The sequence below is a fragment of the Pseudonocardia sp. MH-G8 genome (genome assembly GCF_002262885.1).
Classification (GTDB): Bacteria; Actinomycetota; Actinomycetes; order Mycobacteriales; family Pseudonocardiaceae; genus Pseudonocardia.
This window is the reverse complement of record NZ_NKYF01000044.1, coordinates 1-51,419: the sequence shown is the minus strand read 5'-3', so window position 1 is coordinate 51,419 and position 51,419 is coordinate 1. Positions and strand designations below refer to the sequence as shown.

Annotated in this window: 44 protein-coding genes and 3 pseudogenes; 28 read left to right on the top strand and 19 right to left on the bottom strand. The window is 70.5% G+C overall.

The annotated features are described in order from the left end of the window. The coding region (locus tag CFP66_RS44835) for a LacI family DNA-binding transcriptional regulator (RefSeq protein ID WP_198962123.1) at positions 1–602 on the bottom strand (602 nt) is incomplete at its 3' end. Positions 603–843: 241 nt separating this feature from the next. Here CFP66_RS44835 and CFP66_RS44830 point away from each other — a divergent pair. From CFP66_RS44830 to CFP66_RS44800, 7 genes and pseudogenes are all read left to right on the top strand, one after another. Further along, complete coding sequence (locus CFP66_RS44830; protein WP_094931492.1) at positions 844–2,154, top strand: sugar ABC transporter substrate-binding protein; 1,311 nt, start codon at positions 844–846, stop codon at positions 2,152–2,154. After that, positions 2,154–3,116: a carbohydrate ABC transporter permease gene (locus tag CFP66_RS44825; protein WP_094931491.1), complete on the top strand. Its 963-nt coding sequence runs from the start codon at positions 2,154–2,156 to the stop codon at positions 3,114–3,116. The genes CFP66_RS44830 and CFP66_RS44825 overlap by 1 nt, the downstream gene beginning before the upstream one ends. A 2-nt stretch (positions 3,117–3,118) precedes the next feature. Beyond that, positions 3,119–3,985 carry a carbohydrate ABC transporter permease gene (locus CFP66_RS44820; protein WP_094931490.1) on the top strand — a complete coding sequence of 289 codons (867 nt, stop codon included), beginning with the start codon at positions 3,119–3,121 and terminating at the stop codon, positions 3,983–3,985. Between the two features lie 47 nt (positions 3,986–4,032). Then, positions 4,033–6,348 carry a hypothetical protein gene (locus CFP66_RS44815; RefSeq protein ID WP_143517615.1) on the top strand — a complete coding sequence of 772 codons (2,316 nt, stop codon included), beginning with the start codon at positions 4,033–4,035 and terminating at the stop codon, positions 6,346–6,348. Beyond that, entirely contained in the window at positions 6,345–8,249 is a 1,905-nt protein-coding gene (locus tag CFP66_RS44810; RefSeq protein WP_094931488.1) for a glycoside hydrolase family 127 protein, read from the top strand. The genes CFP66_RS44815 and CFP66_RS44810 overlap by 4 nt, the downstream gene beginning before the upstream one ends. Positions 8,250–8,579: 330 nt before the next feature. Continuing rightward, a pseudogene (locus CFP66_RS44805) lies at positions 8,580–9,248 on the top strand (ISAzo13 family transposase); the annotation flags it as partial. Between the two features lie 14 nt (positions 9,249–9,262). Then, a pseudogene (locus tag CFP66_RS44800) lies at positions 9,263–9,724 on the top strand (transposase); the annotation flags it as partial. A gap of 49 nt (positions 9,725–9,773) precedes the next feature. On the opposite strand, the gene CFP66_RS44795 reads toward CFP66_RS44800, so the two are convergent. From CFP66_RS44795 to CFP66_RS44730, 12 genes are all read right to left on the bottom strand, one after another. Further along, positions 9,774–10,916 (bottom strand): Ldh family oxidoreductase, encoded by a 1,143-nt coding sequence (locus CFP66_RS44795; RefSeq protein ID WP_094931494.1) that lies wholly within the window; start codon positions 10,914–10,916, stop codon positions 9,774–9,776. Continuing rightward, entirely contained in the window at positions 10,913–11,656 is a 744-nt protein-coding gene (locus CFP66_RS44790) for a ribonuclease activity regulator RraA (protein ID WP_094931486.1), read from the bottom strand. The genes CFP66_RS44795 and CFP66_RS44790 overlap by 4 nt, the downstream gene beginning before the upstream one ends. Positions 11,657–11,693: 37 nt before the next feature. Then, the gene (locus tag CFP66_RS44785; protein WP_094931485.1) at positions 11,694–12,971 is read right to left on the bottom strand and encodes a TRAP transporter large permease; all 1,278 of its coding nucleotides are present in this window, start codon (positions 12,969–12,971) and stop codon (positions 11,694–11,696) included. Beyond that, positions 12,968–13,519 (bottom strand): TRAP transporter small permease, encoded by a 552-nt coding sequence (locus CFP66_RS44780; protein ID WP_143517613.1) that lies wholly within the window; start codon positions 13,517–13,519, stop codon positions 12,968–12,970. Before CFP66_RS44780 ends, CFP66_RS44785 begins: the two co-directional genes overlap by 4 nt. Beyond that, entirely contained in the window at positions 13,519–14,541 is a 1,023-nt protein-coding gene (locus CFP66_RS44775; protein ID WP_094931483.1) for a TRAP transporter substrate-binding protein, read from the bottom strand. The genes CFP66_RS44780 and CFP66_RS44775 overlap by 1 nt, the downstream gene beginning before the upstream one ends. Positions 14,542–14,697: 156 nt before the next feature. Then, entirely contained in the window at positions 14,698–15,414 is a 717-nt protein-coding gene (locus CFP66_RS44770) for a FadR/GntR family transcriptional regulator (protein WP_233160255.1), read from the bottom strand. A gap of 1,022 nt (positions 15,415–16,436) precedes the next feature. Continuing rightward, a complete protein-coding gene (locus CFP66_RS44755; protein WP_158228464.1) occupies positions 16,437–17,408 on the bottom strand; it encodes a nucleoside hydrolase in 972 nt (323 codons plus the stop codon). Positions 17,409–17,428: 20 nt separating this feature from the next. Beyond that, the gene (locus tag CFP66_RS44750; RefSeq protein ID WP_094931480.1) at positions 17,429–18,151 is read right to left on the bottom strand and encodes an aspartate/glutamate racemase family protein; all 723 of its coding nucleotides are present in this window, start codon (positions 18,149–18,151) and stop codon (positions 17,429–17,431) included. A 22-nt stretch (positions 18,152–18,173) separates the two neighbouring features. Beyond that, positions 18,174–19,415, bottom strand: coding sequence for a Zn-dependent hydrolase (locus CFP66_RS44745; protein WP_094931479.1), 1,242 nt, complete (start codon positions 19,413–19,415; stop codon positions 18,174–18,176). 45 nt (positions 19,416–19,460) lie between these two features. Then, complete coding sequence (locus CFP66_RS44740) at positions 19,461–21,305, bottom strand: helix-turn-helix domain-containing protein (protein ID WP_143517612.1); 1,845 nt, start codon at positions 21,303–21,305, stop codon at positions 19,461–19,463. 75 nt (positions 21,306–21,380) lie between these two features. Continuing rightward, positions 21,381–23,249, bottom strand: a complete 1,869-nt coding sequence (locus tag CFP66_RS44735) for a hydantoinase B/oxoprolinase family protein (protein ID WP_198962121.1) — start codon at positions 23,247–23,249, stop codon at positions 21,381–21,383. Beyond that, positions 23,246–25,306, bottom strand: a complete 2,061-nt coding sequence (locus CFP66_RS44730; protein WP_094931477.1) for a hydantoinase/oxoprolinase family protein — start codon at positions 25,304–25,306, stop codon at positions 23,246–23,248. The genes CFP66_RS44735 and CFP66_RS44730 overlap by 4 nt, the downstream gene beginning before the upstream one ends. 59 nt (positions 25,307–25,365) lie before the next feature. On the opposite strand from CFP66_RS44730, the gene CFP66_RS50195 reads away from it, so the two are divergent. Together CFP66_RS50195 and CFP66_RS44725 are read left to right on the top strand one after the other, a co-directional pair. Then, the gene (locus tag CFP66_RS50195) at positions 25,366–25,629 is read left to right on the top strand and encodes an ATP-binding cassette domain-containing protein (protein WP_304528793.1); all 264 of its coding nucleotides are present in this window, start codon (positions 25,366–25,368) and stop codon (positions 25,627–25,629) included. A 169-nt stretch (positions 25,630–25,798) separates the two neighbouring features. Beyond that, the gene (locus tag CFP66_RS44725) at positions 25,799–26,197 is read left to right on the top strand and encodes a hypothetical protein (RefSeq protein WP_143517611.1); all 399 of its coding nucleotides are present in this window, start codon (positions 25,799–25,801) and stop codon (positions 26,195–26,197) included. A 21-nt stretch (positions 26,198–26,218) separates the two neighbouring features. Here the strand turns inward: CFP66_RS44725 and CFP66_RS44720 are convergent, their stop codons facing one another. Continuing rightward, a complete protein-coding gene (locus CFP66_RS44720) occupies positions 26,219–27,238 on the bottom strand; it encodes a LacI family DNA-binding transcriptional regulator (RefSeq protein WP_094931475.1) in 1,020 nt (339 codons plus the stop codon). 120 nt (positions 27,239–27,358) lie between these two features. Here CFP66_RS44720 and CFP66_RS44715 point away from each other — a divergent pair, with 120 nt between their 5' ends. From CFP66_RS44715 to CFP66_RS44690, 7 genes and pseudogenes are all read left to right on the top strand, one after another. Then, positions 27,359–28,498: a Xaa-Pro peptidase family protein gene (locus CFP66_RS44715; RefSeq protein ID WP_094931474.1), complete on the top strand. Its 1,140-nt coding sequence runs from the start codon at positions 27,359–27,361 to the stop codon at positions 28,496–28,498. Positions 28,499–28,508: 10 nt separating this feature from the next. Then, positions 28,509–29,834, top strand: coding sequence for an MFS transporter (locus CFP66_RS44710; RefSeq protein WP_094931473.1), 1,326 nt, complete (start codon positions 28,509–28,511; stop codon positions 29,832–29,834). Between the two features lie 334 nt (positions 29,835–30,168). Then, positions 30,169–30,627 (top strand): annotated as a pseudogene (locus CFP66_RS50580) (MFS transporter); the annotation flags it as partial. 603 nt (positions 30,628–31,230) lie between these two features. Continuing rightward, positions 31,231–32,385: a zinc-binding dehydrogenase gene (locus CFP66_RS49745; RefSeq protein WP_233160254.1), complete on the top strand. Its 1,155-nt coding sequence runs from the start codon at positions 31,231–31,233 to the stop codon at positions 32,383–32,385. After that, positions 32,382–33,830, top strand: a complete 1,449-nt coding sequence (locus CFP66_RS44700) for an aldehyde dehydrogenase (protein ID WP_094931471.1) — start codon at positions 32,382–32,384, stop codon at positions 33,828–33,830. Before CFP66_RS49745 ends, CFP66_RS44700 begins: the two co-directional genes overlap by 4 nt. Before the next feature lie 12 nt (positions 33,831–33,842). Beyond that, positions 33,843–35,306, top strand: a complete 1,464-nt coding sequence (locus tag CFP66_RS44695; RefSeq protein ID WP_094931470.1) for an Nramp family divalent metal transporter — start codon at positions 33,843–33,845, stop codon at positions 35,304–35,306. A 101-nt stretch (positions 35,307–35,407) separates the two neighbouring features. Further along, entirely contained in the window at positions 35,408–36,178 is a 771-nt protein-coding gene (locus tag CFP66_RS44690; RefSeq protein ID WP_094931469.1) for an IclR family transcriptional regulator, read from the top strand. Between the two features lie 17 nt (positions 36,179–36,195). Here CFP66_RS44690 and CFP66_RS50105 read toward each other — a convergent pair whose 3' ends face one another. Beyond that, entirely contained in the window at positions 36,196–36,855 is a 660-nt protein-coding gene (locus CFP66_RS50105; protein ID WP_158228462.1) for a GntR family transcriptional regulator, read from the bottom strand. Positions 36,856–37,132: 277 nt separating this feature from the next. Here CFP66_RS50105 and CFP66_RS44680 point away from each other — a divergent pair, with 277 nt between their 5' ends. The 12 genes from CFP66_RS44680 to CFP66_RS44630 all read left to right on the top strand — a co-directional run bounded on the left by CFP66_RS44680 (position 37,133) and on the right by CFP66_RS44630 (position 49,165). Then, positions 37,133–37,783, top strand: coding sequence for a methyltransferase (locus CFP66_RS44680; RefSeq protein WP_198962120.1), 651 nt, complete (start codon positions 37,133–37,135; stop codon positions 37,781–37,783). 84 nt (positions 37,784–37,867) lie between these two features. Further along, on the top strand, positions 37,868–38,875 hold the full coding sequence (locus CFP66_RS44675; RefSeq protein WP_094931466.1) for a tripartite tricarboxylate transporter substrate binding protein: 1,008 nt from the start codon (positions 37,868–37,870) through the stop codon (positions 38,873–38,875). 47 nt (positions 38,876–38,922) lie between these two features. After that, positions 38,923–39,447 (top strand): tripartite tricarboxylate transporter TctB family protein, encoded by a 525-nt coding sequence (locus CFP66_RS44670; protein ID WP_094931465.1) that lies wholly within the window; start codon positions 38,923–38,925, stop codon positions 39,445–39,447. Positions 39,448–39,490: 43 nt separating this feature from the next. Next, positions 39,491–41,023: a tripartite tricarboxylate transporter permease gene (locus CFP66_RS44665; protein ID WP_094931464.1), complete on the top strand. Its 1,533-nt coding sequence runs from the start codon at positions 39,491–39,493 to the stop codon at positions 41,021–41,023. Continuing rightward, positions 41,023–41,766 carry an enoyl-CoA hydratase/isomerase family protein gene (locus CFP66_RS44660; RefSeq protein WP_094931463.1) on the top strand — a complete coding sequence of 248 codons (744 nt, stop codon included), beginning with the start codon at positions 41,023–41,025 and terminating at the stop codon, positions 41,764–41,766. Before CFP66_RS44665 ends, CFP66_RS44660 begins: the two co-directional genes overlap by 1 nt. Positions 41,767–41,842: 76 nt before the next feature. Next, the gene (locus CFP66_RS44655; RefSeq protein ID WP_094931462.1) at positions 41,843–43,051 is read left to right on the top strand and encodes a CaiB/BaiF CoA-transferase family protein; all 1,209 of its coding nucleotides are present in this window, start codon (positions 41,843–41,845) and stop codon (positions 43,049–43,051) included. 44 nt (positions 43,052–43,095) lie between these two features. Continuing rightward, on the top strand, positions 43,096–43,839 hold the full coding sequence (locus CFP66_RS44650) for an enoyl-CoA hydratase/isomerase family protein (RefSeq protein ID WP_158228461.1): 744 nt from the start codon (positions 43,096–43,098) through the stop codon (positions 43,837–43,839). Positions 43,840–43,898: 59 nt separating this feature from the next. After that, positions 43,899–45,083 carry a hypothetical protein gene (locus tag CFP66_RS48345; RefSeq protein ID WP_158228460.1) on the top strand — a complete coding sequence of 395 codons (1,185 nt, stop codon included), beginning with the start codon at positions 43,899–43,901 and terminating at the stop codon, positions 45,081–45,083. Continuing rightward, complete coding sequence (locus tag CFP66_RS49730; protein WP_158228459.1) at positions 45,080–46,255, top strand: CaiB/BaiF CoA-transferase family protein; 1,176 nt, start codon at positions 45,080–45,082, stop codon at positions 46,253–46,255. The genes CFP66_RS48345 and CFP66_RS49730 overlap by 4 nt, the downstream gene beginning before the upstream one ends. Continuing rightward, positions 46,252–47,235 carry an aldo/keto reductase gene (locus CFP66_RS44640; RefSeq protein WP_233160252.1) on the top strand — a complete coding sequence of 328 codons (984 nt, stop codon included), beginning with the start codon at positions 46,252–46,254 and terminating at the stop codon, positions 47,233–47,235. Before CFP66_RS49730 ends, CFP66_RS44640 begins: the two co-directional genes overlap by 4 nt. 41 nt (positions 47,236–47,276) lie before the next feature. Then, entirely contained in the window at positions 47,277–48,950 is a 1,674-nt protein-coding gene (locus tag CFP66_RS44635) for an acyl-CoA dehydrogenase family protein (protein WP_094931458.1), read from the top strand. Beyond that, entirely contained in the window at positions 48,920–49,165 is a 246-nt protein-coding gene (locus tag CFP66_RS44630; protein WP_233160256.1) for a YegP family protein, read from the top strand. Before CFP66_RS44635 ends, CFP66_RS44630 begins: the two co-directional genes overlap by 31 nt. 501 nt (positions 49,166–49,666) lie before the next feature. On the opposite strand, the gene CFP66_RS44625 is transcribed toward CFP66_RS44630, so the two are convergent. The 4 genes from CFP66_RS44625 to CFP66_RS48855 form a co-directional block, all read right to left on the bottom strand. Next, positions 49,667–50,146, bottom strand: coding sequence for a tyrosine-type recombinase/integrase (locus tag CFP66_RS44625; protein ID WP_233160250.1), 480 nt, complete (start codon positions 50,144–50,146; stop codon positions 49,667–49,669). 47 nt (positions 50,147–50,193) lie between these two features. Beyond that, positions 50,194–50,298, bottom strand: a complete 105-nt coding sequence (locus CFP66_RS50575) for an IS3 family transposase (RefSeq protein ID WP_369805289.1) — start codon at positions 50,296–50,298, stop codon at positions 50,194–50,196. Beyond that, positions 50,299–51,078, bottom strand: coding sequence for an IS3 family transposase (locus CFP66_RS44620; RefSeq protein ID WP_198962119.1), 780 nt, complete (start codon positions 51,076–51,078; stop codon positions 50,299–50,301). Then, positions 51,075–51,419 (bottom strand): transposase (locus CFP66_RS48855; protein WP_233160249.1); only part of this gene is annotated, 345 nt, incomplete at its 5' end. The genes CFP66_RS44620 and CFP66_RS48855, both read right to left, overlap by 4 nt.

Below are 51,419 nucleotides of genomic sequence, written 5' to 3'. Positions count from 1 at the left end.
CGCAGGCCGTGGGCGGCGAGCGCGCTCGCCGCGCCCTCGGCGCGGTCGGTGGCGGCCACGTACTCCCGGTCGCCGCTGATGTGGGCGATGTGCCGGCGCCCGATCTCCAGCAGGTGCTCCGCGGCCATCACACCCGCTTCGACGTTGTCGGGGACGAGCGAGACATCGCGGAGGTCGTCGGACGGCGCGTAGGCGTACACGACGGGCACCGGCAGGTCCTGGCCGAGCGACGGGCGCGGGTCGGTGCGGCTGCCGACGACGATCAGCCCGTCCACCCGCCGCGACAGCAGCGTCGTGAGGTGGTGCTGTTCGCGCAGTGCGTCACCGCGGGCGTCGCACAGCAGAACCGACATGCGACCGGCGCCGAAGGCGTCCTCCGCGCCCATGAGCACGGGGATGCCGAAGCGGCCTTCGAGGTCGCTCGTGATCAGGCCGACCGTGCCGCTGCGTGCGGCCGTCAGACCGCGGGCCATCGGGTTCGGGGTGAACGACAGCTGGGCCGCCGCCTCGATCACCCGGATGCGGGTCTGCTCACGCACCTGGTGGCGGCCGCTGAGCGCCTTGGAGGCCGTCGCGACGGACACGCCCGCGAGCCGCGCCACGTCACTCAGGGTGGACGCGCGCCGGCGCGGTGACTGCGACGACGTGTTCACGGCTTCCTTCCGACGTCCTGCAGCGAGTTCTACCCCCGCACGGCTTGACGGGGGCGCGAGCCCCACCCTACAGTCCGAAACCGCTTTCGACACATCTGACGCACGTCTCATACAACGAGGTCAGAACGGCGAAAGCGATTTTCGAGACGATCCCGGCGCAGCACCGTCACCGCCCACCGGAAGGACCGACATGGCCTCCCCACAGCGCACCACCCTGTCCCGGCGGACACTGCTCAGGCTCGCCGGCGGCACCGCAGCTGCGGCCGGGTTGACGGCGTGCGCCCCGAGCGCCGGCCCGGTGGGCGGGGGCGGAGGCGGCGGCAACCGGATCACGGTCGGCGTGGAGTCCGGCAGCCCGCACGAGACGTTCTTCTCCCAGCGGGCGGCGCAGTTCACCCAGGCGACCGGTATCCAGGTCGAGTTCCTGGGCGTCCCGCACGCCAACATGCACCAGCAGTTCCTCTCCGACGCCCTGTCCGGCGCCGGTGCCTACGACGTGCTCGCGACCGACCAGCCGTGGGTGCCCGAGTTCGCGGCGAAGGGTTTCCTGCTGCCGCTGGACGACCGGCTCGCCCCCGGCGATCGCGACGACTTCGTGCCCGGCACGCTCGAGACCGTCTCCTACGACGGCGCGCTCTACGGGCTGCCGTTCATGGTCCACAACCTGGTGCTCTACTACCGCACCGACCTGTTCGAGGCGGCCGGGATCAGCGCTCCGCCGACCACCTGGGACGAGTACCGCGAGTACGCCCGCCGGCTCACCGACCCGGCCGCCGGGGTCTGGGGCACGCTCGTGCCGGGCAAGCAGGACGGCGAGGTCGCGACGAGGATCCACAGCTTCCTGCAACAGGCGGGCGGCGACGTGGTGGACGCCACCGGCGCCGCCTCCTTCGACTCCGAGCCGGCCAGGGCGGCCTTCGCCCTCATGACCGGCATCCAGTTCGACGACCACAGCAGCCCGGACGGACTGCACGACCTCACGACGATGCAGGGCCTCTTCCTGCAGGGGAAGGTCGCGATGGCTCCCGTGTGGCCGTACCTGTACTCGCTCGGGCAGGACCCGGCGCAGTCCCAGGTCGCCGGCCGCTTCGCGGTCGCGCTGCACCCCGGTGAGCACCAGGGCGCGACGACCTACTCGTGGGGCTTCGGGATCTCCGCGGCGTCGCGCAACGCGGACGCTGCGTGGAGGTTCGTGCAGTGGGCGACGAACACCGAACAGCTCACCGGCTACGGGAAGGACCAGGTGAACCCGGTCCCGCGCGCGTCGGCCGTGGAGGCACTCACCGCGGACGGCGAGATCGACGAGGCGGGCAGGCGCGCCATCGCCACGTTCTCCGAGTCGGTGGAGCGCTCGACGACCATCCCGATGGTGCCCGCCTACCCGCAGCTGCAGAACGACATGGCCGTGGCGGCGTCCGCGGTGATGGCGCGGTCGAAGACCGTGGACCAGGCGCTCGCCGACGCGCAGGCGAGCATGACCCAGGCGTTGCGGAGCTCGTGATGGCACGTACCGACACCGCGCCCCCGCCCGGCACCGCGCAGCAGACCGCACCCGTTGCGGCCGTCCCGCGAGGCCACCGGACCTCCGGGGACCGGCGGCGCGCCCGCACGGGCGTCCTGCTGACGCTGCCCGCCCTCCTCGTGCTCGCGGTGACCGTTCTCTACCCGATCCTGTGGACCGTGTCGCTGAGCCTGCAGTCGTTCAGCCTCGCCGTCGGCGCGGAGCCGCCGCGCTTCGTCGGGCTGGAGAACTACCAGCGGATCCTCGGCTCCGAGGCCTTCCGGGCGGCCATGGGCCACACGCTCGCCTTCGTCGCGACGTCGCTCGTGGTCGAACTGCTCATCGCCTTCCCGCTCGCGCTGGCGCTGCACCGGGCGTGGCGCGGGGCCAAGGCGATGCAGCTGGTGATCGCACTGCCGCTGATGGTCGCCCCGGTCGTCGCCTCGATGGCGTTCCAGTTCCTGTTCTCCGACGGGTACGGGCTGATCAACCACACGCTGAGCCTGGTCGGGATCTCGCCGCCGTCGTGGTTCGCCGACGTGTGGCTCGCCCGGACCACCGTCCTCGTGACGAACCTGTGGCTGGCCGTCCCGTTCGACGTGCTCGTGCTGCTCGCGGGGCTCGCGGCGGTGCCGGCCGAGCCGCTCGAGGCGGCCACGATGGACGGCGCGAACCGCTGGCAGGCGTTCCGCCACATCGTGCTGCCGATGCTGCGGCCCGCCGTGCTGATCATCCTGGTGATCCGGCTCGCCGACGCCTTCCGCGTGTTCGACGCCGTGTACGTCCTGACCGGCGGCGGGCCGGGCGGCTCCACCGAGGTGATGAGCACCTACCTCTACCGGCAGCTGTTCACGGTCGTCGACTTCGCCGGCGGATCGGCCGCCTCGATCCTGTTCGTCCTCGTCATGGCCATCAGCGCGGCGGCGGTGTTCGTCCTGCTCCGGCCGCGCAAGGAGGCCTAGAGATGGCTGTCACGACCGCGCCCGGCCCGGGCGCCGCCCGGCTCCGGGCCGCCGCGGGCACCGGCGCCTTCTGGGTCGCGATGGCCGCGACGGCCGTCGTGGTCCTGGTGCCGATCCTGTGGGTCTTCACCACCGCCGTGAAGCCCACCCCGGACCTCTTCGCGATCCCGCCGTCGTTCCTGCCGCGCACCGTGACCGGCGAGCACTTCCAGGGCGCGCTGTCGAGCGGCGAGGTGCTGAGCTTCCTGCGCAACAGCCTCGTCGCGGCCGGCGGCGCGACGGTGCTGTCCCTCGTGCTCGCCGTGCCCGCGGCGTTCGGGTTCGCCCGGTTCCGCTACCGGTTCAGCACGGTGCTGCTCGGCGCCGCGGTCCTGACGCGCATGTTCCCGCCGATCGCGCTGGCGCTGCCCTACTTCCTGCAGCTGCGCGCGGTGAACCTGATCGACAGCCCGATCGGGCTCGCCATCGCGTACGTGCCGATCGTGCTCCCGTTGATGATCTGGATGCTGGAGGGCTTCTTCCGCGACTTCCCGGAGGAGGTCGTCGAGGCGGCCCGCCTCGACGGCATCGGAACGTTCGGGTTGCTCACCCGGATCGTCGTGCCGATGTCGCGGCCCGCCGTCGCGGTGGCGACGCTCTTCGGGTTCCTCGCCGCGTGGAACGAGTTCGTCATCGCGCTGACCGTGACCCGCACCCCCGCCGCGCAGACGATGCCGGTCGGTATCGCGTCGTCGATCACGCAGTTCCAGACGTCCTGGGGTCCGATGACCGCCACCGCCGCGGTCTACCTGCTCCCGGTGCTCGCCCTGACCGTGATCGCCCAGCGCGGCATCGTCAGCGGCCTGACCGTGGGCGCCACCAAGGGCTGACCCGCACCCGCCCGACCGAACGATCACGAGGAGCACGACGAGTGGTGATGGAACTGCGCCCTGCCCAGAACGAGGGCGGGACCGGGATCGCGTGGCACCTGCTCACGTCGGAGGGGACCGAGCCGGCGCTGGCGTGCGCGACTCCCGTGACCGTCGAGGCCGTGGGCCCCGACGGGCGGACGGTGAACGGGGAGCGGGTCGAGCGGCCGTACCGCGAGTTCGCCGACGGCGTCGGCACGGCCGAGGTGGAGGTGCCCGGCTGCGGCCGCTACGCGGTGCGCGACACGTGGACGCCGGGCCCGTCGGATTCCTGGAGGGTGGAGCGCCGGCTGGAGGTGCTCGACGCCCCGGCCGGCGCGGGGGTCCGGCTGCTGCTGGAGGTGGCGCCGGTCCTCACGGGCGCGGCGCGTTTCGACGACCTGCGCCTGTTCGCCCCGGCCGCGCTCTACGACCTCAACGACCTCGACGGCGACGGGGTGGAGGACTTCCTCGACACGCGCACGCTGATCTTCCGCGACGACCGGCTCGACGCGCTCACCGTGCTCGGCTACTCCGACGCCCGCGGCGTCGGGTTCGCGCTGTCGCGCTGCGCGGCGCCCGGATTCGACTCGAGGCCGGAGCGCGAGCCCGGCGAGGTGGCGTTCCTGCAGCGCACGGACGTCGGCAGCTTGGGGGTGCGCCCGGACGACGAGGGCGGCGCCCGGCTCGTCGCCGCGTACCCGTTCGTCGAGCGCGACCGCAGCCACGCCCTGCTCGCCCGGGAGCGCAGCCCGTGGGGCGCGTTCTGGCCCGCCGAGCCGGGCGCGGTGCTGACCGTCGCCTACGACGTGCGGCCCGTGACCGGTGACTCGCCCGTCGACGCCCTCTGGCGGCTGTGGTCCCAGCGCCTCGGCGAGCTCGCGCCGCGGCCCGTCGAGCTCACGACCGGGCTCGACGAGCTGACGCGCCTGCGCGTCGACGCGCTGGAGGCCTACTACCGGGAGAACCCGGGCCCGGAGCCGGTCGCGGCCGGGTTCGTGACGAACTGCCACCCGCAGGACGGGAAGCAGCTGAGCAACGTCATCCAGTACGGGTTCACCGGCCAGAACGTGCTGAACGCGCTGCACCTGCTGCGGGCCGGCGACCGCGAGGGCGCCTCGGACCGGCGGGCGAAGGCGGTCAAGGTGATCGACTTCTTCGTCCACACGATGGCCGCTCCGGGCACCGGAACGGGCCTGTCGCACACGCTCTACGACCTCGACCGGTCCCGTCCGGGCAACTGGTGGACCGGGTTGCTGCTGCCGCTGGCCTACGCCGAGGGGGAGCAGCTCGAACGGCTCATGGGCCCGGTGTACGAGCACATGCGCGAGGTCGTCGAGGCGCTGCGCCCGCTGGAGGGTGCCTACCTGCGGTGCATGGCCGAGGAGTACGACGCGCTGCTGCGCGCCGACGCCTACGAGCGCGACCGCGGCAACGACCGCCCGGAGTGGCGCGCCGCCGCGACGGCGTTCGGCGAGTTCCTCCTCTCGGCGCAGGAGGAGGACGGGGCGTGGCGCCGGGCGTACACGTTCGACGGCGTCCCGATCACGACGCCGGAGCGCTGGTTCGGCGAGACCCCGGAGCAGCAGAAGTCGCCGACCGCCGCGGTCGTCCCGCTCCTGCTGCGGCTGCACCGCCTGACCGGCGACGCCCGCTACCTCGACGCGGCCGTGCGCGCGGGCCGGTTCGTGAAGCAGCACCACGTCGACGGGCTGAAGTTCAACGGCGGCATCCACGACAGCATCTACGCGCGGGCGCAGCTCGTGGACAGCGAGGGGATCCTCTTCCCGCTGCGCGCGCTGCTGGAGCTGCACAAGGTTACGGAGGAGCGGGAGTTCCTCGACGGCGCCGAGACGGCCGCGCGCCTGCTCGCCACCTGGATCTTCCTGTGGGACGTGCCGCTGCCACCGGACAGCACGCTCGCCCGGTACGGGTTCCGCACCACCGGCTGGAGCGGCTGCGACACGTGCGGGGCCGGCTACATCCACCCCTACGAGGTGGACGCCGCACCCGACCTGCTGGAGGTGGCGCTGCTCGTCGGCGACCCGGTGCTCGCCGAGATCGCGGAGCTGGTGCTCGTCGGGTCCAACGAGACGGTCTCCGTCGAGGCGGGCGACTGGGGTTACGCCCTGCCCGGCCTGCAGGAGGAGGGACTGCTGGTGAGCTGGTGGCTGATCGACGACCCGATGTTCGCCGGCACCGGGTTCGGCGGCCGCGGCAAGGGCGAGGGCAACAAGACCTGCCTCCCGTGGATCTCCGCCGTCGCGATCCAGGCGCACACCGAGATGATCGCGCGCTTCGGCACGACCGACGTCGCCGCGGTGCGGAAGCGGGCCGGGCTGTGACGGGGACGACGGCTCGCGCGGGCGCACGGCCGGTCGCACCCGCGCGGGGACGGCTGCGGCCGCTCGCGCAGGGCGAGGTCGAGATCACCGGCGGCTTCTGGGGGCAGCGGCAGGAGGTGAACGCCACCGCGACCCTGGAGCACTGCCAGGAGTGGATGGAGCGCGTCGGCTGGATCGGCAACTTCCGCGCCGCGGTCGAGGGCCGTGTCGCGACCGACCGGCGGGGCCGCGAGTTCTCCGACTCCGACGTCTACAAGCTCGTGGAGGCGATGGCCTGGGAGGTCGGGCGCACCGGCGACCCGGCCGTCGACGAGCGGCTGCGTGACCTCGTCGCCACCATCGCCGCCGCGCAGGAGGACGACGGCTACCTCGGCACGAAGTTCGGCCGCCCCGGCCAGGGCCCGCGGTGGAGCGACCCGGAGTGGGGCCACGAGCTGTACTGCATCGGTCACCTGGTGCAGGCGGCCGTCGCCCGGGCCCGGACCAGTGACGACACCGCGCTCCTCGACATCGCCCGCCGGGCCGCCGACCACGTCTGCGAGGTGTTCGGCCCCGGCGGCGCCCCCGGGATCGACGGGCACCCGGAGATCGAGCCCGCCCTCGTCGAGCTCGCGCGGCTGAGCGGGGAGCAGCGCTACCTGGAGATGGCCGCCGAGTTCGTCGAGCGGCGCGGCCACCAGCGGCTCGCCGACATCGAGTTCGGGCGCGCCTACTTCCAGGACGACGTTCCCGTGCGCGAGGCGACGGTGCTGCGCGGGCATGCCGTCCGCGCCCTCTACCTGGCCGCCGGGGCCGTCGACGTCGCGGTCGAGACGGGGGATCCCGACCTGCTGGCCGCGATCGAACGGCAGTGGGAGGCCACGGTCGCCCGCCGGACCTACCTCACCGGCGGCATGGGCTCGCACCACCAGGACGAGTCGTTCGGCGACGACCACGTCCTCCCGCCCGACCGCGCCTACTGCGAGACCTGCGCCGGGGTGGCGTCGGTGATGCTGTCCTGGCGGCTGCTGCTCGCCACCGGGAACCCCCGCTACGCCGACCTCGCGGAGCGGACGCTCTTCAACGTCGTCGCGACCTCACCCGCCCCCGACGGCCGGGCGTTCTACTACGTCAACACGCTGCACCAGCGTCGGCCCGGCGTCGCGGCGCCACTCGACCGGGAGACGCCACGGGCGGGCAGCAGCCTGCGCGCGCCGTGGTTCTCGGTCTCCTGCTGCCCGACGAACGTCGCCCGCACGCTCGCGAGCCTCGACACCTACCTGGCCACCGTGGACGACGACGGGTTGCAGCTGCACCAGTACGCCGACGCGCGGATCTCGACGAGGTTGCCCGACGGGCGCCCCGTCGGGGTCGAGGTGGCCACGACTTACCCGGACGGCGGACGGGTCACGGTGCGGATCGCCGAGACCGCCGACGCCCCCTGGACGCTCACGCTGCGGGTGCCCTCGTGGGGGGCGGGCGCGACCGTGACCGACGGGGACGGGCGCCGGGCCGCCGGCCCCGGCAGCGTCTCCGTGCACCGGCGGTTCGCGGTCGGCGAGGAGATCCAGCTCGATCTGCCGGTCGGGCCCCGCTTCACCGAGCCGGACCCGCGCATCGACGCGGTCCGCGGGTGCGTCGCCGTGGAGCGCGGCCCGCTCGTCCTCTGCGTGGAGTCCACCGACCTGCCCGACGGACGTCACGTGGACGACGTCCGGGTGGACCCGGACCGCCCGCCGCGCGACGACGGCGGCGTCACGGCGGCGGGCGTCCTCGTCGAACAGGCGGACGGGGAATGGCCCTACCGCCCGTCGGGGCGGCCTTCCCCGGCGGCCGAGCCCGCCGCGATCCCGCTGGCGCCCTACCACTCGTGGGCGACCCGCGGGCCCTCGACGATGCGGATCTGGCTGCCGACGGTCTGAGCCGGTCGAGGAGGGGCCGCGTCCGACGTCCGTGCCCGCGACCCGCGGCCCGCGATCGGCGACGAACGGACGGTGCGAGCCGGGGCCCGACGAGATGATCACGGTCGGCGGCGCCGCAGAACAGCTGACCGGAGGCGAGATCGAGCCCGGCGAGCATGTGCCGGACACCGCCTAGCGGGTTCACGTCGCCCGTAGTCGCGCGGATGGCCGCTGGGGGAATCAGCCTCGGCCCGGGCGGGGTCCGGGCGACCCGACAGATCAGCTCGCGAGCGTGGGGGCCGGTTCTAGGAGGACGGCCCCCGCATCATCTTGGTCCAGCGCCGAGAACGCCGTTCCCTGCTCACCGATGCCACCCGCGTCGTGATCACCGTCGTCTACCTGCGGCAGATCTGCTCGCAGAACGTCTTGTCCGAGATGCTCGAGGTGAACCCGAATTCGATCGGCCAGGCCATCGCCGAAACCCGGCAGCTACTCAACCAGCATGGGCTCGGCGTCTCGCCAACCACGCTGCGTTTCACAACCCCGAACGCCCTCACCGACTTCCTCGACCGCGGCGTCACGCCCACGCGGCCGAGGGTGCCCAGGGTGCTGTCCGACCCCGCCCTGACCGGCATGACCCGGCCCGACCTGGTCCAGATGATCGAACGGCTAGCCGCCCACCAAGCGGCCCAGGTCGAGCGGCGCCGCTACCGCCGCCGCGGCGCAGAACGACTGCCCGGAGCCCGCGGCGGCGTCTTCCTGCAGAAGATCACCGACCCGGAACGGATCCTGGCGACCGTGCTCTACCAGCGCGGACTCTGCACCAGACAGGTCCTCGCAGAACTGTTCGACGTCCGCCCCCGCACGATCGGCACGGCGTTGCTCGAGGTCCGCCCGCTCCTGGAAGACGACGGATACGTGCCGACGCCGGTAGCCGGACCCCGATTCTCCACCGCGGCCGCCCTCCTCGCCTCCGTGCTGGGAACCAGCGCACCGGACACCGAACAACCGCCATGTTGATCTTTTACCGCCTCCACAAGATCGCCAACGTCCTGGGCGCCATGCCCAAGACCGCGCATCCGGGGGCGAAGAAGGCACTCGCCGAGATCTGGAACGCCGAGGACCGCCGCCACGCCCATGACGCTGTCCGGGCGTTCGAAGCCGCCTACGGGGCCAAGTTCGGCAAGGCGGCCGCGAAGATCACCGACGATGTTGAGGTGCTGCTGGCGTTCTACGACTTCCCCGCCGAGCACTGGATCCACCTGCGCACCACGAACCCGATCGTCCACGTTCGCCACCGCACGAAGATCACCCGCGGGCCCGGCTCACGCGCGGCCGGGCTGGCGATGGCGTTCAAACTCATCGAGTCCGCACAGGGCCGCTGGCGCGCGGTCAACGGCCCGCACCTGGTCGCGCTCGTCCGTGCCGGCGCCACGTTCGTCAACGGCACCCTCGTCGAGCGACCCGACGACCACCATCAACCGGAAGCCGCCTAAAGATCTTCATCCACAGGTCTTGGCTATTGCTCGCAGGCCGTTGGTTCGCTCAGACGACCAGCCTCTGATGGACGCCGTAGCGCCTGGCCGTGCTGAGTAGTTCTTGGTGGATGGCGGGCGGGAGCCAGATGCCGGCACGGGCGCGGTGGCTGGCCCTGCGGTCCTCCACGTCACCGGGCATCAGCACCTCGGTGAAGCCTTCGGCTGGGGCGCTGTCCCGGGTCTCATGCTCCCGCACGTGCATGCGGTCGAGGAACTCCTCCATCGGTGTCATGGCCGCAATGTCGAGCGCGGCGAAAAAGTGGCCGAGCCGCTGCGGCTCGGGGTCGGCGTACATCCGGGGCATGTGCGCGCCGAACCGCGCGCCGGTCAGCACACCAGTGAGTATGTCGATCATCATGGCCAGCCCGGAGCCTTTCGGGCCTGCCATCGGTAGCAGCACCCCGTCCCATGCCTGCTGCGCGTCTGTGGTGGGTGCACCGTCCGCGGTGAGGGCCCATCCCTCGGGGATCGGCTCGCCGTTCTTCGCCGCGAGCAGGATCTTCCCGCGCGCCTGGGAGCTGGTCGCCATGTCGAGGACCACGGGAGCGCCGGACCGGGTGGGCGCGCCCATCGCGATCGGGTTGGTGCCCAGCGAGGGTTCGCGGGAACCGAACGGCGCCATCACCGGGGAGCCGTTCGTAGCCGCGATACCAACCATGCCGGCTTCCGCGATACGGGAGACCCAGTACCGGCCGGTGCCGTTGTGGTTGGAGTTGCGGACTCCGACCCAGGCACTGCCGTGCTCGCGAGCCTTGCCGATCGCCAGCTCCACCGCGCGCGCCGACGCCACCTGGCCCCAGCCGTTGCCGGCGTCCAGGAGCGCCGTCGTGGGCGTTTCGCTGACGATCTCCAGCCGCGTCCTCCGCTCGATCAGGCCGTCATCCAGCCGGCCCAGGTAGTCGCTGATGCGGGACACGCCGTGCGATCCCATGCCGCAGAGATCGGCGGCCACGAGGGATTCGGCAACCACGACGGCCTCGGTCTGCGGCAGCCCGGCCGCGACGAGCACCCGGCTGCAGAACGCCACGAGCCGGTGCGGGTCCACAGTGACGCTCTTCTGGTCTTCCACGGAGATCCTCAGGGTTTTCGGAACGGGGTGGGAGGAGACCGAGCAGATGCGCGAGTTGTGTGCTCGGCGACGAATCGTCATACCCGGGTCGCGGGTCGGTCTCGCCGCCACTGCTCGAACTCGGCCAACGTGGCCTCGTTCGGCGGGTAGAGGCCGTGGATGTCGCCTCCCGCGTCGACCTTCGCGAGGATGAACTCCTCCAGGACCTCCTGCTCGTACGCGTCGTGGGCCACCTCCTCGGCCATTGCCGCCGGGATGACGACCACCCCCTCAGAATCACCGACCAGCACGTCGCCGGGCATGACGAGAACGCCGGCGCAGCCGATGGGCACGTTCATGTCGACCGGGTGGTGTATGACGGAGGACGTGGTGGCGTGGGCCGCGCGCACGTAGGTCGAGATCGGCAGCTCGGAGAACCCGCCCAGGTCGCGAAGGGCGCCGTCGGTGACGATCCCGGCCGCGCCGCGCCGGGTGATTCGCGTGGCGAGGATGTGGCCGAGCGAGGCGGAGCGGGTCTCGCCACGGGCGTCGATGACCAGCACCTCGTCGGGGCCGATCGCCTCGACGGCGAGCCGCTGCACGTCGGTGCTGTTGTCGTAGTGGACAGCGGAGCCGCGGTCCTCCCGTGCCGGCGCGTAGCGCAGGGTGAACGCGTAGCCCACCATTCGCAGGTCCGGGCGCAGCACCTGCAGGCCGCCGAGGAAGGTGTTGCGTAGACCGCGCTTGAGCAGCTGTGTGGTGAGTGTGGCCGTCGACGTGCCCTTCAGACGTCGGGTCGCCTCCGCGCTGAGGGTGTGCGGACGGGTGGGGTGCTTCTCCACAGGAGTTCTCCGGTACGGGTAGAGGATGTGACGGGGATCAGTCCGCGAGCAGGCCGGGCAGCCACATCACCCAGCTGGGGAAGACGACGGCCAGGATCACGACGGCGATCATCGCGGCCATGAACGGCACGCAGCCGCGGGCGACTTCGATGACGTTCGTGCGGCCGATGCCGGCGGTGATGAACAGGACCATCCCGACCGGCGGTGTGACGAGGCCGATCATCAGCACCAGCACCATGACGAGGCCGAAGTGCACCGGGTCCACCCCGAGCGCGGTGACCACCGGCAGCAGCACCGGCGTCAGGATGATGATCAGTGGTGTCGCCTCGATGAACAGGCCGAGGAACAGCAGCAACAGGGAGATGAGCAGCAGCACGACGGTCGGGCTGTCGGTCATGGCGCCGATCACGGTCGCAAGCTGCGCCGCGACCTGCGAGTAGGTCATCAGCCAGGCGAACAGGCCCGCTGCGCCGATCGCGAAGAGGATGACCGCCGAGTTCTTCGCGGAGGTGAGCAGGATGCCGGGCAGCTGTCGGACGTCTAGCTCCCGGTAGATCGCGATGGACACGACGAGGGCATACAGCACTGCGACGCCGGCTGCCTCCGTCGCGGTGAAGACGCCGGAGAGGATCCCGCCGAGGATGATCACTGGCATCACCAGCGCGAAGAACGCGTCCCGGAAGGCCTGGGCCCGCTCACGCCACGACCGGCGCCGCTCTTTCGGAAACCCGTTCCTACGGGCCAGCATCGCGATGACGACCATGAAGAAGAGCGCCATCGCGATGCCCGGCACCGCGCCCGCCGCGAACATCTGGCTGACCGAGACCCCGGCGAGGGTCGCGTAGAGGATGAACGGAATGCTCGGTGGAATCACCGGGCCGACCGTGCTGGACGCGGCGACGACCGCGGTCGAGAACCGGGTCGTGTACCCGGCGCGCTGCATGGAGCGGATCAGCACCGACCCGGTACCCGCGGCATCTGCCAGAGCCGAGCCGGAGATCCCTGCCATGCCGACGTTCGTCACCACGGTGACGTAGGCCAGGCCGCCGCGGAACTGGCCGATCACGCTCTGCACGAAGGTGACGAGCCTGCCGGTGATGCCGCCGGCGTTCATCAGCTCGCCGGCCAGCAGGAACAGCGGGATGGCGAGCCAGGTGAAGTGGTTGAGGCCCTGGAAGACCCGCTGCGGCACCAGCTCGAGGGGCAGCGTACCGGTGGTGAGGATGTAGAGGATCGAGGACAGCAGCATGCTGAACCCGAGCGGGACGCCGAGCAGGAGCAGCACCAGGAAGCCGACGAGGAAGACCTCGATCATGACGCAGCACCCTCCTGCCGAGCCGGGGACGCGGCGCCGGGTTCGTCGCCGTCGGCGTCGGCACGCGGGTAGTCGTTCCAGTGGGCGACCCGGTCGATCAGCTGCGGAACGAGGTAGCACGCCATCACCGCGCCGGTGACCGGCATCGCCACGTAGATCCAGGCGATGGACTGGGCGAGTGCGGGCGAGACAGTGCCCCAGGACAGCTCGGTGAAGACGATTCCGTACCAGACCAGCAGGACCGCGGTTATCAGCAGGCTTGCGGTCGTCAGGAGTCCGATCACCCGTTGCAACTGTACGGGCAACCGGACGAGCAGGACGTCGATACGCAGGTGGGCATGCTCGTGGATGGCCAGGGCGCATCCCACGAAGGTCAGGTAGACGAGCAGGTAGCGCGCGAGTTCCTCGGTCCACGGAACGGGCGAGCCCAGGACGTACCTGCTGAAGACCTGGACCGCGGTGGTGGCGACGAGCCCGATCATCACCGCGATGAGCAGCAGCTCGAGCAACCGCGCGAGTCGTCGTTGCAGCATCAGGGAAGCGCGCATCACGCTGCCTCCCGGACCCGCTCGTAGAGGCCGGACTGCCACAGCCCTTCGGTCTCCAGCCGGCGCGCGGTATCCAGGCAGATCTCCTCGAACCGTGCGATGTCGACATCGTCCACAACGGCCATCCCGTCGTCGCGCAACGCCGCCCGCGCGGTGCTCTCGATGTCCTGGACAGCGCGCTTCTCGAACGTTCCCGCGTCCAGGACCGCCTGGTGGAGCAGCTCTTGCTCGGCGGCCGACAGTTGCTGCCAAGTGCGCTCGCTGACGGCCATGAGGAAGGCTGCGTACTGGTGGTTGGTCAGGCTCACGTGGGACTGGACCTCGCTCATGGACTGGCTCTCGATGAGCTCGAGCGGATTCTCCTGGGCGTCGACGACGCCCTGTTCGAGGGCGGTGAACAGCTCGCCGAGAGCCATCGGCGTCGGGCTCGCCCCGAGCGAGCGCCACGACTCGATGTAGGTTCGTCCTTCCGGGCAGCGCAGCTTGAGACCTCTGAGGTCGGCGGGTTCCCGGACGGGCCGGTTGGCCGTGACCTGGCGGGCGCCCCGGTGCCACCAGTCGAGGATGCGGCCCCGCTTGGCCTCGAGCAGAGCCGCGGCCACCTCACGTCCGATCGGTCCGTGGAACACCGCGTCGAGGTGAGGCAGGTCGCGGATCGCGTAGTACATCTGCACGCCGGCGAACTGCGGGGCGAAGAAGCTGATCGGGCCGACACCGGTCAGGGCCATGTCGATCGAGCCGATGTGCAGGCCCTCCCACAGATCCTGTTCCCCGCCCAATAGGCCGTTTGGCTGCGGGAGGATTCGCAGCGTGTCACTGCGTTCGGCGACGAGCTCAGCCAGGCGCACTGCGCCGGCGTGACCGGGGTCGCCCTCGCTCATGATGTAGCCCAGCCGGAGGAGACGGCGGCCGTGTTCGTCGAATGTCGTCCGGGCCCCGCACGCGGCGGTGGCGAGGAGCGCAGCTCCCGCGGCCGTTCCGGTCCAGCGCAGGAGACTGCGCCGGGACAAGCGTCTGCTCATGAGCCACCCTTCGTCGTCGTTGTCGTGCAGTGGCGTTGCTCGGCCGGGGACATGCCCGTCCGCGCCGCGGGCCGCGTGAGGCCGACGGCGGGCGTGCGTGAGCCGGGCCGCGGGCCGTCGGCCGGCGCCCTGATCGGTGGTCGTAGGGGAGGAGGTCTAGCCGGTGGGCCGGGTCAGCTCGGCGTCGATCCGTTCTGCGATGTACGTGCGCACCCCGAGCAGGTGCGCGTGCATGAGGTCGCGGGCCTTGACGGGGTCGCCCCCGCGCACCGCCGTGAGGATCTCGTGGTGGTCATGCTGGTCGCGTGGGCGACCCTCGTTGTCGTAGAAGGACAGGACCGCCAGCTGCTCGAAGGAGTACAGCTCCACATACGACTCGATGGTCTGAGTCAGTACGCGGTTGCCCGACAGGGCGGCGAGCGAGCAGTGGAACCGCATGTTCAGTTCGTGCAGGGTCTCGTCGTCGCCGCTGAGGTGCTGCTGGGCTTGGCGCAGCAGGCCTTCGAGGGCGGCCACGGGCGTGCGATCGTGGGTGGCGGCCGCGAGTCCGGCCAGATGCGGCTCGATGAGCAGGCGCGCGTCGAGGAGATCGAGCACAGTTGCTGCCTCGATCTCGCCGTAGCCCCGGTTCGCCATGACCATGCGCTCGCGTCCGTTGCGGACGTAGATCCCGGAGCCGTGCCGGATCTCGACCGCTCCGTTCGCCTCCAGCCGTTGTAGCGCCTCGCGCATCGTCTGGGTCGCCACGTCGAACCGCTCGGCGAGGGCCTTCATGGACGGCAGCCGGTCGCCCGGCTGCAGCCCGTCGTGCTCGATGAGCCGAAGGGTGTGCCTGCTCAGGGCCTCCACCAGGCCTGTCCGGGGGATCGCCACATGTCCTCCAGTCATCCAATGACTTGACGATGATGGAACACGGGGAACATTCCCGTCAAGGTGGGGCAGCTTTCCGCAGCTGTTCTTCCCGGAGCCCTCGCCCGGGGCCGGGCTGCTCGCCGCGCTGTCGACGTACGCGGTCGGGTTCCGCCCGCCCACTCGGCGGGATCGTGTTCGGCCACTACGGCGACCGGTTCGACCGCAAAGATGCTGGTCATCTCGCTGCTGACGATGGGGATCGCCATGCTGTCGATGGGCCTCGTGCCCAGCTCCGATTCGATGGGCATACTCGCCCCGGTGCCGCTCGCGGCCAGCGCCTACTCTGCTGATCCATTGCGACAACGCGTCCTGGCCGCACACTGGAGCTGGCCGGCGAGGACATCCGGGTTGACACGCTCTGCCCGGGCTCCTGCGACGCCGATCTGCAGCGCGAGAAGTGGCGCCGGCTCGGGGTCGGGCCGGCGCGACAGATCAACAGCGACCGGCGTAGTTCCGCACCGGGATCCCGATGGGCCGCCTCATCACGTCGGAGGACTCGCCGACGTCAGTCGCCGCGGCCGAGCGGTCTGCGCTGTTCGACCTCGCCCGCGACCTCCAGTCCGGGAACGTCGGCCGGCCACCCCGGCGCGGCGGATCGTTCTCCCCGTACCTGCTGCAGGTTGGCGGCGTTGAGCCCAGTAGCCCACCCCCTGACTACCAGGTTGGTACCGGAGGACCTCGACGAGGAGCCCTCGTCGCGCTCGTCACCCGCGACTCGATGATCGGCATCGGGGCGTTGCCAGCGTCGTGAACGGGTACCGACAGGATGCCACCGAGTTCGGCGACGCCCACCGCCGAGTCGAGGCACTGGTCTGCGACTTGCCCGGCGGCGACGGCCTGTCCATTGCCGAGCCGTGAGAGCTGCGAACGTTCGCGATGGCGTCGACCTACCACAACGGCCAGTACGAGTGGAGAGAGTTCCAGCTTTCGCCGATCGACTCGATGGCGGACTCGCAGGGGGAGGTCGCCGTCGACCCGGCTGCTCAGCGGCCGTCGACGATCAGGTCCGCGAAGAGCTGGGTGAACCGCTCGGCGTCCACGTCCACGGCGACGTTCATATTGGGCGCCTTCTTCTTCGGGATGGTGCGAAGGACGTCGTGGCGGATGAGCAGGTCACGCGGCACGAGCGTGGGCGCGTACTCCGTGGCCACGTGGAGGCGCGCCGAGGTGATGAGGCCGGGGTCCGCCGCGACGGCGACGGTCAGCGGGTCGTGCAGCCAGATGCCGGTGAACTCGGTCGGGATGCCGACGCTGAGATAGATCAGCCGCTCCTGCTCCGGCCACGGCTTGAGGATCCGCGACACCATCTGCGCGGACTTGCTGCTGGCCTCCTCCATCGCCTCGATGTGCCGCTGCGCCATGGGCACCCGGAGGGTGACGTCGATCGGCACGAGGGTGATGTTCGCGCCCGAGTTCATCACGATCTTCGCGGCGACCGGGTCGTTGTTGAGGTTGTACTCCTCGATGGGGGAGCGGGTGATCCCCTTCTCGTCGACGACCGGGACGATCACGCCGCCCATGATGATCAGGTGCTTGAGGTTCGTGACGAACGTGGGGTCCTGGCGGATCGCCGCCGCCACATTGGTCACCGCGCCCAGCGTGCAGATCGTGATCTCGCCGGGGTTCTCCCGGACCATCCGGACGAGGAAGTCCACGGCCGACCCGGGCTCCGGCTGCTTCTCCGGCCGCCCGTCGTCGAAGATGCCCTGGCCCTCAAAGCCGAACATCAGCGCCTCGGCCTCACCGAGCGGATCGCCGATACCCGCGTAGACCGGCACGTCGGGCATGCCGACGAACTCCAGGATCTTGCACGCGATCTCGGCCCGCAGCGCGGTGTCGCCGTAGCACGTCGTCACGCCCTCGAACCGCAGCTCGGGCGAGTTCGCCGCCAGCAGCACGGCGAACGCGTCGTCGTAGTAGGTGCCGATGTCGGTGTCGATGATGAGTCGTTCCATTGCGCCTGCTCCTCCTTCTGTCATCCGGCGGGGATACCCAGCCGGGCGAGACGACCGGCGTCCATCGCGTAGGCGCCGGCCTTGCTCGTGGTGATGCCGTAGCGGTGGCAGGCCTCGGCGAGCGTGATCGCGCAGCCGCACCCGTCCAGCACCGGCACGCCGAGCTCGTCCTGCAGCCGCTTGTCCAGCGGGCCCATGCCGGCGCAGCCGAGCACGATCGCCTCCGCCCCGTCCTCGTTGACGGCGCGCCTGCTCTCCTCGACGAGGACGCGTTCGGCGTGGGCGAAGTCCTCCTCGATCTCCAGCACGGACAGCGAGGTGGCCCGGATCGAGGCGCAGCGCTGCGATATCCCGGCGAGGGCGACCATGTCGCGGAGCATCGGTATGACGCTGTCGATCACCGTCACGATCGAGAACCGGTGCGCGACCAGGCACGCCATGTGCATGGCGGCCTCGGCGATGCCGATCACCGGCGCGTCGGTGATCTGACGGGCCGCATGCAGTCCGGGGTCGCCAGCGCACGCGATGACGAACGCGTCGTAGTCGTCGCGGTGCTCGGCGATGGTCTGCAGCATCGCGGCGGCCGCGACGTGGTCCTCCGCGTACGTCTCGATCGACGGCGGGCCCCACGCGGGGTTGATCGCGGTCACCTCGGTGTCCTTCGCGGCGACCGCGCGGCAGGCCTCGCCGATCGCGGCGGTCATGCTCTCGGTGGTGTTGGGGTTGACGACGAGGATGCGCACGGAGCCTCCAGTCTTCGGCCGGTCAGTAGGCGATCTCACGCAACGTGCCGGCCAGGACGGACGCCCCGACGGCGCAGTCCTCGGCCGGGGTGTACTCCTCGGGGCAGTGCGAGCGCCCCTCGACGCTAGGTACGAAGATCATCGCGGTGGGCACGTGCGGTGCCCACATCTGGCTGTCGTGCCCGGCGCCGCTGGGCATCGGGCGCGCCGATACCCCCTGCCCCTCGGCGGCCTCCCCGATCACCTTCTGCAGCGGTTCGTCCATCGGTGCGGGCGCCACGGCCTTGGTGTCGTCGAGGGTGACCTCGAGACCGCGCCGCGTCGCGATCCGCTCGCATTCCTGACGGATCCGTCCGGCGAGCCGGTCCAGCGTCGCCTCGACGGGATGGCGCAGGTCGATGGAGAACGTGACGCGTTCGGGAACGATGTTCACCCCGCCCGGGTGCACCTGCCACGCCCCGCAGGTCGCGACCGCCGGACGGCCCTCGGCCTCGGCGAGTGCGGTCGCGGCCTGCGTCATCTCGGCGGCGCCCTGCATGGCGTCGAGCCGCAGGTCCATCGGCGTCGCCCCGGCGTGGTCCGCCCGCCCGGTCACGGTGACGTCCAACCAGCGCAGACCGGTGATCGCCGAGACGATGCCGACCTGCGTGCCCTCGTCGTACAGCACGCGGCCCTGCTCGATGTGCAGCTCGACGAACGCCTCGACGTCGGTGCGCCGTGCCGATCCGATCGCGGTCGGGTCCAGCCCGACCCGGCGCATCGCGGCGGCGAGCGTGACGCCGTCGGCGTCGCGCAGGGTGTCGGGCTCGTCCGGACCGATGGCGCCGAGCATCGCCCGCGAGCCGAAGAAGTCGGCGGCGAACCGGCTGCTCTCCTCCTCGCACAGGGCCACGAGCTCGAGCGACTTGCGCGGCCTTCCGCACGTCCGGATCAGCTCCTCGATCGCGGCGAGCCCGGTCAGGATGCCGAGGGCCCCGTCGTACTTGCCCCCGAAGCGCACGGTGTCGATGTGCGAGCCGGTGAGCACCGTCGACGCGCTCTCGGTGCCGGGGAGCCTGCCGAAGACGTTGCCCACCGCGTCGGTGCGGACCTGCAGGCCCACCTCGGTCATCCAGCGCGCGACCAGCACGCCCGCCGCGCGCCACGCGTCGTCGTAGGCGAAGCGGATCAGCCCGCCACCGGGCTGCTGCTCACCGACCCTGCCCAGCTCGGTGACGAGCTCCTCCATGCGCCGGGTCGCGACCTTCGGGAGGGGATCGGACACGGGTGTCCTCCAGACTGCTTGTTCGCTCGTTCGGTGGTGAGCCGGTCAGTCCCGGCCGAGGGAGTCGGACAGCGCGGCGCTGTCGTGGATACGCAGGGACAGCTCGAGGGTCAGCCGGTCATGCGGTGCGGACAGGCTGAGACCGGACAGCTCTTCGAGCCTGCCGAGGCGGTACTGCACGGTGTGCGGGTGCACGGACAGCGCCCGCGCGGCGGCCTTCGTCGCGCCCCCGTGGTTGAGGTACGCGCGCAATGTCGGCAGCATCGACGTGCCCCGGTCGCGGTCGTAGCGCAGCACCGCGCCGAGGGTGTCCTCGCACATCCGCAGCACGTCGGCTGCCTTCGCGCTGCGCAGGATCAGCCGGTAGGCGCCGAGGCTGCGCACGGTGTGCACCGGGATCGCGTTCCGCACCTGCCGGTGCAGCTCGGCCACGAGACGCGTTTCGGCGAGGGCGTCGGCGAACCCGGTGGCCGTGTCGATCGCGTCGGAGACCACGAAGCTGGCCTGCCACGCCGGGTCCAGGAGCGCGAACCGCAGCGTCGCCGCGCGCAGCCGTCGCTGCAGGTTCTCCTCGTCGTCCGCCCCCGCCCACACGAGGACCAGGTGATGGTCGCGCACGGTTGCGGCGAGCAGGGGCTTCCTACCGGCGTTGCCTCCGAGCTCGTGCTGGGCGCACGCGAGCAGGGCCCGCAGCTGCCGGTGGTCGACGGCCGGCTGCGCCCGGTACTGGAGGGAATTGTGCTGGAGGCGGCCGACCGCCACGAGGAACGGGCCCTGCGCGCCGCCGGGGGCGACCCCCTGCACGAGCTGCTCGAGGGTGTCCGCCTGCGCGCGGATGCGCCCCTCCTCGCGGGCGCGCTGCTCCACCAGCTCGGTCGCGGCGATGTGGGCCGCCGACGACACGGCGGCGGTGTGCACCTCGTCGGGTGCGGTGTCGCCGAACAGGGCACACAGGAAGCCCAGGATCTCCGACCCGCCGGGAATCGGCGCGACGAGCAGGACCCGCCCCGCCCCGAGATCGGCGCGCTGCGGGCTCCGGGTCGCCTCGGCCTCGTGCACCGCCGTGCCGATCACCTCGCGGTGCTCGTCGTCGATGTCGCCGACGGTCAACGCGTCGGTGGACGGCTGCGCGATGCGGACGGCGCGCAGAGAGTCGCAGAGGAAGACGCTGGCCCCGCACAGCCGGGCCAGCCGCGCGACGAGCGCGTCCGCCGACAGCCCCTCCCGGACGATGTCGGCGAGCGCCTCCTGCAGCTGGACCCGCCGTTCCAGCTGATCACGCTGCTCGCTGACGATCTGGTTCACCGTCTCCAGCCGCATCCGCGCCGCCCGCTCGGACGTGAAGAGTCGGGCGTTCACCATCGCGATCGCCGCGCCCTGCGCCAGCCCTTCGAACAGCCGCAGATCGAACTGGTTGAACACCCGCGGCGTCGAGAAGTTCTCGACGATCATCGCCCCGATCGGTCCGTCGTGGGTCAGGAGGGGTGCGACGAGCGCGCTGTGCGGGTACTCGATCCCGCCCGCCGCGGCGGCGAGCAGACGATGGCTGGCCGGGGCGAGGTCCTGCTGGGGGGCGAGCGCCTCCTGCGTCTGGTACAGCACCGATCTGCGCTCCTGGAACGCGCGTCCGGTGAGGCTCTCGCCAGGTGCCAGCTCGATCTTGTAGATGCTCGGGCCGAAGCCGATGGCGTGGCGCACCACCAGTCGCTCGCGATCGGTGTCGTAGAGCAGCAGCACGCCGGCGTCGGCGGCCGGGATGATCCGGATCGCCTCGCGCAGGATCCGGTGGGTCAGCGCGTCGGCGTCGAGCGTCGAGGCCAGCGAGCGGTTGATCTCGATGATCGCCTCGAGCCGGTCGATCCTGGTGGGCTCCTCGGCGTCGGACGGCACCCGGACATCGTGCTCCGCGGGGGATCGGTACGCACGGCCCTGTGGTGCCGCGCTCAGCAGGACGGACACGATCGGTCAGCCCAGCGTGCCCGATGGCACAGATGCCCACGGCGGCTGGTGCTCGGCCGGGTCCGCCCCGCGCAACCGCTCCCGCAGCGCGGCCGTGGCCTGCTCGTCCACCGCGTTCCCCGCGGCCACGACGCCGTAGCGCGAGCGCGCGGTCTCCTCGGTCAGGTAGCCGTCGAGCAGGTCGGACAGCACCAGCTCGGGGTCGCGCTCCAGCGGGTCGCCGTAACCGCCGCCGCACGGGCTCAGCGTGCGGATGACGTCACCCGCCTGGGCCCTGCGTCCTTGCAGCTTCGAGGGCAGCGCCGCGACCGTGCCGTCGGCGTGCACGAAGTCGACACCGCCGGGGGAGCCGTTCTGCCCGCCGAAGGCGCCCCACGGTGCGTAGGAGTTCCCGTCGCCCTCGAGGTTCATCATCCCGGGCGCGAGGAACTCGATCTCGCGCACCGTGCCCATCCCGCCGCGCCACCGGCCCGCGCCGCCGCGGTCGGTGCGCAGCTCGTAGCGGCGCACCCGCAGCGGGTAGTGCGCCTCGATGTCCTCGACCGGGTTGTTGCGGGTGTTGGCGTAGAGCGTGTCCATCGCGTCGATGCCGTCGCGCTCCAGCATCCCGCCGTAGGCGCCCTCGCTGATGTCCATGTAGACCCAGTACTTCTCGCCGTGCAGCCCGCTGTACGCGATGACCTTGAGGTTGCCGACGCCCGCCGAGACGCGGTCGCCGCAGATGGGGGACAGGGCGTGCATCAGGGTGTCGGCGACGACGTTGCCGGGGCAGAACCGGGCGATCGTCGCGGCGGGGAAGACCGGGTTGGCCATGCTGCCGCGCTCGGCGACGATCCGGATCGGCCGGACGAGCCCGGAGTTCTGCGGCATGTCCTCGTGCGTGGCCTGGTCGAGCAGGATCGAGCGCAGCGTCACGTAGACGGCGATGTCCACGGTGCCGACGAACGGCATGTTGATGGCCTTCTCCGCGACCTGTGGTGCGGTGCCGGTCAGGTCGACGGTCAGTGTGTCGCCCTCGATGGTGACGGCCACCTTCACCGGCAGCAGCCTGCGCTCCGGGTCCGAGTCGTCGGCGAACCCGTCGACGTACCCGGTGGCGCGGTAGACGCCGTCGGGCAGCTCGGCGATCTTGTCGCGCAGGACGCGCTCGGAGTAGTTCATCAACTCCTCGCACGCGTCCTCGACAGTCGCCCTGCCGTACTGCTCGAGCAGCTCCACGTAGCGCCGGCCGCCGACCCGCGCGGCCGCGATCTGCGCCTCCATGTCGCCGACCACCATGTCGGCGGTGCGGATGTTGTCGCGCAGCAGCTGCCAGATGCCCGCGTTCGGCTCGCCGCGCTCATAGACCTTCACGGCGCGGAACTGCAAACCTTCGGCGTAGGCGTCGGTGGCGTCGACGATGCCCACCGAGCCCGGGACGAGCGCCCCGAGGTCGAGGTGGTGCGCGGTCGTGACGCTGTACCCGACGAGCGCGCCCTCGTGGAAGATCGGCACGCAGAACGCCACGTCCGGCTGGTGCGAGGCACCGTGGAACGACGAGTTGTGCATGATCACGTCGCCCTCGTGCCAGGTCTGGCCCCGCTCGGCGAGGATCTGCTCGATCCCGCGCACGTAGCCGGGGATGGGCCCGAGCTGCAGCGGCGTGGACAGTGGGCACTCGCAGACCTGCCTGCCCTGCGCGTCGAGGATCGCGGCGCCGAAGTCCTCGGACTCCCGGATCACCGACGAGTAGGCCATCCTGCTGAGCTTGTGCCCGACCTCGAGCACGATGCTCTCCAGCGCGCCTGCGATGACCCGGGTGGTGATCGGGTCGAGGGCCCGCTCCAGCGCGGTGCCGCGCGGGTACTCGATGACGTCGACCTGCTTCGCGCTCACCGCTCGCCTCCGATGTGGATCAGGATGTCGCCGGTGCCGAGCACCTCGGCGCGTGCGCCCGGCGGGACGACCGTGGTGGAGTCCATCTGCAGCACCACGGCGGGTCCCTCCAGAACCGCGCCCGCGCCGAGCTTCGAGCGTTCGTAGAACGTGGTCGGGAGTGCCCGCAGATCGCCGTCGACCGTGAACAGCGCCGGGTCGGTGGCGACCACCGCCGTGCTCGCGTCCGGGTCGGCCTCGACGGAGAAGGCCGGCAGCTTGGGTAGCCTGCCGCGCGCGATGACCCGGATGTTGATCAGCTCGATCGGGCTGTCCGGGAACGCGTGGCCGTACTCCTCGGCGTGCAGCTCGTGGAAGCGCTTCCAGCAGCGGTGCACCGCCTCCTCGTCGAGCGCCCCGTCGTCGAACGGGACCCGCAGCTCGTAGCCCTGCCCGAGGTATCGGCAGTCGGCGTAGCGCTCGAACGACATGTCCTCGGCGGCCACCCCGTCGGTGACGAGGTGGGCTCGCGCCTCAGCGGTCAGCTCGGTAAAGACGGTGTCGAGTTCGGCGCCGCGCACGTCGTCGCCGAGCAGGAACATGGTGCGTAGCAGGTCGTACTTGAGGTCGCTGGCGAGCAGACCCATCGCCGAGGTGATCCCGGGATAGCGGGGCACGAGGACCTCGGGTAGCCCGAGCGAGGCCGCGACCTCCGCCGCGTGCAGCGGCCCGGCGCCCCCGAAGGCGACCAGCGTGAACGCGCGCGGGTCCTTGCCCTTCTGGATCGTGCGGGTGCGGATCGCGTTGGCCATATTGTGGTTGACGATCGTCAGCACGCCTGCGGCGGTCTGCTCCGGCGTCATGCCCAGTGGCTCGCCGAGCGCGCGGAGCGCCTCGATCGCCGGCTCGGGGCGCAGGGCGGTCGCCCCGGCCAGCGTGCGGTCGGCGCGCAGCCTGCCGAGGACGAGGTTGGCGTCGGTGACTGTCGGCTCCGTGCCGCCCTGCCCGTAGCAGGCAGGGCCGGGGACGGCGCCCGCGCTGCGCGGGCCGACCCGGAACGCGCCGCCCCTGTCCACGTGGGCGACGCTGCCGCCGCCCGCGCCGACGGTATGGACGTCGATCATCGGCACCACGATCGGCAGCCCCGCGATCCAGGTGTCCCGCGGTGCGGATTCCATGATGCTGCGGCCGGTCACGATGCCGATGTCGGCGCTGGTACCCCCGACGTCGAAGGTCACCAGGTTCTCGCGGCCGCACGCGCCGCCCACGTGGGCACCGGCGAGCACGCCGGCTGCGGGCCCGCTCATGAGCAGCGTCACCGGGTATTCCGCAGCGAAGCGAGGAGTGGCGGCACCGCCGTTGGACCGCATGATGCGCAGCTCCGTGTCGAGCCCGGCATCGGCGAGACGCGAGCCGAGCCTGCCGACGTAGCGCTGCACCGTCGGGCCGACGAAGCCGTTCACGGCAGCCGCGGTGAAGCGCTCGTACTCGCGGAACTGCGGCGAGACGCCCGACGAGGTCGTGACGAAGGCCGAGGGGAACACCGCACGGACCAGCTCGGCGGCGCGCCGCTCGTGCTCGGGGTTGCGGTAGCTGTTGAGGAAGGCGATGACCACCGACTCGACGCCCTGGTCGGCGAGCTCCGCGGCGGCCCTGCGCACCTCGTCCTCGTCGAGGGGCGTGATCACCTCGCCGCGGGCGTCGATGCGCTCGTGCACGACCTTGCGGTGCCTGCGCTGGATGAGCGCCTGGTCCTGCCACGGGATCTGCTGCCGGATCGAATAGTGCAGGGGTCGCTGGTGGCGGGCGATGTGCAGGACGTCGCGGAACCCGGCGGTGGTGATCAACCCGGTCGGCGCGCCGTCGTGCTGGAGCAGTGCGTTGGTGGCGATCGTGGTGCCGTGCGCGAGGAAGTCGAGGTGGGCGCCGGTGACGGCGGCGGACACCCCGTCGACGAGACCGACGGAGTGGTCGTGCGGCGTGCTCGGGACCTTGTGGACGGCGATGTCGCCGCTGGCGGTGTCGAAGGCGATGATGTCGGTGTGGGTCCCGCCCACGTCGACGCCGGTGATCTTCATGCACGCGTCCCTTCCGGCCGATCCTTCGCCCAGGTTAGGAAGGCGGACAGCGCTGACCTATGGCCCTCGGGCCAGGGCCGCCCACGATTCGTTGGCACATTGGCCAACGCTCAGCCGGTCTCGGTGCCGGCTACCGACGGTGTTTTCCGCGGAGGGCCGTGCGTATCCCGTGCTCGTGCAGCGGTGGGTTGGAGGGTGGGGCCGACTACCCGCATCAGCTCTCGGTTGGGCAGCGGCAGCGGGTGATGATCGCGATGGCGATCTCGTGCGAGCCTCAGGTGCTCATCGCGCCCCCGTTTCGCTCGATCCCCTCGAACGCCTAGCCAGGCGTCGACGCGGAGTGAGCAGACAGCCGTGAATGCTTCAACCAGGCTGCTGACCGTTGGCGCAGCGGCCCAGCGCTTGGCGTGGTTGCGCCATATCGGCTTCTCCTCGGGCGCCTTGGACCTCTTGTGAGGATCGTTCGGCAGCGGTTGACGGCGTGGTCGATTCGTGGCTGCCGCCAGGCGGAAGACATTGGGCGCGCTCGTCCAGGCAGGGGCGTCCGGCGCGCGGCCGTTGATTTCGTCGGGCAGCCCGCGCACCGCGTCCTCTAGGGTGGACCTTCTCTCCGCCGCGGTCGAGCAACAGTTCGACGACGGGCCCGATCGACACGCCGCACTCGTGCCTGACCAACAGGGCCTCGGATCCGGAACCGATCTCAGCCAGCCGGAGCCAACCGTCGATCTGTCCCACGCGGGGCTGGTCGCCGCGCGCAACGACGTGACCGTGCTCGAGAGCTCCGCCCGATCCGGTGGGGCGTTCCCGCTCACCGGCCTCACACCGCGGTTCAACAACGTCACGGCGGCCGAACCGAGGTTCACCGCCTGTCGCACCTGCACTGCGTCCTGACCCACTCCACCTCGTCGTCCCTCAGACCAGGGAGATCCTCTTCCGGCCGCGCTGACCGCCGCCTGGAGGAGCAGTCGATCCGCGCACCACGAGCCGGGCGGGGAGCACAATCGGTGGGCCGAGGTCGGCCGTGCTGCCTCGGGCCTGGGTGATCAGGTGCTGCACCGCCGCCGTTCCGAGGGCCCGCAGGGGAGCGGCGACCGTCGTCAGCGCAGGCGTGCAGAAGTCTGAGCCCAAGATGTCGTCGAAGCCGACGACGCTCACGTCACCGGGCACCCGGACGCCGGCTTGCGCCATACCGCGAAGTAACCCGATGGCGATCAGGTCGTTGTAGGCCACGACCGCCGTGCACGGCTGGCGGCGCAGGTCCGCCACGGCCGAGACCCCACCGGACATGGTGGGGCGACACGGCCCGATCCGCCGGCTCCTCATGTCGAGCTTCGCACAGGCCTCGCGGATGGCGCGCCACCGCTCCCCGTCGGCCCAGGAGGCTTCCGGTCCGGAGACGTAGGTGATGCTCTGGTGCCCGAGGGACGCCAGGTGCTCGACGGCCTGGCGCATACCGAGCGCGTTGTCGGTCACGACGGCAGGCACACCGGCCACGGCCCGGTGCAGGACGACGACCGGTACCTGCTGCGCGGCGGTGCGAATCGCGGTGTCGGACAGCCGCGGCCCGGAGAACAACATCCCCTCAATGACCGGCAGGGTCCGCTCGATCGCTTCCCGCTCCGTGTGCTGGGACTCCTGGGCGTCGGCGAGGAGCAGGGTGAAGCCGGCCTCGGCCGCGGCGGCCTCGGCGCCCCGGATCACCGGGAAGTACGTGGGATTGGTGATGTCGGAGACGACAAGTGCGATCATCGAGGTCTTGCCGGTGGGCAGCGCCCTGGCGAGCAGGTTGGTGCGGTACCCGAGCAGCTCGGCGACTGCCCGGATCCGCTGCACCGTGTCGGGGTTCACCCGGCCGGGCCGGGAGAAGGCGCGCGACACCGTCGACGGCGCCACGCCGGCCTCGCGGGCCACGTCGTAGATCGTCGGCCGCACTGCCCACCTCCGATCACGGACGGTAGACGCCGACGACAACTCATGGCAACCGATTGCCACCCGATCTGGCGCCGTGGCTCAATGGCGGCCAGCTCGCAGGTGACCAGGAAGGAACACTGCATGTCAGCGATGCCGCTGCAAGAGTTCGACGACAGGATGCGCCGCATCCGATCCGCGCTCGAGATCACGGATCTGGGTGGGCTCCTCGCCTACGGGGACTGCTGGCGGGCGTCGAACGTCAGCTACTTCACCAGCTTCCGCCCCTTGGACGGCGTGGGTGACTATCCGACCGCAGCGGTGCTGCTGCCGCGCCACGGCGACCCCGAGCTCTTCGTCGCCGAGGGTGCGATGGGGTGGGCGGCGGACGTCACGAACTTCGCGGTCAGGAACATCGCAGACATCGCCGGCGCCGTCACGGCGTGGTCCGCCCAGCACCACGGCGCAGCCTTGGGCCTGGCCGGTTCCGGGTTCATCCCGGCCGTGCTGCTGGACCGGGTGACCGACGCCCTGGGTGGCGTACGCCCCACACCCACCGACGTGCTGGCCGAGGTGAAGGCCGTCAAGTCGGAGTGGGAAATCGACATCCTTCGCGAGGCGGCCCGGTTCAACGACATCGCCATGGAGGTCATCCGCGTCGCCCTCGCCACGGGGAAGACCTACACCGAACGTGAGCTGGCGCGCATGGCGGATGCCGCCATGATCGATGCGGGGGCCGATGGCGTCGCCTTCCTGTCCATGGTCCAGTCCGGCCCGCGGGCGAGCTGGAACCTCGCGCTGCCCAGCGACCGTCCGATCCAGCGTGGCGACCTCGTCCTTACCGACATCGGCGCGCGCTACAAGGGATACTCGGCCGACGGCGGGCGGGGTTTCAGCTACGGCGACATCACCGATGAGCAGCGCTCCCTCATGGAGGCCTCGGTGGCTGCGGTCGAGGCCGGTATGGCAGCCGTGCGACCGGGTCTGTCCGCCCGCGAGCTGAACCGCGTCATCCAGGAAGAGCTGGTGACCCGTGGCTACGCCGAGTACTCCGGCGAGGCGCGCGGGCACGGCACCGGCCACGGCACCGGGATGGACCCGGAGGAGGAGCAGCCGTGGATCAGTCCGCACAACCCGATTGTCCTGACCCCCGACATGGTTTTCACGCTCAAGGCGACCATCACGGTTCCCGTCGTCGGAGGGCTGCGCACCGAACGCATCGTCCGGGTCACCGAGAGCGGGAGCGAAGCTCTCGACCAGTTCCCGATGCTCAACACCTGGTAAGGATCCTGAAATGTCTACGACGACCCCCGAGTTCTCCCGCGGACGGGCGACGAAGACGGCTGCCGGAACCATCGTCGGCACGGCCATCGAGTGGTACGACTTCTTCCTCTACGGCACAGCGTCCGCGCTGGTGTTCGGCGAGGTCTTCTTCCCCGAGTTCTCCTCGAGCGCCGGCACGATCGCGGCATTCGGCACCTTCGCCGCCGGATACGTTGCCCGGCCCCTGGGGGCCATCGTCTTCGGCCACTTCGGAGACCGGATCGGCCGGAAGGCCATGCTCGTCACGACCCTGCTGATCATGGGCGCGGCGAGCACGCTGATTGGCGTCATCCCGTCGTACGACTCGATCGGCGTCTGGGCGCCGATCCTGCTGGTGGTGTTACGGCTGGTGCAGGGACTCGCCGTGGGGGGCGAGTGGGGCGGCGCCGTGCTGATCGCCGTCGAGGACGCGCCGAGCCATCGGCGTGCGCTATTCGGCACCTTCCCCCAGCTGGGGGTGCCGCTCGGCCTTCTGCTGTCCACCGCGGTCATGTCCCTGGTCGCGGGCATGTCGGAGGAGGATTTCCTCAACTGGGGTTGGCGCCTGCCCTTCCTGTTCTCGGCCTTCCTTGTCGTGGTGGCGCTCCTGATCCGGTTGCAGCTCCCCGAGACCGACGCCTTCAAGCAGCTCAAGGAGACGCGAACGGAGGTGAAGGTGCCGCTGTTCGAGGCGCTGCGGCGGCACCCGAAGAACCTCCTCCTCGCGCTGGGGACACGCTTCGCCACCGACATCACGTTCAACGTCGCGAACGTCTTCATGCTCACCTACGGGACGACCGAGCTGGGCTACTCGCGACAGTCGATGCTCAACGCCATCATCATTGCCTCCGCCGTCGAGCTGATCACCATCCCGGTGTTCGGGGTGATCGCCGACCGGATCGGCAAGCGGAGGATGTTCATGCTGGGGAGCGCCTTCGTGGCGGTCTACGGCTTCATGTTCTTCTGGCTCGTCGAGTCTGGTGAGGGCGGGCCGCTCATCATCGCCTACATCTTCGCCCTGGCGTTCTCCCAGGCGTCCGTCTACGCAGTGCAGTCGGCGCTATTCGCTGAGCTGTTCCCGCCGAACGTCCGGTACACTGCCGCGTCGTTGCCGTACCAGTTCGCCGGGGTGATCACATCGGGTCCGGCGCCCCTGATCGCCACGAGCCTGTTCCTGTACTTCGAGGACACCTGGCCGATCGCGGTGTACATCGCGCTCACGGCCGTGATCAGCTTGGTGAGCGCGTACTTCATGAGGGCAGGTAGGCCCGACACGGAAAAAGTCGTAGGAAGACTGTCGAAGAGCGACACGCGGTGAGCACGAAGCGGTCGAGTGTTCAGCCGCAATCCGTGTGGTTGTGCGAGCGGTTCAGGGCGCTCCTGGCTGGCAACTCCTGGTACCCACCGCCGTAACGTAAACTTCGCCTACCCCGTGCGTGCGGCGGCGAACCCGTTCCGGATTAGGCGTTGCTGGGCGCCGTCGTGCAGATCGCGCTCGATACGGCGGCGGGTGGTGTCGGCGGCCACGACCCGGTGCTTGCGACGTGGTCGGCGCGGCATGCTCCTCGGCGTGGCCGCGCAACTCCACGCGGGCCTGTGCGTCGGCGATCGCGGTGGCGACCAGGTCGGTGAACCGGGCCAGCCGGGCTTCGATGCCCGTGCTGGTGCTGAGCGGCAGCCCGGTCGCCGTCAGCGCGGTGCTGGCCGCGGTCCTCGCGGTGACGACGCTGCTGGGCGCCACCACGCTCGGGCTGGTGTACGTGATGGCCGCGCTGCTCGGCCTCGTCACGGTCGTGGACTCACCCGGCCGGCACACGTTCGTCACCGATCTGGTGCCGCCCGCGGACTACGTCAACGCACAGGCTCTCAACTCGACGATCCACAACACCGGGCGGCTCGTCGGACCCGCGGTCGCCGGCTTGGTGATCGCCGCGGCCGGGGCCGGCCCGGCCTTCGCCGTCAACGCCGTCTCGTTCGTCGCCGTCCTCGCCGGCCTGGCCCGGATCGACCGCTCGGCGCTGCACCGCACGGTGAAGTCGGGTCGTGGGAGGGGCCAGGTCCGGGCCGGGCTGCGCTACGTGTGGCGACACCGGGAGTTGCGTACCTGTCTGTTCCTGGTGGCGGTGTGCGAACGGCGACCTGGTACTCGGGTCGAGCCCGCGCGCCGGCGAGATCGGGTGCCTCTCGCTCAATGTCGACGGCGAGACCTACTTCTGTGGCAACCGGGGCGGCCTCGAGCTGCGCAGCTCCTCCCAAGCCGGTGGTCGCTCGCGTCCACAGCGCTCGGGGTGGGGCTGATCCGATCGCACTCGCCGTCGGTGGTGGCGGCGCGCCGATCACGGTGTCGGCGACACCGTCCCGGACGACCCTCCGCTGCTGGGGTACGACGTTCACCCGGATCATCTCCGGCGCCGGTTTCCAGGTCAGAGCGCACATCAGGGCGATGCAACCGTGCTTGGCCCCGCTGTAGCGCGTGCACCCCGCTAGCGAAGGCAGCCTGCCGGCGGGAGCCGGTGATGGTGATCGCGCCACCGCGCTTCCCGTCCGAGCCCCACCCGGTCCGCCGACGCCGGCCAGCATCGGTGCGCTGCGTGCCCGGAGGAGGGCGATGCTCCTCGTCGCCGCCGCGGTCTTGCCCGCAGGGCCGGCTGGTCGTACGGTTTCTGAACCGAGTTCCTGATTTCGAACAGGGCAGTCGCCGTGAGGAGCCACCCATGCCAACCCGAAGCCGTGCCGTGGTGTTGAGGGAGTTCATGTCGCCCTTCGAGATGGAGAGCTTCGAGGTCCCCGCGCCGGGCGAGATGGCCGCGATCGTCGACGTCGAGTACGCCGGGATCTGTGGGACAGACGTACACCTGCAAAACGGACGGCTGCCCATCCCGACGCCCGTCGTGCTCGGGCACGAGGCGGTCGGGCGGGTGGCGGCGCTCGGCGCCGGTCTGACTCACGACGCGTGCGGGGTCCCGCTCGCTCCCGGTGACGCGGTGTCCTGGCTGAACAACATCTCGTGCGGCAGGTGCCGGTTCTGCCTGGTGGAGCAACAGCCGACCCTCTGCACCGGGTCGCGGCGGATCTACGGGATCAACCAGCGGGCCGACGCCTTCCCGCACCTGTCCGGGGGCTGGGCCGACAGCATCTACCTCCAGCCCGGCACCATCATGGTCAAGCTGCCCGACGGGGTGCGGCCACGCGACGTGATCCCGCTGGGGTGCGCCGGCCCCACCGCGGTGCACGGCGTCCTGGACGAGGTCGGGATCCGGCCGGGCGACGTCGTCGTCGTGCAGGGGAGCGGCCCGGTCGGTGTGGCTGCCGCGATCTACGCCCAGCTCGGCGGGGCGGGCAAGGTCATCATGGTCGGTGGCCCGGCCGACCGGTTGGAGCAGGCCAGACGCCTCGGGATCGCGGCCGTGTACGTCGACGTCACCGACGGCAGTGCCGCCCAGGACCGCGCGGCCGCCGTCCGGGCCGAGACCCCGGAGAGCCTCGGCGCCGATGTCGTGATCGAGTGCGCCGGGGTGCCGTCCGCGGTGGCCGAGGGCATCGACATGTGTCGACCGGGAGCGCAGTATTGCGTGCTCGGGCAGTACACCGACCACGGGACGACGCCGCTCAACCCGCACCTGATCACACGCAAGCAGCTGCGGGTGCACGGTTCGTGGGGCTTCTCGGCGCGCCACTACATCACCTACATCTCGTCGCTGCCGCGTCTCATCGCGCGTTTCGACCTCGGCAGCCTGCTGTCCGAGTATCCGCTGGAGGCCGCCGACGAGGCCGTCGCCGACGTCAAGGCGGGTGCGGTGATGAAGGCCGTTCTGCGCCCGGGCGGCCCACCACGGGACGTGCCGACTCCGGAGGGGGTGAGGGTATGACCGCGGACGTCCTTTCCGGAGCTGTCAACTTCATCGGGGGCTCGTGGGTACGCGGTGCCGGCCCGGTCGTCGAGTCGCGCAACCCGGCGGACGACGGCGACATAATCGGCGTCGTTCCGGACTCGACGCCGGAGGAGGTCCGGCACGCGGTCGACGTCGCGGTATCGGCGGCACCAGGCTGGGCGGAGACGCCGGCGCCGGTGCGCGGGGACGTCCTGCGGCGGTGGAACCAGTTGATCGGTGAGCACACCGAGGAGCTCGCGCTGCTGATGACGCGCGAGATGGGCAAGCCGCTCGCGGAGTCGCGGGCCGAGCTGGGCCGCGCCCGCCTGGAGCTCGACTACACCGCGGGGGAGGGCACCCGGTTGCACGGGGCCACGATCCCGAGCCGGGCGGCCGGGCAGCTCGTCTACACCGAGCTCGAGCCGATCGGCGTGGTCGCGGCGATCACACCTTGGAACTTCCCGGCCGTCGCCCCGATCCGCAAGATCGGGCCGGCGCTGGTGGCGGGCAACGCGGTCGTGCTGAAGCCGGCGCTCGAGACGTCGGTGACCGCGTTGCGCCTCGCCGGGATGCTCGCCGAGGCCGGGCTGCCCGAGGGCGTCCTGGGTGTCGTGTCGGGTCGCGGGGCGACCGTCGGCGCCCAGCTGGCCGCGGACGCGCGGGTGGACGGCGTCTCGTTCACCGGGTCGACCGTGGTGGGCCGGACGGTCAACGCGGCGGTCGCGCAGCGCCTCGGGCGCACCCAGCTCGAGCTTGGAGGCAAGAACGCCGCATACGTGCACAGCGCCCGCGACCTCGACGCCGTGGCCGCGCACATCACCGGCGGGGCGATCCAGACCTCGGGCCAGCGGTGCACGGCGATCAGCCGGGTCATCGTGCACGACGACCTGGCCGACGCCCTGGTCGAGCGCCTCGCCGCATTGTGGGCCGAGCTCGCCGTTGGATCCGGGCTCGAGCCCGCCACGCAGGTCGGCCCGCTGGTCAGTGACGCCCAGTACGAGCGAGTCACCGGATACCTCCGGCGCGGCGAGCAGGAGGGCGCCCGGCGGTGCACGCCGGAGCGGCCGGTGCCGTCCGGCCGCTACGTCGCGCCCACGGTCCTCGACGGGGTGACCCGCGAGATGGCCGTCGCCCGTGAGGAGATCTTCGGCCCGGTGCTCTCCGTGCTGCGGGTGTCCGGCGAGGAGGAGGCGGTCGCGGTCGCCAACGACGGCGAGTACGGGCTGGCCGCCGTCGTGTTCAGCGAGGACGTCGGCGTCGCCATGCGCTTCGCCCGGCGTGTCCGCGCCGGGATGGTCCATGTCAACCACGGCACCGTCAGCCAGCCGCACGTCCCCTTCGGCGGGGTGAGCGGCTCCGGCGTGGGTGCGTTCTCCATCGGATTCACCAATCGGGACTTCTTCACCCAGACCAAGGTCGTCTACCTCGCCCCCACCCCCTGACAGGAGATGCTCATGGCCGACGACGTCGTCGCCCCGAAGCAGTTCGCGTCGGAAGTGCCCAGCAAGAACCTTCCTCCGATGGCGTACGGGGACATCCCCGAGCCCAAGTCGCTGCGGCACGTGCTCGGGCCCAGCATCATCCTGGCGGCGCTCGCCGTCAGCTCGGGGGAGTACGTCCTCTGGCCCTACATCACCGCCGAGGTCGGCCTGGTGATGCTGTGGGCCGCCGTCGTGGGCGTCACCATCCAGTTCTTCCTCAACATGGAGATCGAGCGGTGGACGCTCGCCACCGGGGAGACGGCGATCGCCGGTTTCGTCCGGCTGTGGAAGCCGTGGGGCGTGGTGATGGCGTTGTCGGCGTTCATCACCATCGTCTGGCCAGGATGGGCGACAAGTGGTGCCACCACGCTCGGCTTCGTGTTCGGGCTGAGCCCGTCGGCTGCGACGTGGGTGGCCGTGATCGCCCTGGTCGCCATCGCGGTCACGCTGACCGTCTCACCGGTCGTCTACAACACGGTCGAGAAGATCGAGATGGTCAAGGTCGTCGCGGTGCTGGTCTTCCTGGTCGTCGCGCTGACCACGGCGATCAGCGCGCACGCGTGGGCCGGTCTTGGCACCGCCGTGACTGGCATCGGCACCGGCCTCGGACCCACGCCCGGCGACCTGGACCCCGCAGTCGTGCTGGGGGCGATCGCCTTCGCCGGCGCGGGCGCGCTGGCCAACCTCGCGCAGAGCAACTGGATCCGGGACAAGGGCTTCGGCATGGGTGCGCTCATCCCGCGGATCGTGTCGCCGGTGACGGGCGAGGACGTCGCGAAGGCGGCCACCGGGACGATGGTCGGTCAGGACGAGGGGAACCTGCGCCGGTTCCGCGGCTGGTGGCGCGTGGCCAACATCGAGCAGCTCGTCTCGTTCTGGGCGCTGACGGTGCTGTCGATCGTCGTCCTCTCGCTGCTCGCCTACTCCACGGTCTTCGGCCGCGACGTTCCCGGTGCGGGTGATCTGAACTTCATCCGCGGTATGGGCGAGGCTCTGAAGGGCACGGTCGGACCCTGGTTCGGCACGCTGTTCTGGGTGATCGGCGGCGCTGGCCTGCTGCTCACCGCGCTCGCGAACGTCGACTACGTCAGCCGGATCATCGCGGACGTCCTCAAGACGGTGTACCTCACCGACAGCACCCGCTGGACCGAAAGCCGGCTCTACTTCGTGTTCGTGTGGTCCATGGTGGGGATCGGCTCGCTGATCCTGATGGCAGGCTTCAGTCAGCCGCTCGCCCTGCTGGTGGTGTCCTCGGCGTTGTCCGGGGTGGTGATGTTCGTGTACTCCGCGCTGCTCATCCGGCTCAACCGCCGAGCTCTGCCACACGCGATCCGGCTCCGCGGGCTCCGGCTCGGCGTTATGATCTTCGCGGTGCTGTTCTACGGGTACTTCTCGGCCCGGCTCCTCATCGAGTACGGCGGGAAGCTCTTCTCGTGAAGAAGCTGCTGACGCAGTTCGTGGTCTTCTGCACGGTGTTCGGGCTCTTGCTGAGCGGGGCGATAGCGTTGGGGATGGTGTGACGGACGGGGGCGGCGGCAATGGTCAGCAGTGACGGGCTGGTGCGGTCCGTCGACCGGGTCGTGTCGCTGCTGGAGCTGCTCGGCAGCCGGAGGACGCCGATGCGGTTGATGGAGATCGCGCAGGCGTTGGAGATCCCCAAGAGCACGGCGCACGGGCTGCTGCAGACCTTGATGGCGAAGGACCTCGTCGTCCGGGACGAGGCGCAGCGGTACCGGATCGGCATCCGGCTGTTCTCGCTCGCCGCCGCCGCGCTCGACATGATCGACCTGCGGGACCTCGCGCGCGCTCCGATGGAGGAGCTGTCCGCGACGACGGGCTGCACGTGCAACCTCGCCGTGCTCGACGCGCACCAGGTTCTCTACATCGAGAAGGTGGAGGACCGCACCAGCGCGCTGCGTCTCGTGACGCAGATCGGCACCCGGCTCCCGGCGCATGCCACCGCCCTGGGCAAGGTGCTGGTGGCCGCGCTGCCGGACCCGGAGCTGCGCGGTTGGCTGGCAGACCATGAGTTCGTCCCGCTCACGCCGCGAACGATCGCAGAGGCCGACGCGTTCGCCCGCGAGCTCGAGAAGCAGGCCGAAGTCGGCTACGCCGTTGACAACCACGAGTTTCACGCGGCGGTCACCGGCGTCGCCGCCCCGGTCCGGGATCACACCGGCGCCACCATCGCGGCGCTGAGCCTCAGCTGCCTGGAGCCCGTCGACGACCACCAGATCAAGGGGCTGGCGGCGAGCGTGGTGGCCGCAGCCCGAGCGATCTCGGTGGCGCTGCGCAGCTCCGGCCCCTGACGCCGCATCGCCACGGCCTACCCGTGGTTGCGGATCCGTTCGAGCATCAGCTGCTCTCCGGATCGCAGATGCTCCACGAGGAGAGCGCGGGCGGTGGGGAAGTCGCGACGGGCAATGGCGTGCGCGATTGCCATGTGCTCGTCCAGGGTCTCGTCGGCCCGGCCTTCCGCCGCGAGGTGCCGGCCACGTTCGATGTGGCTCTCCATCACCGCGTACATGTCCCGAATCCGCTTGTTCCTGCTGCATCCGACGATCCGTGTGTGGAACGCGTTGTCGCGGAGGAAGTAGTCCGATGTGCGGGCGGCCGGAATCGGCCGCTCGTAGCCGTCGAAGAAGTGCTCGATCTCCACGATGGCCTTCTCGTCCGGGTGCTCGGCCAGCTCGTCGACGCCGACCGGTTCGAGCAGCACGCGGACCTGGAAAAGTTCGCGCACGTCGTCCTCGGTGAAGGGGCTCACGACCCATCCCGCCCGCCCGCGCGACGCCGTGAGGCCCGCTGCCTCGAGCCGGTGGAGCGCCTCCCTGACCGGGGTGCGGCTGACGCCCAGCACCGCGGCCAGTTGCCGATCGCGCAGCGGTTCCCCGGGGGCGAGCTCGCCGGTGATGATCGCCATCCGGAGGGAGTCGAACGCCCGATCACCGAGCTGCACGGGCTCGATGGGAACGAGCGCTTTCATGAGATCTCCTCCGATCAGTGCCGCCTCGGTGTCCGGGCGATCACGGAACCGACGGCGCCCGCACTCCCCAGTGTTCGTTGCGCCGGTCGGCGGCGCCGGCATCCTCTCATTCCGCGATCGGTCCGCTGTGTCGCGCCGGCGCCCCGAGGCTCGAACCGCCCGGGGCCTACGCCAAGCCCTGGCACGTTGTGCACCGAATTTGGTATACCGCACTCTACACGCCGTACGAGACCCCCAGGAGACTCCCATGCCCGTCGACTGTCGCCTGTACGCTGAGATGCCCTTGCCTGCCGCCGACGTCGTCGACCGTCTCCGACGGCTGGCGACCTCGCTCGTCTCCGACGTCTTCGGACGATGGGCAGGAGCTCCGGGGCTCCTGCCGGTGGCCGGCCTCGCGCCCGGGCAGGTAGTGGCGGGAGCGGCGTTGACAGTGCGCACCCGGCCCGGGGACAACCTGGTCGTCCACAAGGCACTGGACATCGCCCGGCCCGGCGAGGTTCTCGTCGTCGCGGCGGCGGGAGCGACGGACCGGGCGATCCTCGGTGGTCTGATGGGTCGGTATGCAAGTACGAGGGGGCTGGCCGCCCTCGTCGTGGATGGCGCCGTTCGTGATCGTTCCGAACTCGGGAGATCCGCTCCACCGGTGTTCGCTGCTGGCGTGAGCCACCTCGGGCCGTACAAGGACGGGCCCGGCGACCTGCGGTGCGACGTGTCGCTGGCGGGCGTGGCAGTGCAGGACGGCGACCTGGTTCTGGGGGACGAGGACGGCGTGGCCGTCATCCCGCGCGCGCGCCTGGAGGACGTGCTCGTCGCGGCCGAGGCGAAACGCGAGGCCGAGGCGTCCGAGACTGCCGCGATCGCAGCGGGAACGTGGAACCGCGCCTGGGTCGACGCCGGTCTGCGCATCCACGACGTGCCGCGAGCCTGACGCCGCAACCGTCGTCTTGACCGCTCGTGGCGTTCTGGATACCGTCATTTGGTATTCCACATACCCACATACCAAGGAGGAGTAATGAGGCTCCGTCGTGCAGGCCGTGCACTCGCAGCGGCAGCTCTCCTGCTGGGCGTCGCCGCCTGCGGCGGCGGGGCCGGAGCGCCGGCGACCGACGGCGCCGTCTCCTTCGACCGGCCGGTCACGATCTACATCCCGACGCCGGCCGGCGGCACGTTCGACATCGTGGCGCGCGGCCTGGCTCCCGCACTCGAGGAGGAGCTGGGTACGACCGTCCTGCCGGTGAACATCGAAGGGGGCTCCGGGGCCGTCGCGGCCGCCCGGCTGGCCGCGGATCCCGCGAACGGCCACCAGATGCTGATCGTGTCCCGGACGATCTCGACGCTGCCCTACACAGGAGCCCCACAGGTGGACCCGCTCTCCCAGTTCGCGCCGGTGGGCGTCGTGGTCAAGGACGTGGCGGGTCTGACCGTGCAGGCGGACGCGCCGTACGACTCGGCCGCGGAGTTCGTGTCCTACGCCGAACAGCACCCGGGCGAGGTGCATGTCGGCACGAGCGGAGTGGGAAGCGTCTGGCATGCGGCCGGCCTACTGCTCGGGCAGGCCGCCGGCGGGCTCGAGATGGAGTACGTGCCATACCCGGGTGGCAGGGACGCCGGTAACGCGGTGGCGTCGGGTGAGGTCGAGGCGACCACGATCAGTCCGGCCGAGGCCGTCGCGATGGTCGACGCGGACCGCGCCAAGATGCTCGGGGTGATGTCGGAGCAGCGGTCGCCGCTCTTCCCGGACGTGCCGACGCTCACCGAGCAAGGCATCGACATCGAGTACGCGGTCTGGCGAGGACTGGTCGCCAAGCAGGGGACGCCGGACGCGGTGCTCGCCGCGTTGGAGACGGCGGTGCGCAATGCCGCGGGGTCCCAGAGCTTCACGGACGCGATGGCGCAGGCCGGTGTGGAGATCGCCTACGAGGACGCCGCCGCTCTGCGGGGGCACCTGGAGCAGGAGGACCAGCTCGTGCAGAGCCTGTTCGGGCCCCTGGGCATCCTCACGACCCGGCCGGAGCGCTGACCCGACCTCCAGGGTCGACGACAGTGCCTACAAGAAGGGGTCAGTAGATGCGCGACACCATCCTCGGCATCGCCTTCGTGATCATGGGGCTGCTCATCGTCGTGACGACCCACGACTACCCGCCCGCCGCCTCGCTGGCCGCCGACCCGGCGCTCTTCCCCAGGGCGATCGGCGCCGGCCTCGGCGCCCTGGGTGTCCTCATCGCTGTGACGAGCCTGCGGGCCCGCAGGTCGGAGGAGCGGAACCGATCAGCGGTACCGGACGCCACGGCCGAGCAGTCGGAGGTCGGGCCCGGGCCGGACGCGGCCGACGGCATGTCACAGACGATCTGGCGCGTCGCGCCGTTCGTCGCCGCGGCCGCGGTCTACGTCTGGGTGGCGTTCTCATCAGGCCTGGGTTACGCGACCTCGACCTTCCTCTTTCTCACCGTCCTGATGATCTGGCTGTCGCCGAAGCGGAACATCGCGTCGTACGTGTCCTCGGCGGCGCTGTCGGGTGCGATCAGCGCGGCACTCTACGTGACGTTCGTGTTCGCTCTCAGCGTTCCGATCCCGCCGGGAATCCTGCCGTAGTCGTTCGCGCTCCCCGAAACTGTTCGAACGGAAGGGAATCAGCGTGGTCTTCGCCGCTGCAGGTTCGCTGTACACCGACGGACTCTCGCTCGTGTTCAACCCGCTGACAATCCTGCTGATCGCCGCCGGGACACTGCTGGGAATAATGTTCGGGGCGATGCCCGGCCTGACCGCCAACATGGGCGTCGCGCTGCTGGTGCCCGTCACGTACTCGATGTCGGTGACCCAAGCGATCGCAATGCTGATCGGGATCTACCTCGGTGCGCTGTACGGGGGCGGGATCCCCTCCATCCTCATGAACCTCCCCGGCACACCGGCGGACATGATGACCGGGATCGACGGCTACCCGATGACCAAGCGGGGTGAGGGCGGCAAAGCGCTCGGTGTGAGCACCACCTCGTCCTTCCTCGGCGGCATCGGCGGCGCACTGGTGCTCGCGGTGATGGCGCCGATGATCGCGTCGGTCGCCGGCAGCTTCCGCTCGCAGGAGTACTTCGCGATCGCCCTCCTCGGTCTGACGGTCATCTCTTACATTGCCGGGAAATCGCTGTTGAGGGGTCTCGCGAGCGGGCTAATCGGATTGTTCATCGGCACGATCGGCATCGACCTGGTCTCGGGCTACCCGCGGTTCACCTTCGGTCAGGCGGACCTGCTCAGCGGTGCCGAGTTCGTGGCGGTGGTCATCGGCGTCTTCGGCGTGGCTGAACTCCTCGAACAGGTGGGCAAGGCGCGCCACGGGAAGGCGGTGATCCCCCAGAAGCTCGACAGGGTGCTGCCCTCCTGGTCGTTGCTGAACCGGCTGAAGTGGGTCATCGTGCGCTCGTCGGTGACCGGCGTCGTCGTCGGTGCCGTGCCCGGCGCGGGCGCCACGATCGCCGGTGTCGTCTCCTATGGTCAGCAGACCCGGCTGTCCAAGCACCCCGAGCGGATGGGAACGGGCGAGCCCGAAGGCGTCGCGGCGTGCGAAGCGTCCAACAACGCCTGCGCCGGCGGCGCCATGACGACCATGCTTTCGCTCGGCATCCCCGGCGACTCGGTCACCGCCATCCTGATCGGGGCGCTGACCCTGCACGGGGTGACGGCCGGGCCGCTGCTGTTCGAGGAGGACCCGTCGCTGGTCTCCGCGATCTTCCTGAGCCTGGTCGTTGCGAACGTGTTCCTCCTCATCTTCGGGCTCGCCGCGGCGAAGCGGTTCGCGCAGGTCGTCAACCTGCCGCGGCACATCCTGATCCCGGTGGTCATCGTCCTGGCCGTCGTCGGGACCTACGCGCTGCGAGCCACCTCCTTCAACGTCTTCATGATGCTGGCGTTCGGTGTGCTCGGCCTGGTCATGGCGGCTTTCCGGGTACCCAAGGCGCCGCTGGTGCTGGGCCTGATCCTGGGCCCGCTCATGGAGATCAACCTGCGCCGCTCCCTCACGCTCAACGACGGTGACCTCGGCGCCACGGCGCTGTCCTTCGCGTCCAGCCCGCTCTGCCTCGTCATCTTCGCGATCGCGCTGCTCCTGCTGGCCGCACCCGCGCTGCAGCGCGCGACGGGACGCCGCCCGGCCGTGGTGTACAAGGAGGAGGAGTGATGTCTGCGGCACACACCCAGCCGTCGAGAGCGAGCGGGGGCCCGCTCGTCGTGGTGCGGCGGGAGGCGCGCGTCGCCTGGCTGGTGATCAACCGGCCGGAGGTCCACAACGCCCTCAGCACGGCCACGAACCACCTCCTCCGCGCGTCGCTGGAGGAGCTGGACGCAGATCCGGGGGTCGGCTGCATCGTGATCAGGGGTGCGGGGGAGCGCAGCTTCTCGGCCGGCGCGGACCTCCGCGAGGTCACCGGCAAGCCGGGGGAGCAGCTGCAGACCGAGTTCGACAGCATCGTCGACAGCATCGAGACGATCCGGACGATCGGCACACCGGTGATCGCGGTGGTTCACGGCTATGCCTTCGGTGGCGGGCTCGGGCTGGTCGCCGCGGCCGACATGGCCATCGCGTCCGAGGACGCGCTCTTCGCCACCCCGGAGATCACGCTCGGGCGGTTCCCGCTCATCATCAGCGCCGCCATCCTGCGGTCCGTTCCGGAGAAGAAGGCGTTCGAGATGGCCTTCACCGGCCGGCGGTTCACCGCCGCGGAGGCCAGGGACATGGGACTCGTCAACACGGTCGTCCCCGGGAGAACCTGTGGGACGACGCCCGCGGTGTGGCCGACACGATCGCGTCGTACAGCTCCACCGTGCTCCGGATGGGCAAGCAGGCCCTGCACGAGGCCGCGGACATGGAGTTCCGGCAGTCGCTTCGGCACCTGCGGAACGTCCTCACCCTCAACGCGCTGACGGCCGACAGCGCCGAAGGCGTTCAGGCGTTCCTCGATCGCAGGCCGCCTCGGTGGAACGAAGGAGATGTTGCACGGTGAGCAAGGATCTTCCCCTGGCCGGGCTGACGGTCCTCGACATGTCGCACCTGGCGGCGGGCCCGTGGTGCACGATGGTGCTGGCCGACCTCGGCGCCGACGTCATCAAGATCGAGCGACCAGACGGTGGCGACATGTCCCGCCAGGCGGGGAGCGTCTACGCCGGCGGCGAGAGCGCGGTCTTCCTCTCCCTCAACCGCAACAAGCGCAGCGTCGCCCTGGATCTCAAGCGGCCCGAAGCCCGCGAGGTGCTCACGCGCCTCGCCCGGAAGGCCGACATCTTCGTCGAGAATCTGCGCCCGGGGAAGACCGCGGAGCTCGGCGTGGACTACGCGAGCCTCTCGGCCGTCAACCCCCGCATCGTCTACGCGTCCATCTCCGCCTTCGGGCCGGACGGGCCGCACGTCGACCTGCCCGGCAACGACCCGATCATCCAGGCCCTGTCCGGTGCCATGAGCATCACCGGCGAGCAGGACGGGCCGCCGGCGCGACAGGGCGTCAGCGTGCCCGACTTCGGTGCCGGGATGATGGCGGCCTTCTCGATCCTCGCGGCCGTCGTAGGGCGCGGCGAGAACGGGCCCGGACGGCACCTCGACCTCAACCTGCTCGACGTGGAGATCTTCGCGCTCGGTCCGAGGGCTCAGGAGTTCCTGCTCAACGGCGAGGAACAGCCGCGGCTGGGGAGCGGCCACCCCCAGTTCGCGCCGTACCAGGCGTACCGCTGCAAGGGCGACCGCTACCTCTACATCGCGGCGATCAACGACAAGTTCTGGCGCATGCTCTGCGCCGCCCTCGGCCGGCCCGAGCTGGCCGAGCACCCCGACTTCGGGACGAACGTCGAGCGGACCCGCCGTCGCGAGGCCCTGGCCGACCTGCTGGAGCCGATCCTCCTGGAACGGGATCGGGACGAATGGCTCGGCGTCCTGCAGGCCCACGGCGTGCCGTGCGGTCCGGTCAACACCCTCGGCGAGGCGATGTCTGACCCGCAGGTCGCGCACAACCAGCTGATCCGCACCATGGAGCATCCCGCGGCCGGCTCGGTGCGGACGGTCGGCCTGCCGCTGCGGATGGACGGCGACCCGCTGCCGGTGCGGTCCGCGCCACCGCTGCTGGGGGAGCACACGGACGAGGTGCTTTCGCAGTACGGCTTCGGGGACGACGAGGTGGCCCGGCTGCGCGCGACCGGAACCGTGGCGGGCGGCTCGTGACCCCGGTCGTCGACGCACCGGTCCTGCTCCGGGTGGAGGGCCCGGTGGCAACCGTCGTCCTCAACGACCCGCCGCTGAACCTCCTCGGCGCTCGTGCCAAGGCCGACCTGACGCGGGTGTTCGAGGACATCGCCGGCCGTACCGAGGTGCGTGTGGTGGTGCTGCGCGGAGCGGGGTCGCGGGCTTTCTCGGCGGGAGCCGACATCCGGGAGTTCCCGGAGCGCATCCGAACCGGTTCCGCCCGTAACGTCTCGCGATCCGGGCAGCGCATGACCGCGGCCATCCGGGGCTGCGGGCGGCCGGTGATCGCGTCGATCGACGGCGTGGCGTTCGGCGCCGGACTGGAGGTCGCCGTGGCGGCGGACTTCCGACTGGCGTCGCACCGTGCGCAGTTCGCGTTCCCGGAGGTCACCCGGGGGGTCTTCCCGGGCAACGGCGGCTCCCAGCTGCTGACGCGCCTCATCGGCCCGTCGCGGGCGAAACGGCTGATGATGTTCGGAGCGCCGATCGACAGCGGGGAGGCGTTCCGCATCGGCCTGGTCGACCAGGTCGTTCCCGACGGGCGCTTGGACGAGACGGTCGAGCGGTGGGCGCGAGAGCTGGCCGAGCGGCCCGCGGTGGCCGTGGGCTGCGTCCGGGACCTGGTGGACCGCGGCGGCGCGACGTCGTTGGAGGAGGGCCTCGCCATGGAGGCCGAGCTGTTCGCACGGGTGTTCGCCACCGATGACGTGCGCGAGGGAGTCGCTGCGTTCTTCGAGCGACGGCCGCCGTCCTTCGGGCATCGGTGACGGGCAGCGGTGACGGGCAGCGGGATCGGGCGACCGGAGGCGACAGGAACATGACGACGATGGACGACACGACGGCGCGGCAGGCAATTGCTCAGCGGGCGATGGAGCAGGTGCGCGTGGGCTGCGAGCAGGTGGTCCGCCTCATGGAGCGGGCGCCGGAGGGTGCCGTGCCCCGCTTCAGCTACCGCACCGGCGGCTACGAGCTCGCGCCCGCGTACCAACCCGACTCGTGGGCCACGTTCCAGTGGGTCGGGTTCCTCACCGGTCGCCTGTGGCTGGTGGCGGAGCACTTCGGTGACGAACGGATCGCGGGGGCCGCATCCCGGCTGGCTCATACCGTCGCGAACTGTCTGAGCCTCCGCCCACCGGGGTTCTCGGCCGCCGGCAGCGACCTGTTTTACGCCGTCTGCCTGGGCGCGCGCTGTACCGGTGATGCCGCGCTCGCCGAGGCCGGGCGGGCCGCGGTGGACCGCTACGCCGAGAACTTCGACCCTCGGCTGGGTGTCTTCTTCCAGGTGCCCGGGGTCAACCGGGCCGTGATCGACACGGGGCTGAACCTCTTGTCGTTCTACTGGGCGGCGAGCGACGATCCCTCCTGTCAGGAGATCGCGGTTCGGCACAACGCCAACCTGTTGGCCGCAGGGATCGTGCGCCCCGATGGATCCACGTACCAGGCGATCGAGTTCGACCTGTCGGCGGGCGAGCCGGCCCGTCGCTGGAACATGCAGGGCTACTCGGACGAGTCGACCTGGGCCCGTGGGCAGTCCTGGGCGCTGCACAACTACGTCAACGTCTACGAGGCGACCGGCGACCCGGCCTTCCTCGAGGTGGCACGCCGGGTGTGCCGCTGGTACGTCGACCACCTCCCCGAGGACCACGTCCCGTTCTACGACTTCGCCGACCCGCAGACCCCGGACATCCCGCGTGACTCCTGTAGCGCGTCGATCGCGGCCAACGCCCTGCTGCGACTCGCGCGCCTGGACCCCGAGTCGGCTGTGTGGGCGCAACCGGCAGGAGACGCGATCGTCGACGAGCTGCTGCTCAACTACCTGTCACCGGGCGGTGTGCTGCTGCACGGCAGCTGGGGGCCCCTGCCACCGGAGAAGGTCGGAGCGGGGATCAGCCGCTTCCCGCTGGAGGACGTGATGCCCTACGGCAACTACTGGGTCGTGGAGGCGCTCTACCGCCGGCTCCACGACGACTGGACCCTCCTCGCCCTGGGCGGGAACCGGACCTCGTCGTGACCGCTCCGCTGACCGGGACCACCGTCCTGGACCTCACCCACTTCGTCGCAGGGCCGTGGTGCACCATGCTGCTCGCCGACCTCGGCGCGGACGTCGTCAAGGTCGAGCCGCCCGGCGCCGGCGAGATCGGTCGCGCGATGGGCGGGGTGTTCGCGGCCGGCGAGAGCGCCATCTACCTCGGCTTCAACCGCAACAAGCGCAGCGTCACCCTGGACCTGAAGAGCCCGGAGGGACGCGAGGCGGTCCATCGGATGGCCCGCACGTCCGACGTCGTCGTGCACAACCTCCGGCCCGGGGCCGCCCAGCGCCTCGGCATCGAACAGCAGCGCCTGCTGCAGCTCAACCCGGCGCTGGTCTACTGCGAGATCTCGGCGTTCGGCCAGGACGGTCCCTACGTCCGCCGGCCGGCGAACGACCCCATCATCCAGGCGCTCAGCGGGGCGATGCTCGCGGGCGCGGCGCCGTCGGGCCGCCCCGTCCGCATGGGTGTCAGCCTGCCGGACTTCGCAGCCGGTGTGCTGGCGGCGGTCGGGGTGACCGCTGCCCTGCACCGGCGAGCGCGCACGGGTCGCGGCGGAACCGTGGATCTGAGCCTGCTGGACGCCCAGCTGTTCGCGCAGGCGGACATCCTCGCCCCGCTCCTGGCCGGTGCCGGTGCCGCGCAGGACGCAGTGCGCCGGCCGCAGGACTGGTCCGGTGTCTACGCCTGCCGGGACGACGAGTACGTACACGTCGACGCGGGTGACGGCGCTGCGTGGCGCACGGTCGGCCAGGCGCTCGGGCTCGATACCGGGGCCGACGCCGGTGAGGGCGCCGCTGTTCGCGGCGTCCTCACGGAGGCGCTGCGGGGTCGCGCACGGGAGGAGGTCATCGCACTGCTCCGCGCTGCGGGCGTCGCCTGTGCCCCGGTCCGCACCCTGCCCGACGTGATCCGCGCCGCGGAGCGCCGCACGATCACCACCCGCCACCCGACGATCGGCGACCTCGTGCACCTCGCGACACCTGTCGACGCCCACCCACCATGGCCTCGACGTGCGGCACCGCCACCCCTGCTCGGCGAGCACACCGAAGAGGTACTGGCCGAGCTCGGGTACAGCGCCGACGCCGTCGCCGAACTGGCCCGTCGCGGTGTCACGACTGCGGCGACGCAGCCGGTGAAGGTGGCGACGTGAGCCGCGCCGTGCCCCAGCGCACCCTGGCCGGCACCGACCTCGCCGTGGGACGGATCGTCCTCGGCACCATGACCTTCGGCACGCAGGTCGGCGAGGCCGAGGCGACCGCCATGGTGCGCACCTGCCGCGAGGCCGGCATCACCATGTTCGACACCTCGAACAACTACGGGGCGGGCGCGGCCGAGCAGATGCTCGGCCGGATCGTCAGGCCGTTCCGCGACGAGGTCGTCCTCGCGACCAAGTTCGGGAGCCCCGTCGACCAGTCCGATCCGGAGGCGACCGGGCTCTCCCGCCGCGCAGTACGGCGAGCGGTCGACGACAGCCTCCGCCGGCTCGGCGTCGACCACATCGACGTCTACTACATGCACCGGCCGGACCGGGACACCCCCGTCGAGGAGACGCTCGAGGCGCTGGACGAGGTGGTGCGGCAGGGCAAGGTCCGCTACCTCGGCCAGTCCAACTTCGCCGCCTGGCAGATCACCGAGATGCTCCACCTGGCGCGCGCCCACGGCTGGGCCGAGCCGCTCGTCTCGCAACCCCTCTACAACCTGCTGGGGCGCCGGGTCGAGGCCGAGTACGCCGCCTGCTCCGCCCACCTCGGACTCACGAACATCACCTACAACCCCCTCGCCGGTGGGCTGCTGACCGGCAAACACCGGCGGGACGGCCGGCCGCAGGCCGGCACACGTTTCACCAAGGAGATCTACCGGGACCGCTACTGGAACGACGACCAGTTCGACGCGGTCGAGCGGCTGGGCGAGGTGGCCTCCGCGGCAGGCCTGACTCTGGTGGAGCTGGCGTTCCGCTGGGTGCTGGGGCGCCCCCTGACCGACTGCATGCTGCTCGGCGCCTCCGGCATCGACCAGCTGCGCAAGAACCTGGACGCCGTCACCGGGCCCGGCCTGGAGCCCGACGTGCTGGCGGCGTGCGACGACGTGTGGAGGGGCCTCGAGGGGGCCGCTCCGCACTACAACCGCTGACGCCGGCCGACCCGGTGAGCGCGATCGGAAGGACATTGCGCATGGAAGCAACCGTGGAACACGCCAGGACGCTCCTGACCGCTGCACGGCAGGTGGTCGACCGGGCTGTGGCCCGTCTCGCGGTCGACGTCCGAGGGGCGAACGGCCGCGTCGACCTGGAGCGGCTGGACCGGGAGCAGGCGATCGTCTACGACCTCTCCGCGGCGGCCTGCCTCGTCGGCGCTGGCGAGGCGATGCTGCCCTGGGGCGAGTCGGGCGGGCTGGCCGAGATGCTGACGACGGCGTTCTCCGGACACGTCGTCGCTGAGGTGAACTCCCGCCTGCAGGGGCGGGAACCGGCCTGGGGCGTCGAGACCCTCCCGTGGCACGGCGGGGACGTGGCGCTGGCCTTCGCCGCGGCGCGCTCGGTCGAGCTCCTCGACCGCATCGCCGAGCAGGTGACGACGGGGCCGCTTCCCAGTCCTCCGCAGACCGACGAGCTGGACATGGCGCGGCGGGTCTTCCGGGACTTCGCGAGGGAGAAGGTCGCCCCGCTCGCGGAGGCGGTGCACCGCAACGACAGCGACATCCCCGAGAGCATCATCAGCGACTTCGCCCGGATGGGCCTCTTCGGGATGGGGATCACGGAGGAGTACGGCGGATCGGCGTCGGGTGGGCCCGCCGGGCACAGCGAGAACGACCTGCTGGCCATGGTGGTGGCCACCGAGGAGATCACCCGCGGCTCGATGGGGCTGGCCGGTCCGTTCATCACCCGCCCCGAGATCCTTGCGACGGCCCTGCTCAAGGGCGGCGCGGAGGAACAGGCCAAGCGCTGGCTGCCCGGGGTCGCCTCGGGCGAGCTCATGGTGGCCGTCGCGGTGACCGAGCCGGACTACGGGTCGGACGTCGCCGGCCTCACCACCACGGCCACTCGCGAGGGAGACCACTACCGGATCAACGGTGTGAAGACATGGTCGACATTCAGCGGCCGGGCTGACCTCCTCCTGGTGCTGGCGCGCACGGGTACCCGCGAAGACAAGCACCGCGGGCTGTCCCTGTTCGTGATCGAGAAGCCGCGGTTCCCGGGGCACGCCTGGGTCCACGAGGGTGAGGACGGGGGCCGCATCGACGCGCGGGCGATCAGCACCATCGGGTACCGCGGGATGCACAGTTTCGAGATCAGTTTCGAGGACTACCTGGTGCCCGCGGAGAACCTGATCGGCGGTGAGGCCGGCCTGGGTAGGGGCTTCTATCTGCAAATGAACGCCTTCGCGAACGGGCGGATGCAGACCGCGGCACGAGCCGTCGGTCTGATGCGGGCCGCGTACGAGTCCGCGGCGAGGTACACGCAGGAGCGGCACGTCTTCGGCGCGCCCCTGGCGGACTACCAGCTGACCCGGACGAAGCTCGCCAGGATGGCCTACCTCATGGCCGCCTGCCAGGCCTATACCTACCGCTGCGCACACCTCATCGCCGAGGGCGGGGGACAGCTCGAGGCCTCGATGGTGAAGTCACTGGCGTGCAACGCTGCCGAGTGGGTCACCCGCGAGGCGCAACAGCTGCACGGCGGCTACGGCTACGCCGAGGAATACCCCGTGTCCCGGTACTTCCTGGACGCGCGAGTCCTGTCCCTCTTCGAGGGGGCCGACGAGACGCTCGCGGTCCGTGTCATCGGGAAAGGACTCGCGGAGAGGGCGCTCCGCTCATCTCCCGGAGGTGGTTTCGATGGCAGGTAAGTTCGAGGTGTACGAGGATCGCGCCGGTCAGGTTCCGGCTCAAGGCGAGCAACGGTCAGGTCGTCGCCACCGGCGAGGCGTACAAGACCAAGGCTGCGGCGAAGAAGGGCTGCGAGTCGGTCCGGAAGGCAGCCGACGGCGCTCCGGTCATCGAGACTGACTCGTCGCGCAGCCCTCTGGCTGGTACCGAGCGATGCCGGTGGGTGAGTGACTAACTGAGTGACAACCACGCCGCAGCAGCTTGGATCCCGCTGGACTTCGACGGACGTCGTGACCAGCAGGGAGCGGCATACGGGCGCGTCAGACCGGTCGCACGACTGGGGGCCAAGGGGTCGCAGGTTCAAATCCTGTCGTCCCGACGGCGTGATGGGCGGTTCCTTTCAGTGTGGGGGGAGCCGCCCATCGCTGTCTCTACCTGCGGAAACGCGCCGATGGTGTCGGCGGCGGCGGTCGGGGCGATGATCGCCCAGAGCGCGATGGCGAGGGTCACGGCGGCTGAGCCGTAGAAGACCACCGGCTTGATCCGGGTGCTCGGTGCTGTTGCCTCCTTGAGGCTGGCGTGACGGCACGTGTGGAAACGGATGATCCATTTCGTGGATGTGGTCGCAATGTGGTCGCACCGGGCCAGACCGCGGGCACCGTCGCGGTGGGGTGTGTCGTGGTGCCCACTGGCAGGCGAGGGCCGGTCCGATCATCGGGTGGTCGCGATGTGGTCGTCAGGCGGCATGTGTCGTGTTCTCGGCCGAGGTGAGCGCGGTGTCGATGGCGTCGACGGCTTCCTGGGCGACGTGGCGGAGCAGGTGACCGTAGACCTCGGTGGTGGTCGACAGGGTCGAGTGCCGCATCGTCTTGGACGCCATCGCCAGCGGGACTTGCGAGGACAGCATGGTCGTGGCGGCGAAGTGGCGTAGGTCGTGCACCCGGATGCGCGGCAGGCAGGCCTGGTTGCTCAGTTGGTCGAGGTGGCGCAGCACGTACTCGGGTCGAAGGGGTTGTCCGTCGTGCCGAGTGAACACCAGGTCCTGGTCGTGGTAGGCCGGGCCGGTGGCCAGTCGGAGGACACGTTGCCGTTCGGCCTGTCGTTGCAGTGCGCGAACGGCGCGGGCGGAGAGCCCGATCCAGGTGTGGCTGCTCTTGGTCTTGGGCGTGGTGAAGTTCGGCGTGGTGTTGTTGATGTTGGACAGTGTGTAGTGCACGAATATGACCTGGGCATTGGAGTGTTCCCGATTCGATTGACACCGATTTAGGCTGCCAGGTCGGTTAGTTCTCTGAACCCTAGCTCGTATTCTGCTGGTGTCAAGTATCCGAGGGTGGAGTGTCGCCTTCGGCGGTTGTAGTAGCCTTCGATCTACAAAAGCGTCTGCTGGCGGACCTCGGTGACGTCATTCCACGGGCGAGTGTGGATGAGTTCTTTCTTGTAGGTTGCGAAGAACGACTCGGACACCGCATTGTCGAAGCAGGTGGCGCGGCGACCCATCGAGCGGACGACCCCGTTGGCGGCGCAGAAATCGGTGAACTCCCGACTCGTGTATTGCGTTCCGCGATCGCTGTGCATGATCACTCCGGCCGGTGGGCGGCGGGTGACCGGGGCGGCGGTGAGGGCCTCGATGATCAGGCTGGTGCGCATGTGGTCGGCCACGGCGTAGCCGACGACCTTGCGGGAGTGCAGGTCGATCACGGTGGCGACGTACGCCCAGCCGTCCACGGTCTGGATGTAGGAGATGTCCCCGCACCAGCGGGTGTCTGGGGCATCGGCGGTGAAGTCGCGGCCGATCAGGTCCGGGGCGTCGATCGGTCGTAGACCTGCGACGGTCGTCTGCTTCCACGCCCTGGGGTGGCGTCCTTGCAGGCCGGCGGCGCGCATGAGTCGCCAGACCCGCTTGCGGGCGGTCCGGTAGCCGCGCACGACCAGCTCGGCCCACACCCGGCGCACGCCGGGGTCACCGTGCAGGTCTCGGTGGATCTCTCGGATGGTGTCGGTGAGCTCGGCGTCGGTGCGTTCCCGCTCGCTCGGCCCGGCTTTGAGCCACCGGTAGTAGCCCTGGCGGGCCAGGCCGAGCTGGGCGCACATGAACGTGACCGGGTACGCGCCTTCGGCAGCCCAGTCCGCGATCGCCGCGTACTTCACGGCTGTTCTTTCGCGAACCAGGTCGCTACTTTTTTTGCGAAGTCCCGCTCCATCCGCAGGGTCGCGTTCTCTTTCCGGAGTCGTTCCAGCTCGGCTCGCTCCGGCTCGGACAGATCCGAGTCCGGGACACGCCCGGACTCTCGCGCCTTCTTCACCCACTTGCCTAACGTCATCTCGTGAACGCCGATACTCTTCGCCACCTCGGCGATTGTTCGGCCGGAATCGAGGACGAGGCTAATACTGCAACGGCACTTCGGCGTGTCGTGAGAGGCTGAGGCTCGTCCGGCGGTGATGATCACCGCGTGGTGGATCTTGCTGGGTGGGTCGCGTCGTTGGATGCG

Excerpts from the sequence above, each read along its gene's own strand:
- CFP66_RS44830 (WP_094931492.1), top strand. The coding sequence starts at position 844 with ATGGCCTCCCCACAGCGCACCACCCTGTCCCGGCGGACACTGCTCAGG.
- CFP66_RS44825 (WP_094931491.1), top strand. The coding sequence starts at position 2,154 with ATGGCACGTACCGACACCGCGCCCCCGCCCGGCACCGCGCAGCAGACC.
- CFP66_RS44820 (WP_094931490.1), top strand. The coding sequence starts at position 3,119 with ATGGCTGTCACGACCGCGCCCGGCCCGGGCGCCGCCCGGCTCCGGGCC.
- CFP66_RS44815 (WP_143517615.1), top strand. The coding sequence starts at position 4,033 with ATGGAACTGCGCCCTGCCCAGAACGAGGGCGGGACCGGGATCGCGTGG.
- CFP66_RS44795 (WP_094931494.1), bottom strand. The coding sequence starts at position 10,916 with ATGACGATTCGTCGCCGAGCACACAACTCGCGCATCTGCTCGGTCTCC.
- CFP66_RS44785 (WP_094931485.1), bottom strand. The coding sequence starts at position 12,971 with ATGATCGAGGTCTTCCTCGTCGGCTTCCTGGTGCTGCTCCTGCTCGGC.
- CFP66_RS44780 (WP_143517613.1), bottom strand. The coding sequence starts at position 13,519 with ATGCGCGCTTCCCTGATGCTGCAACGACGACTCGCGCGGTTGCTCGAG.
- CFP66_RS44775 (WP_094931483.1), bottom strand. The coding sequence starts at position 14,541 with ATGAGCAGACGCTTGTCCCGGCGCAGTCTCCTGCGCTGGACCGGAACG.
- CFP66_RS44755 (WP_158228464.1), bottom strand. The coding sequence starts at position 17,408 with ATGGAACGACTCATCATCGACACCGACATCGGCACCTACTACGACGAC.
- CFP66_RS44730 (WP_094931477.1), bottom strand. The coding sequence starts at position 25,306 with ATGAAGATCACCGGCGTCGACGTGGGCGGGACCCACACCGACATCATC.
- CFP66_RS50195 (WP_304528793.1), top strand. The coding sequence starts at position 25,366 with ATGGCCCTCGGGCCAGGGCCGCCCACGATTCGTTGGCACATTGGCCAA.
- CFP66_RS44715 (WP_094931474.1), top strand. The coding sequence starts at position 27,359 with ATGTCAGCGATGCCGCTGCAAGAGTTCGACGACAGGATGCGCCGCATC.
- CFP66_RS44710 (WP_094931473.1), top strand. The coding sequence starts at position 28,509 with ATGTCTACGACGACCCCCGAGTTCTCCCGCGGACGGGCGACGAAGACG.
- CFP66_RS49745 (WP_233160254.1), top strand. The coding sequence starts at position 31,231 with ATGCCAACCCGAAGCCGTGCCGTGGTGTTGAGGGAGTTCATGTCGCCC.
- CFP66_RS44700 (WP_094931471.1), top strand. The coding sequence starts at position 32,382 with ATGACCGCGGACGTCCTTTCCGGAGCTGTCAACTTCATCGGGGGCTCG.
- CFP66_RS44695 (WP_094931470.1), top strand. The coding sequence starts at position 33,843 with ATGGCCGACGACGTCGTCGCCCCGAAGCAGTTCGCGTCGGAAGTGCCC.
- CFP66_RS44690 (WP_094931469.1), top strand. The coding sequence starts at position 35,408 with ATGGTCAGCAGTGACGGGCTGGTGCGGTCCGTCGACCGGGTCGTGTCG.
- CFP66_RS50105 (WP_158228462.1), bottom strand. The coding sequence starts at position 36,855 with ATGAAAGCGCTCGTTCCCATCGAGCCCGTGCAGCTCGGTGATCGGGCG.
- CFP66_RS44680 (WP_198962120.1), top strand. The coding sequence starts at position 37,133 with ATGCCCTTGCCTGCCGCCGACGTCGTCGACCGTCTCCGACGGCTGGCG.
- CFP66_RS44675 (WP_094931466.1), top strand. The coding sequence starts at position 37,868 with ATGAGGCTCCGTCGTGCAGGCCGTGCACTCGCAGCGGCAGCTCTCCTG.
- CFP66_RS44670 (WP_094931465.1), top strand. The coding sequence starts at position 38,923 with ATGCGCGACACCATCCTCGGCATCGCCTTCGTGATCATGGGGCTGCTC.
- CFP66_RS44660 (WP_094931463.1), top strand. The coding sequence starts at position 41,023 with ATGTCTGCGGCACACACCCAGCCGTCGAGAGCGAGCGGGGGCCCGCTC.
- CFP66_RS48345 (WP_158228460.1), top strand. The coding sequence starts at position 43,899 with ATGGACGACACGACGGCGCGGCAGGCAATTGCTCAGCGGGCGATGGAG.
- CFP66_RS44635 (WP_094931458.1), top strand. The coding sequence starts at position 47,277 with ATGGAAGCAACCGTGGAACACGCCAGGACGCTCCTGACCGCTGCACGG.